Genomic DNA, 57,671 nt, shown 5'->3' on the forward strand with positions numbered 1-57,671 from the left:
ATCCTCAAGGTTATCGCCCACCGTATTACGGCGAGATAATGGCAACCCCTGATGAAAGAAAAAATCAGCCAGCCAGGCAGCGTTAGTGTCAACGATTTGCCCGTGTAACACTTCATCCCCTGTGGATAACATTTCCACTTTTAACATGGTTATCTCCTGCTTTTGTTATCGAATCACTATAACGCAAAGGGAGATAAGGCGTAGAAAGAAACTGAATGGCGCGGCAGAACGCCGCGCCGAAAGGCATCAGAAGCTGGCGTTAACCCCGACATAAGGGCCGTCAGCCACCGCGTTGTCGCGGTTGCCGTCTTTACCCGACAGATTCAGATAGCGGTAGCCCGCCTCAATGCTGACTGGACGCATAATAGTGTAACGCGCGCCAGCATTCGCTTCTTCATAACTTTTAATACCGCTGGAGAGCGAATCCGGAGAGTAGTAATACTCGCCAAACAGACGGAAGCTATCGCCAATTTGCCACTGCAAGCCACCGCCTACCGCCGCGGCATAGCCTTCATCACCGTCGTTCGGGTTGGTATAAACGCCTTTACCACCCACGGTTGCCATTAGCGGACCCAGCGGCAGATTCAATCCCAGACCAACGCCCGCGACGTCACCGTCGTCATCGTTATGTGTCCAGTTACCGCTTAATGCCAGACCGGTCGATTCAGTACCGAAACCAACACCAATATTGGTATATTCTTTTCCCGCCTGACCGCTGATACTCATCGCATTTGCCGATGCAGAAACCAATAGCATTCCAGCCAGAACTGGCAGCGCCAATTTTTTCATTTTTACCTTTTCCCGCAAGAAGATAATTAAAAGTCCCCAAAGCTGCGGGATTGTACTGCCTGACGCAGAGGATTCAATGCGTGAAAAAAGCGATCTGCTAACTTATTGTAACTAAATACTTCTTGAATAATTAAGTGCAGAAAAAGCAGCCATCAAAAATTGATTGCCAGCCAAATAATCATCGTGGCTATCATCACCCAAAAGACAAATGCTACTTTCACCTGTTTGTCCATTGCCGTATTCTTTTATTTTATTTTCGATGGTAAGGAATATTCCCATGCGACAACGGACTATCGTTTGTCCCTTAATTCAAAATGATGGTGCTTATCTGCTGTGTAAAATGGCCGACGATCGCGGCGTTTTCCCCGGACAATGGGCGCTGTCTGGTGGCGGCGTAGAGCCCGGCGAGCGTATTGAAGAAGCATTACGTCGTGAAATCAGAGAAGAGCTGGGCGAACAACTGATTCTTACTGACATCACACCATGGACCTTCAGTGATGATATCCGCATCAAGACCTACGCAGATGGTCGCAAGGAAGAGATTTATATGATTTACCTAATCTTTGACTGCGTCTCTGCCAACCGTGAAGTAAAAATTAACGAAGAGTTTCAGGACTATGCATGGGTAAAACCTGAAGATCTTGCGCACTATGATTTGAATGTCGCCACCAAAAAAACATTACGTTTGAAAGGTCTGATGTAACAGTAATGACAGCCATTATTGGCTGTCATATTAAAAATATCAGTGATTAGCAAATTCACCATCCAGTAAAACGTTGCCTTTTTCCACATGCATTACCAGCCCATCCAGATAATCTGGTTTAAATGTCACGTTACGTTTATCTTTAGCGATATAGGTCAGACAATGGTTATGGGTGAAAATAACGATATTTTTATCTGGTGCTTTGCTTTGTAACTCCTTAATTGTGCTATAAATCTCATTTCTACATTGTAGAAATCGTTTATCTACCGTCAGTTTTTTTCCAGCAGAAAACCAGCTCGCTGATTGAATAGTCCGAACGGTATTACTGGAATAAAGATCGAAATTAGGGATGTCCGCGCTGAAAGCTTTGCCCAGTTCACGGGCATCCTGAGTACCTTTCACCGTAATGCCTGTTTTGTCTGACAAGCAGTGATTGGAGGAACGGTCGCAGCGTTCCGCATGGCGAAACAGAACCACAACCGGGTGCTGCTGCGCTAATCTGGCCAGCGTTCTATTGTCGATACGTGGCAAACCATTACTGCTCCAGGCAGCATGTGTACCCAGCCCCACAATCGCCACAAGCACCAGTAAAATGAAGATATATTTTTTAGACTTCAACAAAGCCCGACAAAAAGCTAACACGTAAGCTCCACCTATAGACAAGCGTAGCCAACTAAATGGCCGTGAAAACAAACGTCATTTTCATCGGTAAATAGTGGCGGGATAAATTAAAACATTACGGCGCACGCAAAATGCCTTAAATTTTGTCAAATTAAAAGCCCGAATAAGATGAAAAAACAAAAAAAATAATATTTAAGTCTTATATTTATTCCTTAAGGTTAAATTAATATTCTAACCTTAGAATTTCACTCCAAATGGCAAAATAGACATAACGCTCCCTATGACAAATATTAGCGAATAACTGGGAAAGATATTCAATGACCGAAGGAAAAACCATGTCAGACTTTTTGCCTTTTTCACGTCCGGCAATGGGTGTGGAAGAACTCGCCGCGGTTAAAGAAGTTCTCGAATCAGGATGGATCACTACCGGTCCGAAGAATCAGGCACTTGAACAAGCCTTTTGCCTGTTAACGGGAAATCAGCATGCCATCGCAGTCAGTTCAGCCACTGCCGGAATGCACATCACGCTGATGGCGCTGGGGGTTGGTGTTGATGATGAAGTCATTACTCCCTCCATGACCTGGGTTTCAACTCTCAATATGATCTCCCTGTTGGGCGCAACACCGGTGATGGTGGACGTTGATCGCGATACGCTGATGGTCACGCCTGAAGCGATCGAAGCGGCCATTACACCTCGTACCAAAGCGATCATCCCGGTGCATTATGCCGGAGCGCCGGCAGATATTGACGCCATTCGCGCCATTGGTGAACGCTACGATATCGCAGTCATTGAAGATGCCGCCCATGCCGTCGGTACAAATTACAAAGGTCAACATATTGGCGCGAAGGGCACCGCTATTTTTTCATTTCACGCCATCAAAAATATTACCTGTGCGGAAGGTGGATTAGTCGTTACTGATGACGAAAATCTCGCTCGCCAGTTACGCATGTTGAAATTTCATGGTCTGGGTGTCGATGCATACGACCGAAAAACATGGGGTCGCGCACCGCAGGCTGAAGTATTAACACCAGGCTATAAGTACAATCTGACCGATATTAACGCCGCGATTGCTCTGACGCAGTTGAATAAATTAGAGCAACTAAATACCCGTCGTCGAGAAATTGCCCTGCAATATCAACAAGCACTGGTGGATCTACCCTTCCAGCCTCTGAAGCTTCCCACATGGCCACATGTTCACGCCTGGCATCTGTTTATTATTCGTGTTGATGAACAACGTTGTGATATCAGCCGCGATGCGTTGATGGAAGCACTGAAAGAAAGAGGCATTGGCACTGGGTTACATTTCCGCGCAGCTCACACGCAAAAATATTATCGTGAGCGTTTTCCCACGCTGTCGTTACCGAATACCGAATGGAATAGCGAACGCATCTGTTCGTTGCCGCTTTTCCCGGATATGACCACCGCCGATGCCGACCGCGTCATCACAGCCCTTCAGCAACTCGCAGGACAATAAGCCATGTTTGACATCCACCCTGTTAAGAAAGTCTCGGTGGTTATTCCCGTTTATAACGAGCAGGAAAGTTTACCGGAATTAATCAGGCGCACCACCGCAGCCTGTGAATTGCTGGGCAAAGAGTATGAAATACTGCTGGTTGATGACGGCAGTAACGACAATTCTGCGCAAATGCTGGTCGATGCCTCACAAGCAGAGGGCAGCCATATTGTGTCTATTTTGCTTAACCGCAATTACGGACAACATTCGGCAATTATGGCGGGTTTCAGTCACGTTACCGGCGACTTAATCATTACTCTTGATGCCGATCTCCAGAATCCGCCAGAAGAGATCCCCCACCTGGTGGAAAAAGCCGATGAAGGTTACGACGTGGTAGGGACTGTGCGCCAGAACCGCCAGGACACCTGGTTTCGTAAAACTGCCTCGAAGATGATTAACCGACTGATCCAGCGCACCACCGGCAAAGCGATGGGCGACTACGGCTGTATGCTGCGCGCTTATCGTCGTCATATTGTCGATGCCATGTTGCACTGCCATGAACGCAGCACCTTTATTCCGATTCTGGCGAATATCTTCGCCCGCCGCGCCATTGAAATTCCGGTACACCATGCCGAGCGTGAGTTTGGCGAATCAAAATACAGCTTTATGCGCCTGATTAATTTGATGTACGACCTGGTGACCTGCCTCACGACCACACCGTTACGTATGCTTAGTCTGCTTGGCAGCATTATTGCGATTGGTGGTTTTAGCATTGCGGTACTACTGGTGATTTTACGCCTGACGTTCGGACCGCAGTGGGCGGCAGAAGGCGTCTTTATGCTGTTTGCCGTACTGTTTACCTTTATTGGCGCTCAGTTTATCGGCATGGGATTACTCGGTGAATATATTGGCCGGATCTACACCGATGTCCGCGCCCGCCCCCGCTATTTTGTGCAGCAAGTTATCCACCCATCCAGCAAGGAAAATGAATAATGAAAGCCGTCGTTTTTGCCTATCACGATATGGGTTGCCTGGGTATTGAAGCCTTGCTGGCTGCCGGTTACGAAATTAGCGCCATTTTTACTCATACCGATAATCCTGGCGAAAAAGCATTTTATGGTTCGGTCGCTCGCCTGGCGGCGGAAAGAGGGATTCCGGTTTACGCGCCGGATAACGTTAATCATCCTCTGTGGGTGGAACGCATTGCCCAACTGTCACCTGATGTGATTTTCTCTTTTTATTATCGCCATTTGATCAGCGACGAGATTTTGCAACTTGCCCCCACTGGCGCGTTTAATCTGCATGGTTCGCTGTTACCGAAATATCGCGGCCGCGCGCCACTGAACTGGGTACTGGTGAACGGTGAAACGGAAACTGGCGTTACGTTGCATCGGATGGTGAAACGTGCCGATGCCGGAGCCATTGTTGCCCAGCTACGCGTTGCCATTGCACCGGACGATATCGCCATTACGCTGCATCATAAATTGTGCTACGCCGCGCGTCAGTTGCTGGAACAGACGTTACCCGCCATTAAACACGGTAATATTCTGGAAATCGCCCAGCGCGAGAACGAAGCCACCTGTTTTGGTCGCAGAACGCCAGATGACAGCGTCCTTGAGTGGCACAAACCGGCATCCGTACTGCATAACATGGTGCGTGCCGTTGCCGATCCGTGGCCTGGCGCCTTCAGCTATGTAGGCAATCAGAAATTCACCGTCTGGTCGTCACGCGTGCATTCTCATGCGTCCACAGCACAACCGGGGAGCGTGATTTCTGCTGCACCGCTGTTAATTGCCTGTGGCGATGGTGCGCTGGAAATTGTCACCGGACAGGCGGGCGATGGAATTACTATGCAAGGTTCGCAATTAGCCCAGACGCTAGGGCTGGTTGAAGGTTCAAGACTTAACAGTCAACCTGTTTGCACCGCCCGACGCCGTACCCGGGTGTTGATCCTCGGGGTGAATGGCTTTATTGGCAACCATCTGACAGAACGCCTGCTGCGCGAAGATCATTATGAAGTCTACGGGTTGGATATCGGCAGCGACGCCATTAGTCGTTTCCTTAATCATCCGCATTTTCACTTTGTCGAAGGTGATATCAGCATTCATTCTGAATGGATTGAGTACCACGTCAAAAAATGTGATGTCGTATTGCCGCTGGTGGCGATTGCCACACCGATTGAGTATACCCGCAACCCGCTGCACGTATTTGAACTCGATTTTGAAGAGAATCTGCGCATTATCCGTTACTGCGTGAAGTACCGTAAGCGAATTATCTTCCCGTCGACCTCGGAAGTTTACGGGATGTGTAATGATAAATATTTCGACGAAGACCATTCTAATTTGATCGTCGGGCCGGTGAATAAACCGCGCTGGATTTATTCGGTATCAAAACAATTGCTTGACCGGGTGATTTGGGCGTACGGCGAAAAAGAAGGATTGCAGTTTACCCTCTTCCGGCCGTTTAACTGGATGGGGCCACGGCTGGATAACCTTAATGCAGCGCGAATTGGCAGTTCGCGCGCCATTACACAACTCATTCTAAACCTGGTAGAAGGATCGCCAATTAAGCTGATTGATGGCGGAAAACAAAAACGCTGCTTTACTGATATTCGGGACGGCATCGAAGCACTGTTTCGCATTATCGAAAACACGGGAAATCGCTGTGATGGCGAGATTATTAATATCGGCAACCCCGATAACGAAGCGAGCATTGAAGAACTGGGCCAGATGCTACTGGCAAGCTTTGAAAAACATCCTCTACGCCATCACTTCCCACCGTTTGCAGGCTTTCGCATCGTCGAAAGTAGCAGCTACTACGGTAAAGGATATCAGGACGTGGCACATCGTAAGCCTGGCATCCGCAATGCCCGCCGCTGCCTGGATTGGGAACCGAAAATTGATATGCAGGAAACCATCGATGAGACGCTGGATTTCTTCCTGCGCACTGTCGATCTTACGGATAAATAATCATGATCAAAGTGGGCTTACGCATTGATGTTGATACCTTTCGCGGCACCCGCGAAGGCGTGCCGCGTCTGCTGGAAATCTTGAGTCAGCATAATATTCAGGCCAGCATTTTTTTCAGCGTCGGCCCCGACAATATGGGCCGTCATCTCTGGCGGCTGGTGAAGCCGCAGTTTTTGATGAAGATGTTGCGATCAAACGCAGCGTCGCTTTATGGCTGGGATATTCTGCTGGCAGGCACTGCATGGCCAGGAAAAGAGATTGGCCACGCCAATGCCGACATCATTCGTGAAGCGGCTAAACACCACGAAGTTGGCCTGCACGCCTGGGATCACCACGCCTGGCAAGCCCATAGCGGTAGCTGGGATCGGCAAACGATGGTGAACGATATCGCGCGTGGTCTTCACACACTGGAAGAGATTATTGGCCAACCGATAACCTGTTCCGCCGCCGCTGGCTGGCGAGCCGATCAACAGGTGATTGAGGCAAAAGAAGCGTTCCATTTGCGCTACAACAGCGATTGTCGCGGAGTAATGCCGTTTCGTCCGTTGCTCGAATCAGGAAAACCGGGTACAGCACAAATCCCGGTGACGTTACCCACCTGGGATGAGGTCATTGGCCGGGATGTGAAAGCGGAAGATTTTAACGGCTGGCTGCTCAACCGCATCCTGCGAGAGAAAGGGACGCCAGTTTATACCATTCATGCAGAAGTCGAAGGCTGCACTTATCAGCATTATTTTGTCGATCTTCTGAAACGTGCCGCCTGTGCAGGTATTACGTTTTGCCCTTTAAGCGAGTTGTTATCAGAGACTTTGCCACTCGGGCAAGTTGTCCGCGGAAGTATTGCCGGACGTGAAGGCTGGCTCGGTTGCCAACAAGCTGCGGGAACTCGTCCATGAAATCTGTTCGCTATTACGCAGCATTCTTTGCGTTTATCACTGTCTATTATCTCTTGCCGATTAATTATCGTCTGCTCTGGCAACCCGATGAAACGCGTTATGCGGAAATCAGTCGGGAAATGCTGGCCTCCGGCGACTGGATTGTGCCCCATCTGTTAGGGCTACGCTATTTCGAAAAACCCATTGCCGGATACTGGATCAACAGTATTGGGCAATGGCTGTTTGGCGCGAATAACGTTGGTGTGCGGGCAGGCGTTATCTTTGCGACCTTGTTAACCGCCGCGCTGGTGGCCTGGTTTTCTCTGCGTTTATGGCACGATAAGCGTCTGGCACTACTCGCCGCAGTGGTTTATCTCTCGCTGTTTATTGTCTACGCCATCGGCACTTATGCGGTGCTCGACCCATTCATTGCATTCTGGCTGATGGCGGGAATGTGCAGCTTCTGGCTGGCAATGGACGCGCAAACCTGGAAAGGCAAAAGCGCGGGATTTTTACTGCTGGGGTTAACCTGCGGCATGGGGGTGATGACTAAAGGTTTTCTCGCCCTCGCCGTACCGGTATTGAGCGTGCTGCCGTGGGTAGCCATGCAAAAACGCTGGAAAGATCTCCTTATTTACGGCGGGCTGGCTGTTGCCAGTTGCGTACTGACTGTTCTTCCCTGGGGGCTGGCAATAGCACAACGGGAGCCTGACTTCTGGCATTACTTTTTCTGGGTTGAACATGTTCAACGCTTTGCGATGGATGATGCCCAACATAAAGCCCCGTTCTGGTACTACTTGCCTGTCATCATTGCCGGTAGTCTGCCGTGGCTGGGATTGCTCCCCGGCGCGCTGCGCGCAAGCTGGAAAAACCGTCGTCATTCCGCAACCGTCTATCTCTTGAGCTGGGCGGTGATGCCGCTGCTGTTTTTCTCTGTCGCCAAAGGTAAATTACCGACCTATATTCTCTCCTGCTTTGCGCCTCTGGCAATGCTGATGGTGCATTACGCTTTGCTGGCAGCAAAAAATAATCCTCTGGCGCTGCGGATTAATGGCTGGATTAACATCGCTTTTGGCGTCACTGGCATTATTGCCACGTTTGTTGTTTCGCCCTGGGGACCAATGGGCACGCCTGTCTGGCAGACTTTCGAAATCTATAAGGTCTTTTGTTCCTGGTCGATTTTTTCGCTGTGGGCATTTTTCGGTTGGTACACCTTAACGAATGTGGAAAAAAACTGGCCCTTTGCGGCGCTTTGTCCGTTGGGGCTGGCATTGCTCGTGGGATTTGCGATCCCCGACAGAGTCATGGAAGGGAAACACCCGCAGTTTTTTGTTGAGATGACGCAAGAGTCACTCCAGCCGAGCCGCTATATTCTTACTGATAGCGTCGGTGTTGCCGCTGGTCTGGCATGGAGCCTGCAACGCGACGACATCATCATGTATCGCCAGACGGGTGAATTGAAATATGGTCTTAATTACCCGGATGCGAAAAGCAGATTTGTCAGCGGCGATGATTTTGCCAAATGGCTAAATCAGCATCGACAGGAGGGGATTATTACACTCGTGCTTTCGGTTGACCACGATGAGGATATCAACCGTCTCGCCATTCCACCTGCAGATGCCGTCGATCATCAGGGGCGTCTGGTACTCATTCAGTATCGCCCCAAATGATCTGGCTGATTTTAGTCTTTGCCAGCCTGCTTAGCGTAGCCGGGCAACTCTGCCAGAAACAGGCAACTCGCTTTGTGGCGGTAAGTAAACGGCGCAAACATATTGCACTGTGGCTGACGCTGGCATTGGTGTGCCTCGGGCTGGCAATGGCACTCTGGCTACTGGTATTACAGAACGTGCCGGTAGGCATTGCCTACCCGATGTTGAGCCTGAATTTTGTCTGGGTGACGCTGGCAGCAATAAAACTGTGGCACGAACCGGTGTCTTTTCGCCACTGGTGTGGGGTGGCATTCATTATTGGCGGCATTGTGATCCTGGGGAGTACGGTGTAATGGGTCTGATGTGGGGATTATTCAGCGTCATTATTGCTTCCGCTGCACAATTAAGTCTGGGTTATGCGGCGAGTCATCTGCCGCCGATGACGCAATTATGGGATTTTATCGCAGCGCTTTTTGCTTTTGATTTCGGTGCCCGAATGCTGGTTGTCGGCCTGGTTGGTTATCTGATCTCCGTTTTTTGCTGGTATAAAGCGTTACATCAACTGGCACTCAGCAAAGCCTACGCCTTACTGAGTGTAAGTTATGTACTGGTATGGATTGCATCAATGATACTTCCCGGCTGGGAAGGAACTTTTTCGCTGAAGGCTATGCTGGGCGTAGCCTGTATTATGTGCGGATTAACGCTGATTTTCATGCCGATTGCAAAACAACGTTACTGATGTTTTTCACCAGATTTACACTGTCGTTCCCACTCATCAGGACTATAACTGCTTGCCGAGAGGACTTTCACCGTGTGCTGCTTTTCCCGGTTAATGCAATAAAGCGCATCCTGTAGAGGAGAAAGCAGGTCACCTGATTTAACGCTAAAGTCAGTTTGCACTTCAGCAATCATTCTTATCGTGCCGCCAGCATCACAAAGCTTCAGTATGTGTCTGTTATCTTGCTTATCACTGCACGATTTTTTGACCAGCCATTCCATTGCACCATCCTGTTTAATAAGAACTTTCACATTAATTTACAGATTAACAGATAAACTCTTTATCAACGGCAATGGAATAGCGGAAATGAGAGATGAAACTAATGATTTTTTAATCCTGACGTTGCACCCACTCTTTTAGCACCTGACGTGAAATTTTAATGCCGCCGTTTTTCAACTCTGGCGGCAGCATAAGCCAACGCACTGGTTGCTGAAAACGCGCCAGCTTGTCTTTTACCCATTCGCTAAGATCAACACTTTGCTGGTCATACTCCACAACGGCTACCGGTCGATGACCAAACTCCTTGTCTGCAACGGGAACGATAAATACCTGCAAAACCGCCGGATGCGCAGCAATAACCCGCTCCACCTCTTCTGGCTGAATACCTTCGCCGCCGCTAAAGAACAGGTTGTCTAAGCGCCCGACAATAGTCAACTTGCCATTATGCAGCTCACCACGATCGCGGGTAGCGTACCAGCCTTCGTCATTGACCAGCGGCACCAGTTGTCCGTTCCGCCAGTAACCCTCCGCCATGCTGGCAGCCCGCAGCCATACTTCATCCTTGACGATTTTGACTTCCCGCCCCGGCAACGGAAAACCGACATCAGCTAAACCGTCGGCTTCTTTCGCACACACCGTAGAGGCGAACTCTGTCAGGCCATAGCCGCAAAAGCAACGAATGCCCTGCCCGCGTGCCTGCTCCGTCAGTTCGACCGGAATTGCCGCGCCGCCAAGCAACACCGCTTTCAGGGAAACCGAACTGCGATTTACCAGCAATCGCCAGAGCTGCGTCGGCACCAGCGAGGCGTGAGTACAGCCTGCCAGCATTTGTTCCAGCGGTTGTTTGTCGCGTACCGTCATCCGCGCGCCAGCGTATAACCAGCGCCACAAAATCCCCTGACCGGAAACATGAAACAGCGGCAAAGAGAGCAACCAGTCATCGTGCTCACCAAAGGGGATCAGCGATAACACACCTTGCGCACTGGCAAGGTGTGCCTGGCAGGTATGGACAGCGGCTTTCGGCAAACCGGTGGAACCAGAAGTTAAGGTCATGGAGCACAAACGCTGCGGCTGCCACGAGGCAACGTATGCGCCTTCTCCTACCTGAATTTGCAGCGAAGTTAACGCCGGAAACGTGTTTTCTCCTTCCGGCACCAACGCGAATTGCAGAGTAAGATTGGGCAACAATTCCTCAAGCAACGGTTGCGGAAGCTGTGGGTTTACGGGCAGAACTCGCGCCCCACATTGTAGTAGCGCCAGCCAGACGAGCAGCGTTTGCGGTGTATTCCATGCCCGCAACATCACCCCGCTGCCTGCAACCACACCCTGCGCCACAAAACCCGAAGCCAACTCATCGACGCGACTACAAAGCTCGCGCCAGTTGAGTTGCTCGTTATTGAGACGCAAGGCAATGGCTTCTCCCCGCACTTGCCGCCAGTGACGCCACGGCCAGTCAGAGAAGATCATAGCAGCCGCTCCAGTGCATCCACTTCCACTAACGGCAGCGGGCTACCCGGCCAGCGACGAACCTGCTGCGCCTGCATCAGATCCAGCGTATCCAGCCCCGGAATAGTGTCGGGCGTTAACCAGGCGGCAACCCGCGCCAGTTGCGTTAAACCTAAACTCGACTCGATGGAAGAACTGATCACCGCCGTCAGCCCCAGCGCGTGGGCTGCCTGCACCTGTTCACGCACTTTCTCCAGGCTACCGGTTAGCGTGGGCTTGATAACCACAGCCCGAACCCCTTCTTCTGCCACAAAGGCAAAATCCGCCTCACGCAGACTTTCATCCCAGGCAATAGCGATGCCGGTTTCACGGGCAAACGCGCGCGAATCATCACGGGTTTTGCACGGTTCTTCAAGGAAGGCGATGCGGTCGCGGTAATCAGGGTTGACGTATTTCGCAAACTGCTGCCCCTTCAGCGGCGTCCAGGCGCGATTTGCGTCAAGACGCAAATGCAGATCCGGAACCGCTTCCAGCAACAGATTCACCACCATGCCGTCGCGCACCGCTTCGTACAATCCCACTTTGACCTTCGCCACTTTCTCACCAGGCATATCGGCAAGTTTGAGGATCAGGTCGTCGGGATCGCCATTACACAGCGGCGCTGCACGGTAATTGGCTGCCTGCGGCAACGCATCAGTAAGCTCCGCCAGCGCACAGCTCACACCAAAGGCGACGGAAGGCATCTGCGGTAGCTCGCAATCACCTGCCAGCCAGTTATTTACCCAGGAAAGCAGCACGCTTTGCGCTTCTTCCCAGGTTTCCTGACTGAAACCCGGCAGTGGGGAGATCTCTCCCCACCCTTCACGCTCGCCCTCACGCAGGCAAACATACAGCCCGTCGCGGGTTTTTAACCGCCTGTCGCGCAGAACCACCCCCGCGTCCATGGGGATCTGCCAGCGGTATACCTGCGCGCTACGCATTACGGATTCCGTTTGAATTTGCTGAAATCAGGCTGACGTTTCTGGTTGAAAGCGTTACGACCTTCCTGACCTTCTTCCGTCATGTAGAACAGCATGGTGGCGTTACCTGCCAGCTCCTGCAGCCCCGCCTGACCATCACAGTCAGCATTCAGCGCGGCTTTCAGGCAGCGCAGTGCCATTGGGCTGTTTTGCAGCATTTCGCGACACCAGCGGACGGTTTCTTTTTCCAGATCCGCCAGCGGTACAACGGTGTTCACAAGGCCCATATCCAGCGCCTGTTTGGCGTCGTACTGACGGCACAGGAACCAGATTTCACGCGCTTTTTTCTGCCCGACAATGCGAGCCATATAAGAAGCGCCCCAGCCACCGTCGAAGGAACCAACTTTCGGACCAGTCTGACCGAAAATAGCGTTTTCAGCCGCAATGGTCAGGTCGCACATCATATGTAGAACATGACCGCCGCCGATGGAGTAACCTGCAACCATCGCGACAACTGGTTTCGGACAGGTACGGATCTGACGCTGGAAGTCCAGCACGTTCAGGTGATGTACGCCGGAGTCATCTTTATAGCCGCCGTAGTCGCCGCGCACTTTCTGATCGCCGCCAGAGCAGAATGCTTTATCGCCTGCGCCAGTCAGAATAATTACGCCGATGTTATCGTCATAACGCGCATCCGCCAGCGCCTGGATCATCTCTTTTACCGTCAGAGGACGGAAGGCATTGCGCACCTGCGGACGATTAATGGTGATTTTTGCGATACCGTCGGTGGATTTTTCATAACGAATGTCCTCGAAACCTTCGGAACAGTCGTGCCATTCAACCGGTGCGTAAAGCATTGCTTCATCAGGATAAATCATATTGTGTCCTTTAGTCAGAAACGCAAGATCTGCGCCAGACTTGCGATTACGCCAGCGGGATTTTCCCGGTGCGCGTTATGTCCGGCGCGAGGAATGACATGGCAGTCGGCAGCCAGTTCCGCTGCCAGAGCGCGGAATTTGCTGTCACGTTCACCACATAAATAATAAAACGTAAATGTGCGGGCGCTAAGGTTAGCACGTAAATCAGGCTGGACGGCGAGAGAAGTAGCCTCCAGCATGGCGGCAAGAGTTACACCGTTATTGTTGCTGCGCAGTGCCACCAGCTCCCGGCGTTGCTCATCGTTGAGCGAGGCAAAAACAGGCTGTTGATACCAGTCGGTAAATACCGCGGTTAACGGTTCTGAGCGAAAACGCTGCGCCCAGCGGTGATCGGAAAGCTGACGTTCTGCACGTTGTTCAGCACTTTGCAGCCCTGGATGCCCGCCTTCGACAATCACCCCACCAATCCCCGGCATCCCCTGACAAGCCGCCATCATCGCCACGCGTCCACCGAGGGAGTATCCCACCAGCCAGTAATTTAGTATGTTGTAACTAATAAGGGTGTTATGCAGCAAATCGGTGACATCAGCAAAACCATCAACGCTGATAGCCATTGAACCGCCGTGTCCGGGGAGATCCACATACAATCGCGAGTAGTCCGTAAACGCCTCGCCCACTTCCTGCCATTCGCGGCAATCTCCGGAAAAACCGTGCAGAAAAACCAGCCAGGGTAAACCTGGCTTGCCGTGTTTTGCCTGCGCATGCAGGATCATAAATGGCTTACCTGCGCCAGCAACTGCTGGAGTGTTTGCGCACCATCAGTATCGTTAACGACCATTTCAATCACGGTGGTGGTCGGGGTGCGCCATGCGCCAGCCAGAGCCGATTCAAACTCATCCCAGTTTTGCGGGCGATGATATTTCAGTTCGAACATAGCGGCAGCGTGCTCAAAATGAACGTTCTGTGGCATTAAATAAAAACGCTCACGCTCGCTTTTTGGTGTGGGAAGTAGCGAGAAGATTTGCCCGCCGTTATTGTTCACCACAATTAATACCAGCGGCGCGGAAACCTGGCGCAACAAGGCCAGCGCGTTCAGGTCGTAAAGCGCCGAGAGATCGCCAACAATCGCCAGTGTCGGTTTACCGCTCGCCCGCTGAACGCCAGCGGCGGTCGAGATCAGACCGTCAATACCGCTGGCTCCACGGTTGCTGTAAACCGGGTAACCTGCCGGAAGTTGCGAGAGTGCGTCGATCAAACGCACCACCAGGCTGTTACCGACAAACAGTTGCCCCTGTTCCGGTAGGTATTCGCTGATGCGGTGCGCCAGTTGCGCTTCGCCAAATGCATCGCGACGGGTAACAACTGCCTGCATCGCCTGTTCAGCCAGACGCGGGATCTCCACGCACCAGGGCTGACGTTTTTCAGCCGGATGCAACTCCAGCCAGTCAGTAATATTGGCAATCAGCCGACGTCCACGGTGATGCGCCGGGTCGAGTCGCCCTTCGATGTTATCAACAATCCAGTATTCTTCCGGTTCACAATTCGCCTGCCATTGCAGTAACCGTTTTCCGGTCAGGCTACTACCCATCTGGATCACAATCTGCGCCTGCTGTAACTCGCCAATCGCTTTAGCATTACCTAACCACAAGTCGGCACACGGCAGCGGTTGCCCGGTTTGCGACAGCACGTCGCCAATCAGCGGCCAGCCAAGAGTTTGCGCCCACTGGGCAACTTTTTTGCCCTCTTCCGCACTCATGCGCCCCGCAACCACCACGCCGCGCTTTTGCCGCCAGAAGAACCAGTCGCGCTGTTTTTCGCTCTCCAGCCGAGGGGCTTCACGCAGCCACGGTTTATCATCCTGCCACCAGTCGCCCAGGCGTTGTTGCCACGCCAGCCCCGTGTCGTCCATCTCGCCATACAGCGGTTCGGCAAACGGGCAGTTGATATGGACTCCCCCCGTATGCAGCGTACCTAAAGCGTGATCGATGGTGGAAACCAGCCAACGCGCAGGAATATCCTGGGTCGGGCGTGGTAGTGAAATGCTATGCGTGGGATGAGAAGCGAACATACCCGGCTGGCGAATCGCCTGATTCGCACCGCAATCAATCAGTTCCGGAGGACGATCGGCGGTTAACAGGATCAGTTTTTCTCCAGTTAACCCAGCCTCAATCAGCGCCGGATAGAGATTCGCTACCGCCGTGCCGGAGGTCACAATCACCGCCACCGGCTGTTTGCTGACCTTCGCCAGCCCCAGCGCCAGATGTCCCAGCCCACGCTCATCAAAATGGGTGTGATGAATGAATGCGGAATTTTCCGCTGCCGCCAGAGTTAATGGCGTAGAACGAGAGCCAGGGGCGATGCAGACGTGTCTGACGCCGTGACGTGTTAATGCTTCCAGAATGACCGCCGCCCAGCGTCGGTTAAATGCGCTTACTGACATGAGTTTGTCCGGTATCAATATTGCGGCTAAGTATAGAGAGCTACAAAATTAGATTATTGATATGAATCGATAATGATGCGACTCATTACTATTCCATTTGTAATAAAGTCCGCAGTCCTGCCGCTTTGTTGTCGATTTCCTGCCACTCTTGCTCGGGATCTGAGCCACGGACAATACCTGCTCCGGCATACAGACGCACTACATTGTCACTGATTTTTGCCGAGCGCAGGGAAACGCAGAATTCACTTTGTTGTAGAGAAAGATAACCCGCAGAGCCAGCGTACCATTCACGGGTAAACGGTTCGTGTTGCGCGATAAACTGCCGCGCCAGATCGCGCGGTAAGCCTGCTACGGCTGCCGTTGGCTGCAACTGATGCAAGCAAACCTCGTCGTCTGCTTTATTGAGTGAAGTCCAGATGCAGCGACGCAGATGTTGTACTTTTCGCAGGCGAAGTACCTGCGGCGGCAAAACATCCAGTGTCTGGGTATCAGACTGTAATCGCTGGCAGATATCTTCCACCACCAGCATGTTTTCACGTTGGTTTTTATCATCCGCCATCAGCCACTCGGCCAACCGCTGCGCCTGTTTATCGTCGGGGTGATTTGCCACCGTTCCGGCAAGGGCTTCAGTGCGCAGCGCTTTGTCACGCCGCCGCCATAGTCGCTCAGGCGTTGAGCCGAGAAATGCGCTTTCGCCATCAAAGCCCATGTAGAAATGGTAACAGTTAAGATTCAGTCGACGGCTGGCAGCCATCATTGCCGCCGCATTGACCGGACTTGCAAAATGCAGATCTGTCGCCCGCGCCAGTACGACTTTATCCAGCTCACCTTCCGCAATGCTGTCGGTCGCCAGTTTAATTAACCGCGTCCAGCCCGATTTGTCTGGCCAGTGGTTTTCTTGTGGAGTGGTTAAATGCAACGCGGGCAACGGTTTGGTATTCGCCAGTGTAGTAATGAATTCTTTTGCCTGATTTGCGTCATTCTGAAGGGACGTTTCGCTGAAAAGGGTCAGGCGAAAGCTCGCTTTTCCCGCACAGCGCCGCCATTCCAGACGCGGCAAAAGTAAATGACCTTGTGACGGGTCAAACGCATTCAGCCCCCAAATGCGTAAGTCGGGATGTTCCGGGTACTGACGAAGAAAACGTTGTGCCTGGTCCAACGACGTAAAGCTGGCAATCGCGCCCAGCACCGCGGCCTCTTCATCACCATTACGTTGTTGCCAGTAGAATTGCGGATACGTTTGCTGACTGGCCAACCAGCTTAAAGCATCAAAAGCGTCATTAAGGGGGAAAGGAACATCGAAAACCCGAATGCCGGGTGTCGCCGGAATCTCTTGCGACAAATGGCGCAGTAGATTTCCCAGCGCCGTAGTAAGTGATTGCACGCGGACCTCTCCCTGTTAAAAGCCTCACATTATACGGGGTACTGCACAAAAAATGCAGTACCCCAGTGTAGGGAGGTTTTAACGGCGTGCCAGCAACAGTCCTAATACCAGTCCAACGGCCGCGCCCACGCCAATCCCCTGCCAGGGTTTTTCATGGACGTAGTCATCGGCACGATATACCGCCTGCTTCGCCCGATAGTAATAGCTGTCGGAAGCCTGACTTACCCTTTTTTTCACATCATCCAGCGCCTTTTCTGCCCGCGCCTTTAGCTCAACATATTTTTGATCGGCGGGATCGCCAGAGGAGCGTAGCACCTCTTCCAGTGTTTCACTCAGTAACGTCAGGTCGTCATCGATACGTGTATCACTAAATTGATTAGACATTCTCGTTCTCCATTTACGTAAAACCTGCCACTAACTATAGACAACTGTTATCAATCACGCCTGATTAACCTCGCGCGCCATCCCGATATGCGGAATACCATCTTCCTCATAAATATCGGTCACTGGGATGAAACCAAATTGCTCATAAAAGTTTTGTAAGTGCGCCTGCGCCCCCAGATAAATCGCCTTGTCCGGCCAGTGGCGCGTACATGATTCCAGCGCCTTGCTCATCAATTGCTGACCGATTTTTTCGCCGCGTAAGGCTTCGCTGACAATCACCCGACCAATCACCACCGGTTCGAGATCATCATCACTTTTCAGGATCCTCGCATACGCCACCAGTGTCCCGTGATGCCAGCCGAGAAGATGGCGATTTTCTCCTACCAGATCATCACCGTCGATATCCTGATAAGGGCAGTTTTGCTCCACCACAAATACCGCGCAGCGTAGTTGTAATAAGGCATAAAGCTGAGAAACAGATAAATCAGAATGATGCAGATCTTGCCAGTCGATCATGGAAGGCTCCTTTGTGCTGTTTGCTTTATACTAGCTGGAATATTTTCAGCAGCGTGATGAACTCATGGAATTAATTTTTTTAGGTACTTCAGCGGGGGTTCCGACCCGAACACGGAATGTCACGGCAATATTGCTTAATCTGCAACATCCAACGCGAGCCGGGCTTTGGTTATTTGACTGCGGTGAAGGTACACAACACCAGATGTTGCACACGGCATTTAACCCCGGAAAACTGGACAGGATTTTTATAAGCCATTTACATGGCGATCATCTTTTTGGCTTGCCCGGGTTGCTATGCAGTCGTTCCATGTCAGGCATTGTGCAACCCTTAACCATTTATGGTCCGCAAGGTATCCGTGAATTTGTTGAGACAGCGTTACGCATTAGTGGCTCGTGGACTGATTATCCACTGGAGATTATTGAAATTAGCGCAGGCGAAATTCTTGATGATGGCTTGCGTAAAGTGACAGCTTATCCGATGGAACATCCGCTGGAATGTTACGGCTATCGTATTGAAGAACATGATAAACCTGGCGCGCTGAACGCCCGGGCGTTAAAAGATGCCGGTGTACAACCCGGTCCGTTATTTCAGGATTTGAAAAAAGGCAAAACAGTCACGCTGGAAGACGGTCGGCAGATTAACGGTGCTGATTATTTAGACGCGCCTACACCGGGTAAATCAATCGCCATTTTCGGTGATACCGGCCCTTGCGATGCCGCAATCGACCTTGCTAAAGGTGTCGACATAATGGTTCACGAAGCGACGCTGGATATGGCGATGGAGGCCAAAGCCAACAGTCGCGGCCACAGCTCCACACGCCAGGCGGCGGCACTGGCCCGTGAAGCTGGTGTCGGTAAACTAATCATTACCCATGTTAGTTCGCGCTATGATGATAAAGGCTGTCAGCACTTGTTACACGAATGTCGGTCGATTTTCCCGGCAACCGAACTGGCGAGCGATTTCGCGGTGTTTAGCATTTAAGTCGAAAGCGGTGGTTAGTTGGCAGATTAATTTAATGATGCCAACGCACTTATTTGACGTATTTTTCATCTGTTTGCCGAATACGCTTGATGTCGATATCCGGCAAACAGATTTATCATTTTTAGTTTTGTGAATTGTCCAGACCTTCCGCCAGCCCAATCAGGCGAATAAATTCCGCTCTGTAGCCTTGTTGATCCGGTCCTTTCGCTTGCCGCGCCCACTGTTCGATCTGCTGCCAGGATGTATTATTCAGGTATTCAGAACCGCGCAATTTTTGCCCAAACGCAGCGACTGCTGCGCGAAAACGCATATCTTCTGAAGGTGCGTTTATTGTGGGTGCCAACGGGAATTCAACTAACTGACTTTCTTTTCCCTGCGGGTATTTCCAACGAATCTTTAACCAGGCCAGTTCTTTCGCTTTATCTGATTTCGCTGATTTGTTATCCGGGGCATAGCGTAACTTATCAATTGATGCTTTTTGCCCATTCAGCGTTAATTCGAATAACAACGTTATATGTTTACCTGCGCCAATATCCCCCGCATCAACGTTGTCGTTATTAAAATCCTCCGCCCGAAGTTGGCGCTTTTCATAACCAATCTGACGGTATTCCGTTACCCACGCGGGGTTAAACTCTATTTGCGCTTTGACATCTTTTGCTACGGTAATCAACGTCTGCCGCATTTCACTGTTCAACACTTTCTGCGCTTCAGAGAGAGTATCAATGTAGCTGTAGTTGCCGTTACCAACATCGGCAATTCGCACCATCATTGCCTCGTTGTAATTGTCATCCCCCACGCCAAGCGTCGAAAGAGTAACACCGGACTCCCGCTGTTTTTTGACCATTGATTCAATCGATTTTGGATCGTCAATACCAACGTTAAAGTCACCGTCAGTGGCCAATAAAATGCGATTGATGCCGCCCTTAATAAACCCCTTCGCCGCCTGCTGATAAGCCAGTTCCAGCCCGGCACCGCCATTGGTACTGCCTTCCGCATCCAGTGAATCAATCGCGGCATTAATTTCTGACTTGTGATTCCCTGAGGTAGAAGGCAACGCAATACGGGAGTCGCCAGCGTAGGTTACGATGGCAATGTTATCCTGCTCACGAAGTTCTTTGACCAATAATTTCAACGAAGACTGAATAAGTGGCAAACGTTCACTAGAAATCATTGAACCAGAAGTGTCGATAAGAAAGACCAGATTAGAAGCTGGTAACTCTTCACTTTTGCGATCTTTCGCCAGGATATCAACTTTCAGCAATGTTCGCTGCTCATTCCAGGGCGCAGATGCCAGTTCGTAGCGCATAGCGAAAGGTATTGGCTTAGTGGCGGGAACAGGCTCTTTATTATTGCTTTTATCATTAATAACCCAGTCTGACGGAAAATAATTGACCATCTCCTCCACCCGCACAGAGTCTGGAGGAGGTAACAGCCCTTGATTGAGGAAACGCCGTACATTTGCATAGCTGCCGGTGTCGACGTCAAGGCTAAACGTCGCCAACGGGTTTTGCACTACCTGCTTAACCGGATTATCATCGAACTGCTGGTAGCGAGCTGTTCCTGGATTTGCGATACGTGTAGCTTTTGCTTTAGCCGCTCTTTCAAATGTTGGCGCTTCCTGCAATCGCCCCTGCAAAGCCTGTTTGTCTGAGGATTGTTGCGCTTCATGCTGGGCTAAGGTTTTTGCTTTCGCGTCTACAGCGGCTTTAGCGGCGGCGGCTCTTTGCTCCGCCACTTTTGTTGCCGCTTGTTGCGCGGCAAGTACTTGCTGGTCTGTGGGTGTAGTAGATTGTTGTTGCTGACTTTCCTTATCATCAGATTCCTGCCCACATCCTGACAAAATCAAACTACTAATAAGCAACATGATTATATTTTTATTTCGCATATAAAATCCTTTTAAATAAACTCAGCTACCAGACATAAAATAGACTCTTTGTATAATCCGACCAATCTTAATAAAATACAATCCCGAAACCCATAACAAATAATAATTCAACAACAAAACCTATTAATAATTTGTATATGAAAAAAATAACCTTTCCCTTTTTTATATTGTTCTTGCTTTCACTTCCTCTAATTGTTTTTTATCAACCCTGGGTCAATGCATTACCGCCAACGCCCCGGCACGCAAGTCCCGAGCAATTAGAAAAAACAGTTCGTTACTTTACACAAACTGTGCATCCACGTAGTGCTGACAATATTGATAATCTGAATAGATCCGCAGAGTATATAAAAGAGGTCTTTGTCAGTAGCGGTGCCAGAGTTACCGTGCAGGACGTCCCCATTACTGGTGGCCCCTACAAAAACATTGTTGCTGATTACGGTCCTGCCGATGGATCGCTGATTATTATTGGGGCGCACTATGATTCCGCAACCAGTTATGAAAACGACCAATTAATCTATACGCCAGGCGCGGATGATAACGCCAGCGGCGTCGCCGGACTACTGGAGCTGGCACGTTTGTTACAGCAGCAAGCGCCGAAAACAGGCGTTCAACTAGTCGCCTATGCGTCGGAAGAACCGCCCTTCTTTCGTAGCGATGAAATGGGGAGCGCGGTACACGCCGCTTCGCTTGAGCGTCCGGTGAAATTAATGATAGCGCTGGAGATGATTGGTTATTACGACTCCGCATCCGGGAGTCAGGATTACCCTTACTCTGTCATGTCCTGGCTTTATCCCGACCGTGGTGATTTTATTGCAGTGGTTGGCAGAATGCAGGATATCAGCGCTGTGCGTCAGGTAAAATCTGCGTTGTTATCAGCAACAGAGTTGCCTGTTTATTCTATTAACGCACCGGGATTTATTCCCGGTATCGATTTCTCCGACCATCTCAATTACTGGCAGCAAGATATTCCTGCCGTCATGATTACAGACACTGCGTTTTATCGAAATAAACAATATCACCAGTCTGGCGATACTGCAGACAGACTCAATTACCAGAAAATGGCGCAGGTAATTGATGGCGTTATTAGTTTGTTGCATAACAGTAAATAATAAAAATTTCTCGAGGCAGCTCCAGAAAAATGACTGCTGTAATTTTATTTTGTGGCATCTGATTTAAGATGCGAAAAATGAAATTCAACGGAGGAAAACAAATGGGAATGATTGGTTATTTTGCGGAAATTAATTCAGAAAAGGTTAACCAACTGCTTGAGTCTACTGAAAAACCTTTGATGGACAATATTCACGACACGCTTTCAGGTTTACGCCGACTGGATATTGATAAGCGCTGGGATTTTTTACATTTTGGCCTGACAGGTACCTCTGCTTTTGATCCCGCGAAGAATGACCCGCTAAGTCGTGCCGTGCTTGGTGAACACAGCCTCGAAGATGGCATAGATGGTTTCCTGGGATTGACCTGGAATCAGGAGTTAGCCGCGACAATCGACCGCCTGGAAGCTCTGGATCGAAGTGAGCTGCGTAAACAGTTTTCCATTAAGCGACTCAATGAAATGGAGATTTATCCGGGAGTGACCTTTTCAGAAGAGTTAGAGGGCCAACTCTTTGCGTCGATCATGCTTGATATGGAGAAGTTGATTAGCGCGTATCGACGTATGCTGCGACAAGGGAATCATGCGCTGACGGTTATTGTTGGGTGATGGTGTCAAAGGCACCATAAAAAACCGCCGAACATGTCGGCGGCTTTCTGACTTACGAACTGACTGCTTACATCAGCGGCATTGCCAAACGTACAATGCTAATCAGCGGTTGCGGCCATACACCCAGCACCAGTACCAACAGTGCGGAGATCAGCACCACGATGCCGCCTGCCGTGTACTGCCAGTCTGACGGTGCATCACGGTTTGGCTGTTCTGAACCATGAAGGTACAGGCTCACCGCCACGCGCAGGTAGTAGTAGAGGCCGATTGCCGAACCGACAACCACAGCGCCCACCAGCCACCACAGGTGCGCCTGAACACCGACCGCCAGCACGTAGAACTTACCGATAAAGCCCAGCGTCATCGGGATACCGGCCAGTGACAGCATCATCACCGTCATCACCGCCGCGAGGATCGGACGATGCCAGAACAGTCCGCGGTAAGAGAACAGGGAATCAGCATCCGGGCCACGATACGGGCTGGACATCAGGCTGACCACACCGAACGCGCCGAGGCTGCTGAACAGATAACCGGCGAGGTAAACCCCTACCGCTTCCATCGACATCTCGCCGGTTTGCAGCGCAATCAGTGCCACCAGCAGATAACCGAGGTGAGAGATAGACGAGTAACCGAGCAGACGTTTGATATTGGTCTGGCTCAGCGCCATCAGGTTACCGAAGATGATGGAGGCAAAGGCGATAATCGCCAGCACCACGCGAATCGCTTCGCTGTCGCCCACCGGTGCGTAAAGGAACAGACGCATCACCACGCCGAAGATAGCGATTTTGCTCGCCGTCGCCAGGAAGGTGGAAACCGGCGCAGGCGCGCCCTGGTATACGTCTGGTGTCCACAGGTGGAACGGCACCAGAGAAAGTTTGAAGCCGAGGCCGACAATCATCAGGCCAAAACCCGCCAGTAACAGAGGCTCGTTGAGCATACCATCACCGAGGTTTTTACCCAGCGCGACGAACGACAGGTCGCCAGACTGCGCGTACACCAGCGCCATACCGAACAGCAAGAAAGAAGACGCTGCGGCAGAAAGAATGGTGTATTTGATACTGGCTTCCAGCGAACGTTTCTGGCGGAAAGCGTAACCGACCAGGCCAAACAACGGCAGAGAGATCAGTTCGATACCGAGGAACAGAGACGCCAGATGGTTGGCATTCGCCAGCAAGATCCCACCCAAGGCGGCAATTAACACCAACAGGTAGAACTCGTCCTTGTTGTCGTTATAACCTTCAAGCCACGGGTAGGCAAAAGTACAGGTGGCGAGGCTCGCCAGCAGTACCAGCCCGGTGTAGAGCATGGCGAAACCATCAACGCGCATCAGCGGCGTGACGTCCATAGCGCCCGCCTGGCCAACAAACCAGAGCGAAACCAGCGCCGCGTTAAGCCCAATGACCGACAGCGTGGCGTTGAGGAAGTGATTGCGTCGCCACGCAATGGAGAGCATCACAACCACCACCGTCAAGCCGACGATCAGCAACGGTAGCAGTGCGATCAGGTTTTGTGGAGTTATTGTCATGGCGATTTACGGCCTTGTAGTAGTAACGGAATTAACAAACCACTGCTGGATATTGCCAATCGCGGAGTGCGAGGTATCCAGAATCGGCTGCGGCCAGAAGCCCAGCAGTACCAGCAGCACCACCAGCAACAGGATCATAAACAACTCACGCAGCGACATCCCTGGCAGTTCCTGGCTGGCAATCTCGCTTTTCGCCTTACCGAAGTAAGCGCGATGCAGCATTGCCAGCGAATAAACAGACGCAAAGACCAGCCCAAAAGTAGAGATAACGGTAATGACCGGGACGACCTGGAAGCTGCCGAACAGAATCATAAATTCACCGACGAAGTTACCAGTGCCCGGCATCCCAAGCGTTGCCACAGCAAAGAACAGCGACAGTGCTGGCAGCCATTTCATTTTGCTCCACAGACCGCCCATCATGCGCATGTCACGGGTGTGGATACGTTCATAGAGCTGACCGCAGAGAATAAACAGACCCGCCGCCGACAAGCCGTGCGCAATCATCTGAATAACCGCGCCCTGGTAGGCCAACTGGCTGCCGGTATAGATAGCAATCAGCACGAAGCCCATGTGGGAAACCGAGGTGTAGGCGATCAGACGTTTGATATCAGTCTGGGCAAAGGCCATCCACGCACCGTAGAAGATGCCGATAACACCCAGCCACATCGCGATTGGCGCAAACTCTGCCGACGCGTTCGGGAACAACGGCAGGGAGAAACGCAGCAGACCGTAAGCGGCGGTTTTCAGCAAGATCCCCGCGAGGTCAACGGAACCGGCAGTCGGTGCCTGGGAGTGGGCATCTGGCAACCAACCGTGCAGTGGAACCACCGGCATTTTCACCGCAAAGGCGATGAAGAAGCCCAGCATCAACAGATATTCCACACCGCTGGACATTGGCGTATTCAGCAGCTCTTCATAGTTGAAGGTCCAGACACCGGTCGCATTGTAGTGAACGAAGACCAGCGCCAGGATAGCGATCAACATCACCAGACCACTCGCCTGGGTGTAGATGAAGAATTTGGTTGCCGCCGTGATACGCGTTTTACCGTCAGAAGCTTTATGCCCCCACAGTGCGATCAGGAAGTACATCGGCACCAGCATCATTTCCCAGAAGAAGAAGAACAGGAACATGTCGATGGCAAGGAACACGCCGATAACACCGCCCAGGATCCACATCAGGTTGAGGTGGAAGAAGCCCTGATATTTTTCGATCTCATTCCACGAGCAAAGTACCGCCAGCACGCCGAGCAGACCTGTCAGCACGACCATCAGCAACGACAGACCATCAATGGCGAGGTGAATAGAGATTCCAAAACGCGGGATCCACGGCATGTCGAATTCAGACTGCCACTGCGGAATTCCGGCGGATTGCGTCAGTGAATAACCGCCCTGCAACCACAGTTGCAGCGACAGCGCCAGCGTCAATCCCATGGTGATTAGCGCGATCCAGCGCGGCACCTTTACGCCAAAGCGTTCGGTCTGCCAGCACAGGAAGCCGCCAATAAAGGGAATTAATATTAGCCAGGGTAGTAACATGGCGATCTTTATTCCTTGTAAAAGTCCCGTCAGGACCGGATTTTCAACGAATTCTCACGACAGAAAATTCACTTCGGATTGGGGGGAGTGTCGGATGCGCCGCTGTAGTGGCTTATCCGACCTACGTTCTTATATGCCCGAGGGCAAATCCCACAATCCTTAACTCAACGCAGTACCATCAACAGTGCCAGCACCACGACCGCACCGATGCTCATGGATGCCACATACCAGCGCAGGTAGCCGTTCTCACTGAGCAACAGACCTTTACCCGCAAAGCGCGAGAGGATCGCCGGGATGTTCATCATTGAGTTCAGCGGATCGCGTTTCAGCAACCAGGCGATCCCCAGGAACGGTTTGACGAACACTTTGTCGTACAGCCAGTCAAAGCCCCAGGCGTTGTACCACCAGGTCCCCAGCAGACGACCCGGTGCACTGTTGGCGATAGAAGTCACCAGAGTACGTTTACCCAGCCACAGCCAGGCTGCCAGCAAAATGCCAACAACTGCAACCACGCCAGAGGTAATTTCCAGGGTCAACATACTGCCGTGTGCCAGCTCCGTGGTTTGCGGAAGCACGCCCTGCAGCGGCGGTACAATCAGTGCGCCAACGAAGGTGGAAAGGATCAGCAGCACAATCAGCGGCAGGCTGTGGGTGATCCCTTTCACGGCGTGAGCGTGAATTTGTTCTTTTCCGTGGAAGACGATGAAAATCATACGGAAGGTGTAGAGCGAGGTCATAAACGCACCGACCAGACCAGCCACCATCAGATTGATATGACCATTCGCCATCGCACCCGCGAGGATCTCATCCTTACTGAAGAAGCCCGCAGTGACCAGCGGCAGTGCCGACAGCGCCGCGCCGCCCACCAGGAAGCAGAGATAAACCAGCGGAATAGATTTACGCAGACCGCCCATCTTGAAGATGTTCTGTTCGTGATGACAGGCCAGAATGACAGAACCGGATGCCAGGAACAGCAGCGCTTTAAAGAATGCGTGGGTCATCAAGTGGAAAATCGCCGCATCCCATGCCTGCACGCCAAGCGCGAGGAACATGTAGCCAATCTGACTCATGGTGGAGTAAGCGAGAACACGTTTGATGTCGGTCTGTACCAGCGCAGCAAAACCAGCCAGCAGCAAGGTAACCGCCCCGACAATACCCACCAGATGCAGAACTTCCGGGGTCATCAGGAACAGGCCGTGGGTACGGGCGATCAAGTAAACACCTGCGGTTACCATGGTTGCGGCGTGGATCAGCGCAGAGACAGGCGTCGGGCCAGCCATCGCGTCGGCAAGCCATGTCTGCAACGGCAACTGCGCAGATTTACCAACCGCACCACCCAGCAGCATCAGCGTCGCCCACATCAGCATGTTATTGCCGTCTGCAAAGTGCGCCGGTGCCAGTTCCACCATTTCGCGGAAGTTCAGCGTGCCCAGTTCGTTGTAGAGAATGAACAGCGCGAAAGCGAGGAACACGTCACCGACACGGGTCACGACAAACGCTTTCATTGCCGCGGCACCATTCTTCGGATCGGTGTAATAGAAACCGATCAGCAGATAGGAGCACAGGCCCACGCCTTCCCAGCCGAGGTACATCAGCAGCAGGTTGTCGGCCAGAACCAGAACCACCATGCTGGCAATGAACAGGTTGGTGTAAGCGAAGAAGCGAGAGTAGCCCTCTTCACCGCGCATATACCAGGAGGCGTACATGTGGATCAGGAAACCCACACCGGTGACCACTGAGAGCATGGTCAGTGACAGGCCGTCCAGCACCAGGTTGAAACCGATGTTAAAGTCGCCTACCGACATCCACGTCCACAGCGGCTGGCTGTAAGCCTGCTCACCGTTAGCGAAGAAATCGACGCCGATAAAAGCAGTCACCAGCGCAGCCAGGCCCACAGAGCCAACGCCAACGATCGCTGAGACATTTTCAGACCAGCGTCCGCGAGAGAACGCCAGCAGAATGAAGCCAACTAATGGCAAAATAATGGTTAAGGCAAGCATGTTCATCCGCGCATCTCACTTACTGAATCGATGTTCAGGTTCTGGCGACGACGGTGAAGTTGCAGCAGCAGCGCAAGACCGATACTCGCTTCCGCCGCCGCGAGGCTGATGGCAAGAATGTACATCACCTGACCGTCGGTCTGGCCCCAGTAGCTCCCGGCGACCACAAAGGCCAGCGCGGAGGCGTTAATCATGATTTCCAGACCAATCAGCATAAACAGCAGATTGCGACGGATAACCAGACCGGTTAAGCCAAGAACGAACAAGATTGCCGCGAGGATCAGTCCATGTTGTAAGGGGATCATGCGTGCTCCTCCGTTTTTCTTTTCGCGCTGTCGTCTTTGCGATTGCTCAGCACTTCACCCGCACGCTCTTCGCGACCGACGTGGAAGGCCACAACCAGACCGGCCAGCAGCAGCATAGAGGCCAGTTCAACCGCCAGCACGTAAGGCCCGAACAGCGTAATACCCACTGCTTTGGCGCTGATTGGCGTACCATCGATACCCTGATCGTTAACACCGAGAATGGCGTAAACAATCACCACCAGCATGATGGCCGACAAAATTGCCGGACCAATCCACACCTGCGGTTTCAGCCACTGGCGTTCCTGTTCGATTTCCGAACCGCCCAGGTTGAGCATCATCACCACGAACACGAACAGCACCATAATGGCACCCGCGTAGACGATAATTTCCAGCGCACCGGCAAAGTAAGCGCCCAGTGAGAAGAACACCCCGGAAATCGCCAGCAGCGAAATAATCAGGTACAGCAATGCGTGTACCGGATTGGTATGGGTGATCACTCGCAAGGTCGCAAGTATGGCTATCAGGCCACAGATATAAAAAGCGAACTCCATTGCCCCTCTCCTTACGGTAACAGGCTCTTGACGTCGATAGGCTTGGCTTCGTTCTCTGCTTCGCCCTTATCTTTGCCGTCGATTGCCATACCTGCCATCCGGTAGAAGTTATATTCCGGGTATTTGCCCGGACCGGAGATCAGCAGATCCTCTTTCTCGTAAACCAGATCCTGGCGTTTGTATTCCCCCATCTCGAAATCCGGGGTTAACTGAATCGCCGTGGTCGGACAGGCTTCTTCGCACAGACCACAGAAAATGCAGCGTGAGAAGTTGATGCGGAAAAATTCCGGATACCAGCGACCGTCTTTGGTTTCTGCTTTTTGCAGCGAGATACAGCCGACCGGGCAGGCTACTGCGCAGAGGTTACAGGCTACGCAACGCTCTTCGCCGTCCGGATCACGGGTCAGAACGATACGACCACGATAACGGGGCGGCAGATAGACCGGCTCTTCCGGGTACATTCGCGTTTCGCGCTTGGCGAACGCGTGCAGGCCGATCATCCAGATACTACGAACCTGGGTGCCGAAACCTACTAACAATTCTTTTAAGGTCATGGTCTTAGTGCCCCTTATTGCGCCTGCCAGAGAATGACAGCCGCCGTTACCAGCAAGTTGATCAGCGTCAGCGGCAGGCAGATTTTCCAGCCGAAGGACATTACCTGGTCATAACGCGGACGCGGCAACGACGCACGAATCAAAATGAACATCATCATAAAGAACGCAGTTTTCAGCGCGAACCAGATGAATGGCGGTAACAACGGGCCTTGCCAGCCACCGAAGAACAACGTCACCATCAGTGCGGAGATGGTCACAATCCCGATGTATTCACCCACGAAGAACAGGCCGAATTTCATCCCGGAATATTCAATGTGGTAACCATCCGCCAGTTCCTGCTCGGCTTCCGGCTGGTCAAACGGGTGACGGTGACATACCGCCACGCCCGCGATGGCAAAGGTAATAAAACCAAAGAATTGCGGGATGACGTTCCATACATGCGCCTGGCTGTTAACGATGTCGGTCATGTTGAATGAACCGGCCTGCGCCACCACGCCCATCAGGGAAAGCCCGAGGAACACTTCGTAGCTTAGGGTCTGCGCAGAAGCACGCATCGCACCCAGCAGCGAGTATTTGTTGTTACTTGACCAGCCCGCAAACAGCACTGCGTAAACCGCCAGACCTGCCATCATCAGGAAGAACAAAATCCCGATGTTCAGGTCGGCAACCACCCAACCCGGACTGACTGGCACAATCGCAAAGGCCAGCAGCAACGAGGTAAAGGCGATCATCGGCGCAAGGGTAAAGATGACGCGATCCGAGAATTTCGGGATCCAGTCTTCTTTAAAGAACATTTTGATCATGTCCGCGACCAACTGAAGCGAACCGCCCCAGCCAACACGGTTAGGTCCGTAACGGTTCTGGAACAGCCCCAGCAGACGACGTTCACCAAAGCTCATGAATGCCCCGCAGGTGACAACCACCAGCAAGATCACCACCGCTTTGAGGATGGTCAGCAGGATCTCAATCAGTTCCGGTGATAACCAGGTCATTGTTGTGCCTCCTTGAGATCCTCAAGATGCGCGCCAGCCAGCACCGGAGCAATGCCAGACATGCCCATCGGCAAGCCCACCTGCCCTGCCGTCAGCCCTTCTGCGATTTCAACCGGTAGCGTGACCGTGTTGCCATCGTAACTAAAGGAGACGCGAGTACCCGCATTCACGCCCAACTTCGCGGCATCTACCGGGTTGAGTTTGATATACGGCTGCGGCATACGGCTCTGGAATACCGGGGCACGCTGTGACAGTTCATCGCTGCCAAACAGATGGTAGTACGGCGCGATACGCCATTTCCCTTCCTGCGGCTGGAAGCGTGCCGGTACGCTGGTGAAGTAATCCAGACCGTTTTCGCTGGCTTCAAACAAACGCACGCCCGGATCGCCAAAGCGCAATTTGCCACCCACTTCGTCCTGGAATTTGTTCCACGCCTGCGGGGAGTTCCAGCCCGGTGCCCAGGCAAACGGCACTTGCGAACGGTGCGCGGTCGGCTGGTTGTTACCTTCCATCGAGAAGGTGAACATGGTGTCGATATCCTGCGGCTGACGCGGTTCATGAACGCTGATATTGGCGCGCATGGCGGTACGGCCACTGTAACGGTGCGGCTCACGAGCCAGTTTCTGACCACGAATGCGGAATGTCGCATCCGGCGCGGCATCTTTGATGCCAGCAAGTTCCGGGATCTTCGCCACGACGGCGTCAATCACATGGTCGAGCTGCGTCCAGTCCACTTCTCGACTCAGCAGCGTACTGTGCAGCGAGTGCAACCAGCGCCAGCTTTCCAGCATCACCGTTTTGCTGTCGTAGTAAGACGGATCGTAAACCTGGAAGAAACGTTGAGCACGACCTTCGTTGTTGATCACCGTACCGTCGCTTTCAGCAAAGCTGGCAGCGGAAAGCACCAGATGGGCGTTTTCCATAATCGCCGTGCGCTGATGGTCAACCACCATCACCAGCGGCGCTTTTGCCAGCGCGGCGTTCACGCGGGTCGCGGAAGCGTGACGATGTAGATCGTTTTCCAGCACCACCACTGCATCGGCGCGTCCGGTTTCCAGTTCGGTCAGGGCTTCTTCAAGCGAACCGCCGCCCATAATGCCCAGCCCCATACTGTTTACGGAACGGGCAATCATAGTGATACCTACGTCAGCGCCGCGACCTTTCAGGGCTTTTGCTACATTAGCGGCAGCCTGAATCACTTCTGTGCTACCGGCGTTAGTGCCGGAGATAATCAACGGTTTCTTCGCACCAGCCAGTGCCTGCACGATGACGTCGATTTTGCTTTGCAGCTCCGGCTCGATACCGTCAACCGCTGGTGCGGAGTTGTCCAGCGCGTGAGCGATGGCAAAACCTAAACGTGCCTGATCTTCAACCGGTGCGCGGTAAGTCCACGCCGCGATGTCATCCAGGCGGGTGTTATCAACGTTAGTAACAAACAGCGGGTGCTTGGCACGTTGGCCAATGTTGAGGATTGCCGCAATCTGCCAGTCAGCCACTTTCTGTGCTGCCGCCATTTCGCGCGCTTTGCCTTTTACTGCCTGACGAACCGCCAGCGCGACGCGTGCCCCGGTCTGAGTAACATCTTCGCCCAGCACCAGTACCGCATCGTAAGATTCGATTTCACGCAGTGCCGGAGTATAAATGCCGCCTTCACGCAGCACTTTCAGCGCCAGTTGCAGACGTTCCTGCTCACCGTGAGCGATACCGGTGTAGAAGTTTTCTTCGCCAACCAGTTCACGCAGCGCAAAGTTGCTTTCCACGCTGGCACGCGGAGAACCGATGCCGATGACTTTCTTCGACTGACGCAGAATATCTGCCGCACCTTGCATCGCCTGCTCGGCGTTGAGGGTGATGAAATCATCGCCACGACGCTGTACCGGCTGACGTGGACGATCCTTCAGGTTGACGTAGCCGTAGCCGAAACGACCACGGTCGCAGAGGAAGTAATGGTTTACCGTACCGTTGTAACGGTTTTCGATACGACGCAGTTCACCATAACGTTCACCCGGGCTGGTGTTACAACCGATGGAACATTGCTGGCAGATACTCGGCGCAAACTGCATATCCCATTTACGGTTATAACGCTCGGAGTGCGTTTTATCGGTGAATACGCCGGTCGGGCAAATTTCCACCAGGTTACCGGAGAACTCGCTTTCCAGGGTGCCGTCTTCCGGGCGACCGAAGTAAACATTGTCGTGCGCGCCATAAACGCCCAGATCCGTACCGTCAGCGTAATCTTTGTAGTAACGCACGCAGCGGTAGCAGGCGATGCAGCGGTTCATTTCATGAGAGATGAACGGCCCCAGATCCTGATTGCGGTGGGTACGTTTGGTGAAACGGTAGCGACGGAAGGTATGCCCGGTCATCACGGTCATATCCTGAAGATGGCAGTTACCACCCTCTTCACAGACCGGACAGTCGTGCGGGTGGTTGGTCATTAACCACTCGACCACACTTTCACGGAACTGTTTCGCTTCTTCGTCGTCAATGGAAATAAAGGTGCCATCGGAAGCCGGTGTCATACAGGACATCACCAGGCGACCACGCGTGTCTTCCGCGTTTTGGTATTGCTTCACCGCACACTGGCGGCAAGCACCGACGCTTCCCAGCGCCGGATGCCAGCAAAAGTAAGGAATATCAAGGCCCAGAGACAGACAAGCTTCCAGCAGGTTGTCCGCTCCGTTGACCTCGTATTCTTTGCCGTCTACATGAATTGTAGCCATTAGCATGCTTCCAGTTTTCTCAGTCATAGACTGAGCGTTAATCGAAATTCGGTTACCAGCGCTCTTTCAGCAGGTTCGGCTGAATCCCATTAATCAAATGGGTATTGCTGAACGGCTGTTTGATTCCCGCTTCAAATTCTTCACGGAAATATTTGATGGCGCTCTGTAACGGCTCCACTGCACCTGGTGCGTGGGCACAGAAGGTTTTACCCGGGCCTAAGAATCGACACAGTTGCTCAAGTGTTTCGATATCGCCAGGCTGACCTTCGCCACGCTCCAGTGCACGCAGAATTTTCACACTCCACGGCAGACCATCGCGGCACGGCGTACACCAGCCACAGGATTCACGGGCGAAAAACTCTTCCAGGTTACGTACCAGCGACACCATGTTGATCTCGTGGTCAACGGCCATCGCCAGCGCCGTACCCAGACGGCTACCCGCTTTACCGATACTTTCGAACTCCATCGGCAGGTCAAGGTGCGCTTCTGTCAGGAAGTCAGTGCCCGCGCCGCCTGGCTGCCAGGCTTTGAATTTCAGCCCGTCACGCATACCACCAGCGTAATCTTCAAGGATTTCACGCGCGGTAGTACCGAACGGCAGTTCCCACAGACCCGGATTTTTCACCCGACCAGAGAAGCCCATCAGCTTGGTGCCAGCATCTTTGCTTTTCGAGATGTTCTGATACCACTCCACGCCGTTAGCGAGGATCGCCGGAACGTTACACAGGGTTTCGACGTTGTTAACACAGGTCGGTTTGCCCCATGCGCCTGAGGTTGCCGGGAATGGCGGCTTCGAGCGCGGGTTAGCGCGACGCCCTTCCAGAGAGTTGATTAACGCAGTTTCTTCACCGCAGATGTAGCGTCCTGCCCCGGTATGGACGAACAGTTCGAAATCAAAACCTGTTCCCATAATGTTTTTGCCGAGCAGCCCCGCTTCGGTCGCTTCGGCAATGGCACGACGCAGATTCACTGCCGCTTCGATATATTCGCCACGCAGGAAGATGTAGCCGCGATACGCTTTCAGCGCAAAGGCAGAGATCAACATACCTTCCACCAGCAGGTGCGGCAGTTGCTCCATCAGCAAACGGTCTTTATAGGTGCCCGGTTCCATTTCATCGGCGTTACACAGCAGGTAACGGATGTTCATGGATTCGTCTTTCGGCATCAGGCTCCACTTCAGGCCAGTAGAGAAGCCCGCACCGCCGCGCCCTTTCAGACCGGAATCTTTGACCTGATTGACGATTTCGTCCGGAGAAAGCCCGGTCAGCGCCTTACGCGCCCCTTCGTAACCGTTTTTGCTGCGGTATTCGTCCAGCCACACCGGCTGTTTGTCATCGCGCAGACGCCAGGTCAGCGGATGCGTTTCGGGAGTACGGATAATGTTTTTCATTTATACCGCTCCAGCAGTTCAGGGATCGCTTCCGGGGTCAGATGCGCGTGAGTGTCCTCATCGATCATCATGTTTGGCCCTTTGTCGCAGTTCCCCAGGCAGCAGGTTGGCAGCAGCGTAAAGCGACCGTCAAACGTCGTTTGCCCTGGTTTGATATTCAGTTTTTTCTCCAGCGCCGCCTGAATTCCCTGGTAACCGTTGATGTGACAAACCACGCTGTCACAATAGCGGATCACATGGCGACCCACCGGCTGGCGGAAGATCTGGCTGTAGAACGTTGCCACACCTTCAACATCGCTTGCCGGAATACCCAGAACGTCAGCGATCGCGTGGATCGCGCCGTCCGGCACCCAGCCACGCTGCTTCTGAACGATTTTCAGCGCTTCAATGGACGCCGCACGCGGGTCTTCGTAGTGGTGCATCTCGTGCTCAATCGCTTCACGCTCTGCCGCACTCAGCTCAAAAGCCTCGGTTTGTGGTTGTTGATTCTCGTGCATAATTAGCGGTCCACATCTGACATAACAAAATCGATACTGCCCAGATAAACAATCAGGTCAGACACCAGGCTGCCGCGGATCGCCGCCGGAATTTGCTGCAAATGCGCATAACTCGGGGTGCGGATACGGGTGCGATAACTCATGGTGCTACCGTCACTGGTCAGGTAGTAACTGTTGATCCCTTTGGTCGCCTCAATCATCTGGAAGGACTCATTGGCAGGCATCACCGGCCCCCACGACACTTGCAGGAAGTGGGTGATCAGGGTTTCGATATGTTGCAGCGTGCGCTCTTTCGGCGGCGGCGTAGTCAGCGGGTGATCCGCTTTGAACGGGCCTTCCGGCATGTTGTTGAGGCACTGCTCAAGAATGCGCAGACTCTGGCGCAGCTCTTCCACTTTCAGCATTACGCGGGTGTAGCAGTCAGAAACGCCACCACCGACCGGGATTTCAAAGTCGAAGTTTTCATAGCCAGAATAAGGACGCGCCTTACGCACGTCGAAGTCGATCCCGGTGGCACGCAAGCCAGCACCTGTGGTGCCCCACTCCAGCGCCTCTTTCGCGCCGTAGGCGGCAACGCCTTTGGAACGGCCAATCAGGATGGTGTTACGCAGCGCGGCTTTCTCGTAAGAAGCCAGACGTTTCGGCATCCAGTCAAGGAACTCACGCAGCAAGCGATCCCAGCCTCGCGGCAGGTCATGCGCCACACCGCCAATACGGAACCACGCCGGATGCATACGGAAACCAGTGATTGCTTCCACCAGATCGTAGATTTTCTGACGATCGGTAAAGGCAAAGAACACTGGCGTCATTGCACCGACGTCCTGAATAAAGGTGGAGATATACAGCAGGTGGCTATTGATGCGGAACAATTCGGAAAGCATTACGCGGATTACGTTAACGCGATCCGGCACGGTGATCCCGGCCAGTTTTTCTACCGCCAGCACGTATGGCATTTCGTTAACGCAACCGCCGAGGTATTCGATACGGTCGGTGTACGGTATGTAGCTATGCCAGGACTGGCGTTCGCCCATTTTCTCCGCGCCACGGTGGTGATAGCCGATGTCTGGTACGCAGTCGACAATCTCTTCACCATCGAGCTGCAGAACGATACGGAAAGCCCCGTGCGCCGACGGGTGGTTCGGACCGAGGTTGAGGAACATGAAGTCCTCGTTTTCGGTGCCGCGCTTCATCCCCCACTCTTCCGGTTTGAAGGTCAGGGCTTCCATCTCCAGATCCTGTTTGGCTTTGGTCAGCTCAAACGGCGAGAATTCGGTAGCACGCGCCGGGTAATCTTTACGCAGCGGGTGACCTTTCCAGGTTTGCGGCATCATGATGCGACGCAAGTTCGGGTGACCGTCGAAAGTAATGCCAAACAGATCCCAGGTTTCGCGCTCATACCAGTTGGCGTTCGGGAACAGTTTGGTAAAAGTCGGCACATGTAGATCGTTTTCTGCCAGCGCCACCTTTAGCATGATGTCGCGGTTGCGATCGATCGAAATCAGATGGTAGAAAACGGAAAAATCGGCGGCAGGTAACCCTTCGCGGTGTGTGCGCAAACGCTCGTCCATGCCGTGTAAGTCAAACAGCATGACGTAAGGTTTCGGCAGTTTCTTTAAGAAATCGCCAATTTCCAGTAATTGTTCACGCTTGATCCACACAACGGGAACCCCGGTGCGAGTCGCCTGAACAGTAAAGGCATCCGGCCCAAAACGGTTGCGCAGTTCGCCAATCACCGGATCATCAAGATGATCACGGGTCTGCCAGGCGGGTTCTTGCGCGGTTAAGTCGGTCATATTGTTCACCATTGCATATGGTCCGTGGTGACTGTCGGCGTAGTTAACTTCGCGAAATAGATTTAGGAATAAGCGAAGAAAAATGCCTTTGCCGACAGGCGCAAATTAAATCTCGTCAGGTGTGCGCAGGTTGGTAACGGCAATGCGTTCACCGCGCTTGCGTTCGCGCTCTGATTGCATATTGGCGCGATATACGCCCTGATCGCCAACCACCCAAGAGAGCGGGCGACGTTCTTTGCCGATAGATTCCTGCAATAGCATCAGTGCCTGCATGTACGCTTCAGGACGCGGCGGGCAACCCGGGATATACACATCAACCGGAATGAATTTATCAACACCCTGCACAACGGAATAAATATCGTACATACCGCCGGAGTTCGCACATGCGCCCATGGAGATAACCCACTTCGGCTCCAGCATCTGGTCATAGAGACGCTGAATAACTGGCGCCATTTTGGTAAAACAGGTTCCAGCCACCACCATTAGGTCAGCCTGACGCGGCGAAGCACGCAATACTTCTGCGCCAAAACGCGCCACGTCATGAACCGCGGTAAACGAGGTCACCATCTCAACGTAACAGCAGGAAAGACCGAAGTTATACGGCCAAATTGAGTTTTTACGACCCCAGTTAACCATGTCATTGAGCTTGCCCATAAACACGTTTTTATTAACTTCTTGCTCCAGAGGGTCGGTTACGATCTCCTGCTTTTGCAGGGGGTAACGGTCGTTCTCACCGTTGGGATCTATGCGGGTGAGCGTATAATCCATCTTAATGCCTCGCGGTTAGCGTTGACGATTAGCGATACTGTTCGTTTCCGGGTTCACACGCTCGCGGCGTGAACGCGCGGGCGTCCAGTCCAGCGCGCCAATACGCACCAGATAAACCAGACCTGCCAGTAACACAAAAATAAAAATTGCCGCTTCTACAAAGCCAATCCAGCCGCTTTCGCGAATGGAAGTTGACCATGCGAACAGATACAGCGCTTCAACGTCGAAGATAACGAAGAACATGGCCACCAGATAAAACTTGGCAGACAGGCGTAAGCGGGCGGAGCCGACCGAGTCGATACCTGATTCAAACGGCACGTTTTTTGACCTCGCGCGCGCGCGACCGCCTAAAAACCAACCGCCAATCAACATCAGGCAACACAGGCCAATGGCAACGATAAGAAAGATAGCGAATGCCCAGTGATGAGCGATGACTTCAGTGGATGTTGACATACTCATTGCTTACTCATCAAAAGTAGCGCCAGATTCACTGCTCTTCACGGCAGATGGACGCCACATCGATTCATGGGGAGGAATAAAAAAAACCTTACAATCGCTGTAGAAACTATTTTATACAGCTAATTGATGTGGTCTTTTACTCCTTTCTATAACCTTTTGTCAACTTTAACAAAGGTTTCTTCACATTATTTTACATGATATCAACAACTTTTGCATTTAATGCCTTTACCCCCAGATTGTTGACAACTCCAGGAAAATTAGATGTTGTTGAATCGTGTCCGTTGTGAAGCAATGGAAAAAATACGGGCCTATTTTGACAGGAATTGGTGACGATTCCTCCCCCTAAAAGAGAGTATTTTCTTGATCTGTGACACGCTTTTGTTAATCCATAACAAAAACACAGCAATAATTTTACTCATTTTTTAACATTATTGTAGCAGGAGATTTTTTTCAGGCGATTTTTTGTTCGTTAGCGTGGGGAATGGCTGGTGATTGAAAAATGAACATTTTTGTTCGTTGTCGGGAACATTCGTAAGGTTTTATTGTAAAAAAAAGCCACTGGCGTTTTATTAATCACCAATGGCGTTTTTTACTGAATTGTTATTGCCTGGAGATTATTCGTAATCCCCTTCAATCAACAGGGAATCGTCCCCTTCCTGAGCAGTCAACGGGTTGTATTGCCACGGGTTGTGATAACTCTCCATGGCCTGGTATATCACCTGCGCCAACTCATTGTCGCAGGACGGATCATAGCACAGCAAATATTCGGTATCTGGTAGTGGTGGTAAACCATCTACCGCACTCAAAACGCGCAGGTCAGGACTCATCATCTCAACCGGTCTTGCCGTCACACCAAGGCCCGCTTTTACTGCAGCACGAACCGCCGGTAGCGTAGAGGCGACATAAGCCAGACGCCAGGGAATATCCGCTTTATTGAGCGTTGCCAGAACCATGTCACGGAACGGACTAGGATCATCCAGCAGCACAAGAGGGATCGGTTCACCTTTTTGCAATACATATTCCGCAGCGCAATACCAGTGTGTTGGAGAAGTACGCAGATTCAACGCCTTAAAGGTATCAGGACGATGAGTGGTAACCATTAAATCCACTTCCTGGGACTTCAGCATTTCTGCCATATAGGCATTGCGCTTAACGCGGACATCCAGCGCAAGTTTCGGATAAACCGAGCTTACGCGATTGAGCAGGAAAGGTAAGATCGTATCAGCAGATTCATCTGAAGCACCGATAGTTAACACGCCCTGAAGATTACTGAACATCAATGATGAGCAAGCCTCATCATTGAAACGCAGGATTTTCCTGGCGTAGCCAAGAAGCTGAATACCATGTTCAGTCAACAGTTTGTTGCGACCATGCCGAGCGAACAGTTCTTTCCCAACGAGTTGTTCCAGACGTTGCATTTGCTGACTAACAGCGGACTGAGTACGACACACAGCGGAAGCTGCGGCAGCAAAAGTGTTCAGATCGGCAACAGCAACAAATGTTCTCAGCAGATCGAGGTCGAGGTTAATTATCGGACGATTTGCACTTATCATATATTATCACTTACTGGCGGCTCATACTGAGCTGGTTAATGCTGTGCACACACAAACAAGCAATTCCATTTGTAATGTGCCTCCCTGGCAGTTTCATCCGGAACCCGGACGAAAGTAAAAATGCATATGAGTTGCACTAAAAAATGTGGCTCACATTGTTCCGTTATAATGCCTGAAGTAGATCACAGAATATATCTTCAGGAATCGCATATCTATTAAGTTACTCACTCTTTTCTATTTATGACATGCGCGAGTTTGTGTAAATGTAAATGTTGGTCCTTGCTCCACTCTCTCGCAACGGTGCGGCTCGAACATGAGCGCGAACAAATAGCGAGAGTAAGCCTGCATCAAAGCAGGTGTTCCGTCATTAAAGCAAGCATTTTACCCTAAAAACCTTTTATTTATAAGGGTCATTGCGAATTATCTGATGCAAAGTTATGTTATGTTAGGCAAAGTAATCTTCTATTATTAATATGCACAACAAAGTCTTTTTGAATATTAAATAATAATTAATTAGCACCACCTGCATACATTAATTCCTCTTAACAATAATTTCCTCCGTCACCACCTATATGCCCCACCGGCGATCACTACTCTGTTAATGTTTCACTTATAACGAAAATATCATGAATGCTTTATGTTCGTGATTTCTTAAGCCGAAGAAATTTTACACATTTATCTAACAGGTAAAAAAACCACATCCTGAATTAATACACAGAATAAATCACTACTAAATCTCATTTATTAAGTATATGCATCTTATTATTTAACGATTATTAAGTTATTAACAGCACAATTCCGCTTTCTCTCCTGGCAAAATCTTGTTCTGCAGAACTTCAAAACGCCGCCTCGGGGGAGTACATTGTTCTAAGCTGACTTCCACGGCAGGGAGTGGCGATAACAGCAAAAAAGGTCAAGATTCATGTCACCCATTGAAAAATCCAGCAAATTAGAGAATGTCTGTTATGACATCCGTGGTCCGGTGCTGAAAGAAGCAAAACGCCTGGAAGAAGAAGGTAATAAGGTATTGAAACTGAACATCGGCAACCCAGCCCCGTTCGGTTTTGACGCTCCCGATGAGATTCTGGTTGACGTGATACGCAACCTCCCGACAGCTCAGGGTTATTGCGATTCAAAAGGCCTCTATTCTGCGCGTAAGGCTATCATGCAGCATTACCAGGCACGTGGCATGCGTGATGTTACCGTGGAAGATATTTACATCGGAAATGGTGTATCGGAGCTTATCGTTCAGGCAATGCAAGCATTGCTGAACAGTGGGGATGAGATGTTGGTTCCTGCACCTGATTACCCGCTATGGACAGCGGCAGTTTCGCTCTCAGGCGGTAAAGCGGTGCACTATCTTTGCGATGAATCCTCTGACTGGTTCCCGGATCTCGATGACATTCGCGCCAAAATTACGCCACGCACGCGCGGCATTGTTATTATCAACCCGAACAACCCAACAGGCGCGGTTTATTCCAAAGAGCTATTAATGGAGATTGTGGAGATTGCGCGTCAGCATAACCTCATTATCTTCGCTGATGAAATTTACGATAAAATCCTCTACGACGACGCCGAGCATCACTCGATCGCGCCGTTGGCTCCTGACCTGCTGACCATTACCTTTAACGGACTGTCGAAAACGTATCGTGTTGCGGGATTCCGCCAGGGCTGGATGGTGCTGAACGGGCCGAAAAAACACGCCAAAGGTTATATCGAAGGTCTGGAAATGCTGGCCTCAATGCGGCTGTGCGCCAACGTTCCCGCGCAACACGCGATACAGACAGCGCTGGGCGGCTATCAGAGCATCAGCGAGTTTATCATGCCGGGCGGGCGTCTTTACGAGCAGCGTAACCGTGCGTGGGAGTTGATTAATGATATTCCTGGCGTTTCCTGCGTAAAACCTCGCGGCGCGCTATACATGTTCCCGAAAATAGACGCCAAACGCTTTAATATTCACGACGACCAGAAAATGGTGCTGGATTTCCTGTTGCAGGAAAAAGTTCTGCTGGTACAGGGAACCGCATTTAACTGGCCGTGGCCGGATCACTTCCGCATTGTCACGCTGCCGCGTGTTGATGATATCGAACTGTCCTTGAGCAAGTTCGCTCGTTTCCTTTCTGGTTATCATCAGTTGTAATCTTAAATTCACTGCCGGAGATTGCATCCGGCAGTGTAATCCCCCCACAATGACCTCATGATGCCATCACTCGTAAGGTCGCTATGAAACAGAGCCATTTTTTTGCCCACCTCTCCCGCCTGAAGCTCATTAACCGCTGGCCGTTGATGCGTAACGTGCGGACTGAAAATGTGTCCGAACACAGTTTGCAGGTAGCGATGGTCGCCCATGCGCTGGCAGCCATCAAGAATCGCAAATTTGGCGGCCAGGTTAATGAAGAACGTATCGCGTTGCTGGCGATGTACCACGATGCCTCTGAAGTGCTCACTGGTGATCTTCCTACTCCGGTGAAATACTTCAACTCGCAAATCGCCCAGGAATATAAAGCCATTGAGAAAATCGCTCAGCAAAAACTGGTCGATATGGTTCCGGAGGAGTTGCGGGATATTTTTGCACCATTAATCGATGAACATGCGTATAGCGATGAAGAAAAGTCGCTGGTTAAACAGGCAGATGCGCTGTGTGCGTATCTGAAATGCCTAGAAGAACTCGCAGCCGGCAATAATGAGTTCTTACTGGCAAAAACGCGGCTGGAAACGACGCTTGAATCACGCCGCAGTCAGGAGATGGACTACTTTATGGAAGTGTTTGTTCCCAGCTTCCATCTGTCTCTCGATGAGATTAGCCAGGATTCACCGCTGTAAGCCGACGTAGGCCTGATAAGACGCGCCAGCGTCGCATCAGGCCTACGTCGGTGGCGACATCAGGAGCTCGTCAAAACGGAAACAGCATCGGGATCATCACCACGCAAACCGCCATCACAATAATGGTAAACGGAACCCCCAGCTTCACAAAATCACTGAAGCTGTAATTCCCCGGCCCTAAAACCAATGTGTTAACGGGTGAAGAGACTGGTGTCATAAAGGCAGCGGATGCTGCCATCGCCACAACCATGGCAAAAGGATAAGGCGATACGCCCATAGTTTTGGCAGCAGCCAGCGCAATCGGGGCCATCAACACCGCCGTCGCAGTGTTAGAGATAAACAAGCCTATAACCGCCGACAAGACAAACAAACAGACCAGCATCATATGCGGCCCGTAACCACCGCCAATATCCATTAATCCTTTCACCGCCAGCGCGACGCCACCGGTTTTTTGCAATGCCACAGCAAACGGCATCATCCCAACGATCAAAATAATGCTCGGCCAGTGAATAGACTTATAGGCGCTTTCAGCATCGATACAGCGGAATTTGCCCATCAGCAGGCAGGCAATGATAGCCGCAACTGGATTAGGAATTTCATCGGTCAACATTAACGCCACCATCAACACCAGGCAGAAAATGGCATGGGGTGCCTGACTGTGAGCGGGCGATGCTTCACTCACCTCTTCCGGTAAGTTTAACGCCACAAAGTCGCGGCCTTGTTTTGCCAACATACCGATAAGCTTCCAGTTACCGACCACCAGAATAATGTCACCCAACAGCAGAGGCTCATCCGCCAGCGAACCTTCCAGCGCCACACCGTTGCGTTTCAGCCCCACCACATTTAGTCCGTAGCGGGTACGAAAGCCAATTTCACGCACCGATTTGCCAATAAGCTCTGACTCGGGAATTAATGAAATTTCTGCCATACCGACATCAAGAGCCTGATCGGAAAAATACTCGCCGCGCAAAACCATCGGCTCCAGCAATTGTTCACTACAAAATTGACGGAGATCGACGTCAGCCGCAGACATATCAATAAGCAAAACGTCACGCGCGCGGAATTCAGACACCCCGTTCACGTTCACGATAACGCGACGAAAACGCCGCCAGCGTTCAACACCAATGACGTTTGCGCCATAACGTTCACGCAATTTGAGATCGTCCAGTCGTTGGCCAATCATCGGTGAACCGGGACGAATAGCCAGACGACGCGCACGCCCGGTAAGACGGTATTCACGAATGAGATCGCGGAAGGTGCGACGCGTCCAGCCTTCGCGCTGCGGAGCCTGGGTATCCCCTTTTAGCATAAAGCGCATCACTAGCATGTATAAAATGCCAAGTACCAATACGACCAGGCCGATAGGGGTTACGCTAAAGAAACTGAAACCATGATAGCCTTCACGTAGCAGCTCACTGTTCACCACCAGGTTAGGCGGCGTCGCCACCAGCGTCATCATGCCGCTTATCAGTCCGGCAAAACTCAATGGCATCATCAGGCGCGACGGCGACGTCTGCATACGCATAGCAACACTTAACACAACAGGAATAAAGATAGCGACGACGCCGGTTGAACTCATAAACGCGCCAAGACCGGCAACTGTCAGCATCAGTAAAACCAACATTTTGATTTCACTGCTGCCCGCAACTTTGACCAGCCATGTCCCCATCACGGTTGCAACGCCTGTACGAACTAAACCATCGCCAATAATAAACAGGGCGGCGATCAGCACAACGTTAGGATCGGAAAAGCCGGAAAAGACTTCGGTGATAGTCAGCGTACCGCTTAATGCAAACGCGACAATGACAAACAAAGCGACAGCATCCATACGCACTCTGCCCGTCGCAAACAAGACTATCGCAATCGCCAGCAATGAGAGAACCCAAATCAATTCACCGTTCACAACGTATCCTTGTTAATTGAGGGGGATGGTTTGATTCTGCCACAAAAAAGCCCCGTCGGGACGGGGCTAAATCATGATCTGGCGTTTCACGCAATAATAACGTCACCATTTGGCTGTTTGGTCACGGTAATTTGCTCCAGACTATGAAGGACCAAATCTACCTCATTCAGACGCGGGGTGTCTGCCGGTGCATTAACAGCAATAACATGGCAACCTGCCGCCAGACCAGAAAGCAAGCCAGCGGGAGCATCTTCCACTACCACGCATTCCTGCGGCGCAAGCCCCAGCAGTTGCGCGCCTAACAGATACGCATCCGGCTCAGGTTTTCCACGCTTAACCCGTTCAGCGGTAACAAACACCTCCGGCGCAGGAAGTCCGGCCACTTTATGGCGCGCTCGCGCAACTGGCATAGAACCTGAAGTGACAATTGCCCACGGAATACCCGCTTTATTCAAATGATTGAGTAAAGCTATCGCCCCCGGGAGCGCGGTAATGCCTTCGGTTTCCGTGGCCTCGATTTGTTCCAGACGCGTAAACTCGGCGGCAATTTCTGCCTCGGTTTTCCCCGCCATAAAGTGACGCAGAGACGTTATTGCCTGTTTACCGTGAATAAAAGCAAGCACCTCTTCCGGCGTTAGCCCATGCCGTTTCGCCCAGTTGCTCCACGCCCGCTCTACCGCAGGCAGGGAGTCCACTAACGTACCATCAAGATCAAACAGAAAACCTTTGCACCGCACGCAGGCCTCCTCAGGCGTTAATGATTTGATTAATTTCGTTGGTACTCAAATGATACTGACGCGGGCAGGAATGCCAGACGTTCAACATGCGCTGATATTTCTCCCACATTGGTGTCTGGGCATTAAAGCCATGAGTTCCGGCGTCAAAATGCGTGTAACGCCCTTCGACATTAACCATAAAGCGTACATAACCGAGATAACGCGCTTCAGTAGCGGCGTCGAAGCCGAGGAAAGTGACACGGCGTTCATCGATAGCTTGCTGATCCTGCAAATTAGACCAGGAAACATGCAGCGCGTGATACATCTCCATAATGTCGATGATAGTGCGGCAGGTTTCTTCTTTCAGCTCGCCAAACTCGCGATCCAGCTCGCGCATCTGTAACCCATAGCCACGCTCAATGATTGTTTGCAAGCGACGGTAACGTTCAGCATTTGCCGGATCGAGCATAGTCATCATTTTGTACTGGTTAGACAAAATAAGACGTTGCGCGTTGGTCATTTCCATTGTTGACTCCTGTATCACTTTACTACGGTGAAAAAAAAGAAGGCCGATGTCTGCCTTCTTTTATATGCGTAATCAGGGATCAATTACAAATCATCAAGGAAAGTTTTATCCAGTTGTTTGAAGGCGCGCTTAAGCGTGTCAGCTAATGCCTGATAGTCAGGCTTGCCTTCTACCGGTGCTAACGCTTGCCCGGCTTCCTGCAATTTACCGCGAACTTCATAAAACCAACTCAGGATCGCTGGCGGTAATGGCGTAACGGAACGCTTGCCCAACCACCACAATCCCTGCATCGGTAAACTCAGAGCGAACAATGCTGTAGCAACTGCCGGACCAAGCTGACCGCCCAGCGCAATCTGCCAGCAGAGAGTAAATACGGCGATCGGCGGCATAAAGCGGATCGCATAACGCGTCATCTTAATAACGCGATTTTCAACAAACACCGGGGCAAGGCGTTTTTCCAGCGGCCACGTCTTTGAGTAGTGCTGTCCCCGGCGGAACAAACTAAAAAAATTAACAGAACGATTATCCGGCGTTGACATGCTTCACCTCAACTTCACATATAAATATTCAAAAATTTGTGCAAATTCACAACTCAGCGGGACAACGTTCAAAACATTTTGTCTTCCATACCCACTATCAGGTATCCTTTAGCGGCCTGAAGGCCTAAGTAGTACATATTCATTGAGTCGTCAAATTCATATACATTATGCCATTGGCTGAAAATTACGCAAAATGGCATAGACTCAAGATATTTATTCCATCATGCAAAAAAAATTTGCAGTGCATGATGTTAATCATAAATGTCAGCGTCATCATGCGCTACGCTCTATGGCTCCCTGACGTTTTTTTAGCCACGTATCAATTATAGGTACTTCCATGTCGAGTAAGTTAGTACTGGTTCTGAACTGCGGTAGTTCTTCACTGAAATTTGCAATCATCGATGCAGTAAATGGTGAAGAGTACCTTTCTGGTTTAGCCGAATGTTTTCACCTGCCCGAAGCACGCATCAAATGGAAAATGGACGGCAATAAACAAGAAGCGGCTCTAGGTGCAGGCGCCGCTCACAGCGAAGCGCTCAACTTTATCGTTAATACTATTCTGGCACAAAAACCAGAACTTTCTGCGCAACTGACTGCTATCGGTCACCGTATCGTACACGGCGGCGAGAAGTATACCAGCTCCGTAGTGATCGATGAGTCTGTTATTCAGGGTATCAAAGATGCAGCTTCTTTTGCACCGCTGCACAACCCGGCTCACCTGATTGGTATCGAAGAAGCACTGAAATCTTTCCCGCAACTGAAAGACAAAAACGTTGCTGTGTTCGACACCGCGTTCCACCAGACTATGCCGGAAGAGTCTTACCTCTACGCCCTGCCGTACAACCTGTACAAAGAGCACGGCATTCGTCGTTACGGCGCACACGGCACCAGCCACTTCTATGTAACCCAGGAAGCGGCGAAAATGCTGAACAAACCGGTAGAAGAGCTGAACATCATCACCTGCCACCTGGGCAACGGTGGTTCCGTTTCTGCTATCCGCAACGGCAAATGCGTTGACACCTCTATGGGTCTGACCCCGCTGGAAGGTCTGGTAATGGGTACTCGCTCTGGCGATATCGACCCGGCTATCATCTTCCACCTGCACGACACCCTCGGCATGAGCGTTGACGCAATCAACAAAATGCTGACCAAAGAGTCTGGCCTGCTAGGTCTGACCGAAGTGACCAGCGATTGCCGCTATGTTGAAGACAACTACGCGACGAAAGAAGACGCGAAGCGCGCAATGGACGTTTACTGCCATCGCCTGGCGAAGTACATCGGTGCATACACTGCGCTGATGGATGGTCGTCTGGACGCAGTTGTATTCACCGGTGGTATCGGTGAAAATGCCGCGATGGTTCGTGAACTGTCTCTGGGCAAACTGGGCGTGCTGGGCTTTGAGGTTGATCATGAACGCAACCTGGCTGCACGTTTCGGCAAATCTGGTTTCATCAACAAAGAAGGCACCCGCCCTGCTGTTGTGATCCCGACCAACGAAGAGCTGGTTATCGCGCAAGACGCCTGCCGCCTGACCGCCTGATTCCACACCGCCAGCCCTGCTGGCGGTGCTGTTTTGTAACCCGCCAAACTGGCGGTAACGAAAGAGGATAAACCGTGTCCCGTATTATTATGCTGATCCCTACCGGAACCAGCGTCGGTCTGACCAGCGTCAGTCTTGGCGTGATCCGTGCAATGGAACGCAAAGGCGTTCGTCTGAGCGTTTTTAAACCTATCGCTCAGCCGCGTACCGGTGGCGATGCGCCCGATCAGACAACGACTATCGTGCGTGCGAGTTCTTCCACCACGACAGCCGCTGAACCGCTGAAAATGAGTTACGTTGAAGGTCTGCTTTCCAGCAATAAGAAAGATGTGCTGATGGAAGAGATCGTCGCGAACTACCACGCCAACACCAAAGATGCCGAAGTGGTTCTGGTTGAAGGTCTGGTCCCGACACGTAAGCACCAGTTTGCCCAGTCTCTGAACTACGAAATCGCCAAAACGCTGAACGCGGAAATCGTCTTCGTTATGTCTCAGGGCACTGATACCCCGGAGCAGTTGAAAGAGCGTATCGAACTGACTCGCAACAGCTTCGGCGGTGCAAAAAACACCAATATCACTGGCGTTATCGTTAACAAACTGAATGCTCCGGTTGATGAGCAGGGTCGTACTCGCCCGGATCTGTCTGAGATTTTCGATGACTCTTCCAAAGCGAAAGTCAACAATGTTGATCCGGCGAAGCTGCAAGACTCCAGCCCGCTGCCGGTTCTCGGCGCTGTGCCGTGGAGCTTTGATCTGATCGCAACTCGTGCGATCGATATGGCACGCCACCTGAACGCCACCATCATCAACGAAGGCGACATCAACACTCGCCGCGTGAAATCTGTGACTTTCTGCGCACGCAGCATTCCGCACATGCTGGAGCACTTCCGTGCCGGCTCTCTGCTGGTGACTTCCGCAGACCGTCCTGACGTACTGGTTGCCGCTTGTCTGGCTGCAATGAACGGCGTAGAAATCGGTGCTCTGCTGCTGACTGGCGGCTATGAAATGGACGCGCGCATTTCTAAACTGTGCGAACGTGCTTTCGCTACCGGCCTGCCGGTATTCATGGTGAACACCAACACCTGGCAAACCTCTCTGAGCCTGCAAAGCTTCAACCTGGAAGTTCCGGTTGACGATCACGAGCGCATCGAGAAAGTTCAGGAATACGTTGCTAACTACATCAACGCTGACTGGATCGATTCCCTGACTGCAACTTCCGAACGCAGCCGTCGTCTGTCTCCGCCAGCGTTCCGTTATCAACTGACCGAACTGGCACGCAAAGCAGGCAAACGTATCGTTCTGCCGGAAGGCGACGAACCGCGTACCGTTAAAGCAGCCGCTATCTGTGCCGAACGTGGTATCGCAACGTGCGTACTGCTGGGTAACCCGGCAGAGATCAACCGCGTTGCAGCGTCTCAGGGCGTAGAACTGGGCGCAGGCATTGAAATCGTTGATCCAGAAGTGGTTCGCGAAAACTATGTTGCTCGTCTGGTCGAACTGCGTAAGAACAAAGGCATGACCGAAACTGTTGCACGCGAACAGTTGGAAGACAACGTGGTTCTCGGCACGCTGATGCTGGAACAGGATGAAGTTGATGGTCTGGTTTCCGGTGCTGTTCACACCACCGCAAACACCATCCGTCCGCCGCTGCAGTTGATCAAAACTGCACCGGGCAGCTCTCTGGTATCTTCCGTGTTCTTCATGCTGCTGCCGGAGCAGGTTTACGTTTACGGTGACTGCGCGATCAACCCGGATCCGACCGCAGAACAACTGGCTGAAATCGCAATTCAGTCTGCTGATTCCGCCGCTGCTTTCGGTATCGAACCGCGCGTGGCTATGCTCTCCTACTCCACCGGTACTTCTGGTGCAGGTAGTGACGTAGAGAAAGTTCGCGAAGCAACTCGTCTGGCTCAGGAAAAACGTCCTGACCTGATGATCGACGGTCCTCTGCAGTACGACGCTGCGGTAATGGCTGACGTTGCGAAATCTAAAGCGCCGAACTCTCCGGTTGCAGGTCGCGCTACCGTGTTCATCTTCCCGGATCTGAACACCGGTAACACCACTTACAAAGCGGTACAGCGTTCTGCCGACCTGATCTCCATCGGGCCGATGCTGCAGGGTATGCGCAAGCCGGTTAACGACCTGTCCCGTGGCGCACTGGTTGACGATATCGTCTATACCATCGCACTGACCGCGATTCAGTCTGCACAGCAGCAGTAATCTCGTCATTATCCGCAGCCATGCGCTGCGGATATCTGAACCGGAAATAGTCACTATTTCCGGTTTTTTATTCTCTTAATTTGCATTACTCCTTTCTGATTATCTTGCTTAACTGCGCTGCATCAATGAATTGCGCCATCTCACTTTGCATACTTACCACTTTGTCTTGTGCAAGGGAAAATTTGCGCTATGTCCGCAATAACTGAATCCAAACCAACCAGAAGATGGGCAATGCCCGATACGTTGGTGATTATCTTTTTTGTTGCTATTTTAACCAGTCTCGCCACCTGGGTTGTTCCGGTGGGAATGTTTGACAGTCAGGAAGTGCAATATCAGGTTGATGGTCAGACGAAGACTCGCAAAGTTGTAGATCCTCACTCATTTCGCATTCTGACCAACGAGGCAGGCGAACCCGAGTATCACCGAGTACAACTGTTCACGACGGGAGATGAACGCCCCGGTTTGATGAACTTCCCGTTTGAAGGGCTAACCTCTGGCTCGAAATATGGGACAGCCGTTGGCATCATCATGTTTATGCTGGTGATTGGCGGCGCGTTTGGTATCGTGATGCGCACAGGAACCATTGATAACGGGATTCTCGCGCTTATCCGCCACACTCGAGGGAATGAAATTCTTTTCATTCCGGCACTGTTTATTCTCTTTTCACTCGGCGGTGCGGTATTTGGCATGGGGGAAGAGGCCGTCGCCTTTGCCATCATCATTGCCCCACTAATGGTACGCCTGGGTTACGACAGTATTACCACCGTCCTGGTAACCTACATCGCAACGCAAATCGGTTTTGCCAGCTCGTGGATGAACCCGTTCTGCGTGGTTGTCGCCCAGGGGATTGCTGGCGTTCCTGTCCTTTCCGGCTCCGGGTTGCGCATTGTGGTGTGGGTTATCGCCACTCTGATTGGCCTCATCTTTACCATGGTGTACGCCTCACGGGTGAAAAAGAATCCTTTGTTGTCACGCGTGCATGATTCCGATCGCTTCTTCCGCGAAAAACAAGCTGATGTTGAACAGCGGCCGTTCACTTTCGGTGACTGGCTGGTATTGATTGTCCTGACCGCCGTCATGATCTGGGTGATTTGGGGCGTGATCGTTAACGCCTGGTTTATTCCAGAGATTGCCAGCCAGTTCTTCACTATGGGTCTGGTGATTGGCATCATCGGCGTTGCCTTCCGCCTTAACGGTATGACCGTTAACACCATGGCCTCGTCATTTACCGAAGGGGCTAGAATGATGATTGCTCCTGCACTGCTGGTCGGTTTTGCCAAAGGGATTTTACTGCTGGTTGGCAATGGCGAAGCGGGTGATGCCAGCGTGCTGAATACTATTCTCAATAGCATTGCCAATGCCATTAGCGGCCTGGATAACGCGGTCGCGGCCTGGTTTATGCTGCTCTTCCAGGCGGTATTCAATTTCTTTGTGACATCCGGTTCTGGTCAGGCAGCGTTAACCATGCCGTTACTGGCACCGCTTGGCGATCTGGTTGGCGTTAACCGTCAGGTTACCGTGCTGGCGTTCCAGTTTGGCGATGGCTTCAGCCATATCATTTACCCGACCTCGGCTTCGTTAATGGCGACGCTCGGTGTTTGCCGGGTAGATTTCCGTAACTGGCTGAAAGTGGGTGCAACACTGCTTGGACTGCTGTTTATTATGTCCAGCGTCGTGGTGATAGGCGCTCAGTTAATGGGTTACCATTAAGTCAATAATCCCCTTGCCAGTCTCTGGCAAGGGGAACTGATTACAATAGCTCTCTGGCTGCCGCCACAATATCATGCGCGGTTAACCCGTACTCTCTCTGTAAAAAGTCCTGAGTTCCAACCTGACCATAACGCTCCTTCACGCCCACGCGACGCATTGGTATTGGGCAACTTTCGACTAATACCTCGGCAACGGCTGACCCTAGCCCATTGTGAATACTATGGTTTTCACAGGTCACAATACGCCCCGTTTTCTCGGCATAATTTTTAATCAACATTCGGTCAACAGGTTTAAGAGTAAACATATCAATTACTGCCGCACTTACACCGCTCTGTTCCAGTTGACGTGCGGCCTCCAGGGCTTCAGCCACCATAATGCCATTAGCAATCAGCGTGATGTCAGTACCTTCACGCAGTACATTGCCTTTACCAATAGAGAAGGTTGTCCCAGGAGAATAAATACTTGTCGCTTGCTTACGGATCGTACGAACCCAGTAAAACCCATCAAGCTCTACAAGCTGGCGTAAAATATCACTAAACATCACCGCATCGGTCATCTCCATCACCACCGAATGCGCCAGCCCACGCACAATTCCCATATCTTCAAATGACATATGTGTCCCGCCATTGTGGCAAGCGGTAACACCCGCATCAGAAGCAATCACTTTGACATTAGCACGCTGGTAATCAAGCGACATAAAGAGCTGATCAAAACAGCGACGACTGGCAAATGCGGTAAAGGTATGCACGAATGGCTTGCGCCCGGTTAAGGCCAGCCCTGCAGCGGTGCCGATAACATTAGCTTCCATAATGCCGCAATTAATGACGTACTGTGGATAATCCCGCGCCACGCTGTCCATTGCCATGGAACTCATTAAATCAGCCTCAAGGGCAATGACAGAATTACCGTTTTCAATCTGTTGCGCAATAAAGCCTGCATAAATTTTGCGCATCTCGATGCTGTCTTTTTGTCCTGCCGGTGCGAGCTTAATCATGCATGGCCTCCAGTTGGCGAATTGTTTCGTTTAGCGTCTCCTTCATTTCTTCCGTGAGGCGTAAATGATGAGAATTACTGAGTTGCTCAAGACACGCTACCCCCTGCCCTTTGATACTATCGAGAATGACTACTCTCGGTCTGGCCTCGGCTGGTAGAACAGGTTTAACTACATTCAACAACCCCTCAATATCATCGCCCTTCACTGTCACGACATCAAAACCGAAAGCGCGAAATTTTCCTTCTAAATCAAATGGATTAATAATTTCATCCAGTTCGCCATCAAGCTGCTGTTTGTTCCAGTCCACAAACACAGTGAGATTATTCAAACGATGATGAGCAATAAACTGGAAGGCTTCCCAACATTGGCCTTCGTTAAGTTCACCATCGCCAACAATACAAAAAACCCGATTCTTGCGCCCCGCCAGTTTATGCGACAGCGCCATCCCTCCTGCAATGGATATCCCCTGCCCCAGCGATCCTGTAGTGGCATCAACACCACGCGTTTTTAGCCGATCCGGATGACTTGGTAAGCGAGTTCCGTTCTGATTTAAGGTGCTTAATTCTTCCAGTGGAAAATAACCTTTCAGCGCCAGAGTACTGTAGAGCGCAGGTCCGGCATGCCCTTTTGACAATACAAAATAGTCACGATCAGGCCAGTCGGGATCAGCAGGATCAATTTTCATCACCGCGCCATAAAGAACTGCCAGCGTTTCCACAACAGACATGCTGCCACCATAATGACCAAAGCCAAGATGAGTTAATGATTTAAGCGTCTGGATACGAATATCCCGTGCAAGTTGTGTCACTTCTTTAACATTCATGATTTGGCTCCGCTCTTCTCCTGCACTTTGGCAGCGAGTTTGTTATTGGCGAAAATGTTCCAGGCAACCAGCAGCACAAATAGCGCTACTACAAGTCCGGTTATGGCAAAAGGCGAGAGATAACGCGCCAGGTTCCCGAGAACGATGCCGACAGCACCAAAATCCGCATCGGAAAAGGTCGTATTTGCAAAGCCTATCGCCCCCAGAACTGGCAATAACAGCACTGGCAGGAAGGTAATCAATAAACCATTCGCAAAAGCACCAATCATCGCGCCGCGACGCCCACCCGTAGCATTACCAAATACACCCGCAGTTGCTCCGGTGAAGAAGTGAGGAACGACACCAGGAAGAATCAGCACCAGTTTCATCTGTCCCAACAAAAATAGCCCCACCAAACCACCAAGAAAGCTAAATAAGAAGCCAACTAACACTGCATTTGGCGCATACGGATACACAACCGGACAATCGAGGGCGGGACGCGCATTCGGCACCAGCTTTTCTGAAAATCCGGTAAATGCCGGAACAATTTCAGCAAGGATTAAACGCACACCTTGCAGAATGATAAATACGCCTGCGGCGAAGGTGATGGCCATAATAATGGCGTAGACAAGGTAGTTTTGACCGCCACTAAACTGGCTTTCAACGTACTCGCGCCCCGCACTGATCGCCATGATCAGATAAATCACCATCATCGTAAGGGAAATAGAGATGGAGCTATCGCGCAGGAAGCTCAGATTTTTGGGCAAATTCATCTCTTCGGTGGAACGCGAACCTTTACCGCACATGCTGCCAATCCAGCCAGAGAGTACATACCCCAAAGTACCAAAGTGACCAAAAGCGATTTCATCATTCCCGGTAATACGCCTCATGTAACGTTGTGCTAACGCAGGGAAAAACGCCATCACTAATCCCAGAATAAGAGAACCGGTAAATACCAGTGATATACCTTCAAAACCAGCCACTGTCAGAATCACACCAATCATGCAGGCCATATAAAATGTGTGGTGTCCGGTAAGAAAAATATATTTCAGGCGGGTAAAGCGGGCAACAATAATATTCGCTACCATACCAAATGCCATAATAAGCGCCGTCGACGCGCCATATTTTTCCAACGCAATAGAAACAATAGCCTCATTATTCGGAATGATACCCTGAATATTAAAGGCATGTTCAAACATACTACCCAGCGGATTTAAAGAACCAACCAGAACAGTGGCACCACCGCCCAGAACAATAAATCCGAGAATGGTTTTAATTGTGCCTTTAACAACATCTGAAAATGCTTTTTTCTGAGCAACCAGACCGATTAAGGCAATCAAGCCGACCAGTACCGAGGGTACTTTGAGTATATCAACAACAAAATTCAGCGTTTCAAGGATAAACATATCCACCTCGCTTCAATTAAGGTTATTGTTTTGCGAACCAGTTACGCAGTTGCGTTTCAAGTTCATTAATATCAATGATGTTGTTGATAACCACCAACTGACTTTCCGGTACGCTGGCACTGGCGGCAATATCTTTAGCCATCACAAATAAATCGGCAGCCCCTGGCGTTGCTGATGAGAGATCGGAATGTTCCACTTCCGCTTCTATCTCCATTTTTTTCAGAACTTTTTTAATATTCATTTCGACCATAAAACTACTACCAAGCCCTGAGCCACAAATAGCCATAATTTTCATTATATTCACCATGTTAAGTTGTAGAAGTTCTCATCACGCAACGGCGTAATGTTGTGACAAGACTGAATTTTGAATGTAATTAGAATCGTGAAATTATCGTTTTTATTTCCTCCAGGTTGCGAGCCTGATGCAATTCCTGTAAATCCTTCTCACTGGAGAATAACTCAGCCAGTGCAGATATCATTTCGATATGGCTGTGTTTATCTGGTGCGGCAAGTAAAATGATGACATCTACAGGATCAAATTCCTCTGCATTAAAACTGACACCTTCTTCGAGTTTTAATAATGATAACCCCAATCCTTTTGCACCTTCTTCTGGTCGGGCATGGGGCATTGCCAGCCCAGGCGCCAGGACATAATAAGGCCCCAGTTTTTCATGTTGTGTTTTTATCGCACTGAGATAATCCGTCGTAATTATCTCCGCCTCCAGTAACGGTCTGGCACAAATATCTAATGCTTGCTGCCAGGTTGTGACATTCTTTCGTAATGCGATTGTTGAATCAGAAAGCCAGGTATTAAGCACTTGTCCTCCTCATTTTCCGTGTCAATGAGCAGACTTTAAGCAAGCAACGGCGGCATATCTGAGATCAATCTCACAAAGATAGCGCTATCAGTATGTATCATTCATATTTGTGATAGCGCTATCAAAACGGATTTCACTGATGAAATCCAAACTTCTACCAGAAATTAAGGGGTATACTCTGCTACCAACAGGAAGCCGTTGATGATAAGTAAAAAAAGATCTCCATATGTAGTCGCTGAGCAGGATTTTGTATGGCAATAACCCGAAAACGTCGTAGTACTGGTAAAGTCACTATCGCCGATGTCGCGCAACTCGCAGGAGTTGGCACAATGACTGTATCCAGAGCGTTACGCACTCCCGAACAAGTTTCCGATAAACTGCGGGAGAAGATTGAAGCCGCAGTTAATGAATTAGGGTACATGCCCAACCTCACTGCAAGCGCGCTGGCATCGGCATCTTCGCACACGATTGCAATGGTCGTACCAAACCTGGCTGAAGCAGGATGCACGGAAATGTTTGCCGGGCTGCAACATGTACTACAACCAGCGGGATATCAGATAATCCTGGCTGAGTCACGCCATCGTCTGGAGCAAGAAGAAAAACTGCTGGAAACTCTGCTGGCTTCTAATATCGCCGCAGCGATTTTGCTCAGTGTTGAGCATAATAATACCGTGCGTAACTGGCTCAAAAATGCCTCGATTCCCGTTATGGAAATCGGTGCCATTCGTACCGATCCGATTGATATGAACATTGGCATTGATAATGTCGCAGCAATGTTCGAACTGACGGATATGCTGGTACAACGTGGTTATCAGAATATCGGTTTGCTATGCGCCAACCAGGAACAGTGGATCTTTCAGCAGCATTTACAGGGATGGTATAAAGCTATGTTACGCCATCATATGTCTCCCAACCGTGTTATTAACGCTGCTCTGCCACCGGTTTTTTCCACCGGAGCATCACAATTACCGGAATTTTTACTCGCATGGCCGGAACTGGATGCCCTGGTATGTGTGTCAGATGAGTTGGCCTGCGGTGTTCTGTATGAATGTCAACGAAGACGCATCAAAGTACCAGACGATCTCGCCGTAGTGGGATTTGGTGACAGTGACGTTAGTAAAGTTTGCCAACCACCATTAACAACAATGGCCGTTCCTCACAGGAAAATTGGTCTGGAGGCAGGAAAGGCTTTGCTGGAACGAATTAGAGAAGGTAACTGGAGCGATCAGGTACTCATCGCTCCCAGTTTGTGTTTACGTGAAAGCTGCTGAAACTTATTAAGCCTCTTCTGGATCTTCTTTCGTTTCTACTTCATTCCTGGCATTGCGCTTCATCCACAATGCCAGGGCTTTCAGCGAGTCTGGTGTGAACTCATCGCAACGTGCGGTAATTTCTTCCGGCGTCAGCCAGCAAACCTCACTGACTTCATCTTCCTGGAGAGCGAAAGGACCGTGGGAGACACAACTGAATAACGCGCCCCAGACACGGCAATTTTTATCTTCGAAATAGAACTGCCCGTGCTCGGCAAAGGGGACTCCGGCAATGCCCAACTCTTCTTCCGCCTCGCGACGTGCGGATTCCAGCAGTTGTTCATCGGCCTGGACCACGCCACCTGCGGTCGCATCTAACATGCCGGGTAAAAAGTCTTTTGTCTCGGTACGACGCTGCACAAGAATTTTGCCCATACCATCATGTACAACGATGTAAGTTGCACGATGGCGCAGACACTGTGCCCGCATTTGTTCCCGGCTGGCTTGTGCAATGACTTCGTTCTCTTCATTGACAATATCCACCCATTCAGTACTTGCCAAACGACGCTGTTCCATTATCAGGAAACCTTCTTTTTCTGGCGCTCTTACGGCGCATTTTGAGTTGTGGGGTAAATTACGGATTAATCGCGACCTGCGCAATGATACTTTGATCATTGAGTGCGATTACGCTTAGTACGTCATCATCCAGCGTGCCATAACTCGCCGGATAGCCGCCTTTCGGAATGCTTACCGAACCGGGGTTAAAGTGGAAAATATCCCCCCGCTTTTCCGCTACTGGTAGATGGGTATGACCATACACCAGCACGTCGTTCTGGTTTAAAGCAGGCAGATTATCCGGGCCAAACAGATGGCCATGCGTCAAAAACAGGCGTTGTTTTTCCAGTAACACCTGTTGCCACGGCGCGGTTATCGGGAAATGCAGTAGCATTTGGTCCACTTCGCTGTCGCAGTTGCCGCGCACGGCGATAATGTTATGCGCCATCTCATTCAGCCGTTCGGCTACTTTGGCTGGCGCATACCCTTCAGGCAGGGCGTTTCGCGGGCCATGATTCAGCACGTCTCCGAGAATCACCAACCACTGGGCACCGCTTTGGGCAAATAAATCCAGAACAC

At 51.2% G+C, this 57,671-nt stretch carries 55 protein-coding genes (2 of these 55 running past the window's edge); 17 read left to right on the forward strand and 38 right to left on the reverse strand.

Features of this window, described 5'->3' with window-relative positions; genetic code table 11:
• Window positions 1-147: the start of a nicotinamide mononucleotide deamidase-related protein YfaY gene (locus A9587_RS00500; RefSeq protein ID WP_105263439.1), read on the reverse strand. Its footprint begins 1,056 nt before the window's first position; 147 of the gene's 1,203 nt are visible here — the first part of the coding sequence; the start codon lies at window positions 145-147; its stop codon lies off the left edge, out of view.
• A 99-nt stretch (window positions 148-246) separates the two neighbouring features.
• Entirely contained in the window at window positions 247-789 is a 543-nt protein-coding gene (locus A9587_RS00505) for a YfaZ family outer membrane protein (protein ID WP_000731860.1), read from the reverse strand.
• Between the two features lie 277 nt (window positions 790-1,066).
• Between A9587_RS00505 and nudI the strand changes: the two genes are divergently transcribed.
• A complete protein-coding gene (gene nudI / locus A9587_RS00515; RefSeq protein WP_001516762.1) occupies window positions 1,067-1,492 on the forward strand; it encodes a nucleoside triphosphatase NudI in 426 nt (141 codons plus the stop codon).
• Between the two features lie 39 nt (window positions 1,493-1,531).
• Here nudI and ais read toward each other — a convergent pair whose 3' ends face one another.
• A complete protein-coding gene (gene ais, locus A9587_RS00520) occupies window positions 1,532-2,134 on the reverse strand; it encodes a lipopolysaccharide core heptose(II)-phosphate phosphatase Ais (RefSeq protein ID WP_105263440.1) in 603 nt (200 codons plus the stop codon).
• A gap of 314 nt (window positions 2,135-2,448) precedes the next feature.
• On the opposite strand from ais, the gene arnB reads away from it, so the two are divergent.
• From arnB to arnF, 7 genes are read left to right on the forward strand one after another with little or no spacing between them, the layout of a single operon-like run.
• Window positions 2,449-3,588, forward strand: coding sequence for a UDP-4-amino-4-deoxy-L-arabinose aminotransferase (gene arnB / locus A9587_RS00525; protein ID WP_001516764.1), 1,140 nt, complete (start codon window positions 2,449-2,451; stop codon window positions 3,586-3,588).
• Window positions 3,589-3,591: 3 nt separating this feature from the next.
• Entirely contained in the window at window positions 3,592-4,560 is a 969-nt protein-coding gene (arnC, locus tag A9587_RS00530; RefSeq protein WP_105263441.1) for an undecaprenyl-phosphate 4-deoxy-4-formamido-L-arabinose transferase, read from the forward strand.
• Entirely contained in the window at window positions 4,560-6,536 is a 1,977-nt protein-coding gene (arnA, locus tag A9587_RS00535; RefSeq protein WP_105263442.1) for a bifunctional UDP-4-amino-4-deoxy-L-arabinose formyltransferase/UDP-glucuronic acid oxidase ArnA, read from the forward strand. Before arnC ends, arnA begins: the two co-directional genes overlap by 1 nt.
• A gap of 2 nt (window positions 6,537-6,538) precedes the next feature.
• On the forward strand, window positions 6,539-7,432 hold the full coding sequence (arnD, locus tag A9587_RS00540; RefSeq protein ID WP_000598503.1) for a 4-deoxy-4-formamido-L-arabinose-phosphoundecaprenol deformylase: 894 nt from the start codon (window positions 6,539-6,541) through the stop codon (window positions 7,430-7,432).
• Window positions 7,429-9,081, forward strand: coding sequence for a lipid IV(A) 4-amino-4-deoxy-L-arabinosyltransferase (gene arnT / locus A9587_RS00545; RefSeq protein ID WP_001516768.1), 1,653 nt, complete (start codon window positions 7,429-7,431; stop codon window positions 9,079-9,081). The genes arnD and arnT overlap by 4 nt, the downstream gene beginning before the upstream one ends.
• On the forward strand, window positions 9,078-9,413 hold the full coding sequence (gene arnE / locus A9587_RS00550) for a 4-amino-4-deoxy-L-arabinose-phosphoundecaprenol flippase subunit ArnE (protein WP_000638004.1): 336 nt from the start codon (window positions 9,078-9,080) through the stop codon (window positions 9,411-9,413). Before arnT ends, arnE begins: the two co-directional genes overlap by 4 nt.
• Window positions 9,413-9,799 carry a 4-amino-4-deoxy-L-arabinose-phosphoundecaprenol flippase subunit ArnF gene (gene arnF / locus A9587_RS00555; RefSeq protein ID WP_000523874.1) on the forward strand — a complete coding sequence of 129 codons (387 nt, stop codon included), beginning with the start codon at window positions 9,413-9,415 and terminating at the stop codon, window positions 9,797-9,799. The genes arnE and arnF overlap by 1 nt, the downstream gene beginning before the upstream one ends.
• On the opposite strand, the gene pmrD is transcribed toward arnF, so the two are convergent.
• The 9 genes from pmrD to A9587_RS00605 all read right to left on the reverse strand — a co-directional run bounded on the left by pmrD (window position 9,793) and on the right by A9587_RS00605 (window position 18,064).
• Complete coding sequence (gene pmrD / locus A9587_RS00560) at window positions 9,793-10,059, reverse strand: signal transduction protein PmrD (protein WP_001516769.1); 267 nt, start codon at window positions 10,057-10,059, stop codon at window positions 9,793-9,795. The genes arnF and pmrD overlap by 7 nt on opposite strands.
• 109 nt (window positions 10,060-10,168) lie before the next feature.
• Window positions 10,169-11,524, reverse strand: coding sequence for an o-succinylbenzoate--CoA ligase (menE, locus tag A9587_RS00570; RefSeq protein ID WP_016248999.1), 1,356 nt, complete (start codon window positions 11,522-11,524; stop codon window positions 10,169-10,171).
• Entirely contained in the window at window positions 11,521-12,483 is a 963-nt protein-coding gene (gene menC / locus A9587_RS00575; RefSeq protein ID WP_001255642.1) for an o-succinylbenzoate synthase, read from the reverse strand. Before menC ends, menE begins: the two co-directional genes overlap by 4 nt.
• A complete protein-coding gene (menB, locus tag A9587_RS00580) occupies window positions 12,483-13,340 on the reverse strand; it encodes a 1,4-dihydroxy-2-naphthoyl-CoA synthase (protein ID WP_000640000.1) in 858 nt (285 codons plus the stop codon). Before menB ends, menC begins: the two co-directional genes overlap by 1 nt.
• Before the next feature lie 14 nt (window positions 13,341-13,354).
• Entirely contained in the window at window positions 13,355-14,113 is a 759-nt protein-coding gene (menH, locus tag A9587_RS00585) for a 2-succinyl-6-hydroxy-2,4-cyclohexadiene-1-carboxylate synthase (protein WP_001516772.1), read from the reverse strand.
• Complete coding sequence (gene menD, locus A9587_RS00590) at window positions 14,110-15,780, reverse strand: 2-succinyl-5-enolpyruvyl-6-hydroxy-3-cyclohexene-1-carboxylic-acid synthase (RefSeq protein WP_038355041.1); 1,671 nt, start codon at window positions 15,778-15,780, stop codon at window positions 14,110-14,112. The genes menH and menD overlap by 4 nt, the downstream gene beginning before the upstream one ends.
• 88 nt (window positions 15,781-15,868) lie before the next feature.
• Window positions 15,869-17,164 (reverse strand): isochorismate synthase MenF, encoded by a 1,296-nt coding sequence (menF, locus tag A9587_RS00595; RefSeq protein ID WP_105263444.1) that lies wholly within the window; start codon window positions 17,162-17,164, stop codon window positions 15,869-15,871.
• Between the two features lie 78 nt (window positions 17,165-17,242).
• Window positions 17,243-17,548 (reverse strand): stress response protein ElaB, encoded by a 306-nt coding sequence (gene elaB, locus A9587_RS00600; RefSeq protein ID WP_000070671.1) that lies wholly within the window; start codon window positions 17,546-17,548, stop codon window positions 17,243-17,245.
• 54 nt (window positions 17,549-17,602) lie between these two features.
• Entirely contained in the window at window positions 17,603-18,064 is a 462-nt protein-coding gene (locus A9587_RS00605; protein ID WP_000568147.1) for a GNAT family N-acetyltransferase, read from the reverse strand.
• A gap of 64 nt (window positions 18,065-18,128) precedes the next feature.
• Between A9587_RS00605 and rbn the strand changes: the two genes are divergently transcribed.
• A complete protein-coding gene (gene rbn, locus A9587_RS00610) occupies window positions 18,129-19,046 on the forward strand; it encodes a ribonuclease BN (protein ID WP_000420121.1) in 918 nt (305 codons plus the stop codon).
• Between the two features lie 121 nt (window positions 19,047-19,167).
• On the opposite strand, the gene A9587_RS00615 is transcribed toward rbn, so the two are convergent.
• Entirely contained in the window at window positions 19,168-20,931 is a 1,764-nt protein-coding gene (locus tag A9587_RS00615) for a vWA domain-containing protein (RefSeq protein WP_105263445.1), read from the reverse strand.
• Window positions 20,932-21,068: 137 nt separating this feature from the next.
• Here A9587_RS00615 and A9587_RS00620 point away from each other — a divergent pair, with 137 nt between their 5' ends.
• Window positions 21,069-22,040: a M28 family metallopeptidase gene (locus tag A9587_RS00620; RefSeq protein WP_001516775.1), complete on the forward strand. Its 972-nt coding sequence runs from the start codon at window positions 21,069-21,071 to the stop codon at window positions 22,038-22,040.
• Window positions 22,041-22,141: 101 nt separating this feature from the next.
• Window positions 22,142-22,645, forward strand: a complete 504-nt coding sequence (locus A9587_RS00625) for a YfbM family protein (RefSeq protein ID WP_000525379.1) — start codon at window positions 22,142-22,144, stop codon at window positions 22,643-22,645.
• A 67-nt stretch (window positions 22,646-22,712) separates the two neighbouring features.
• Here the strand turns inward: A9587_RS00625 and nuoN are convergent, their stop codons facing one another.
• The 14 genes from nuoN to lrhA all read right to left on the reverse strand — a co-directional run bounded on the left by nuoN (window position 22,713) and on the right by lrhA (window position 39,291).
• Window positions 22,713-24,170 carry an NADH-quinone oxidoreductase subunit NuoN gene (gene nuoN, locus A9587_RS00630; protein ID WP_000156702.1) on the reverse strand — a complete coding sequence of 486 codons (1,458 nt, stop codon included), beginning with the start codon at window positions 24,168-24,170 and terminating at the stop codon, window positions 22,713-22,715.
• A 6-nt stretch (window positions 24,171-24,176) separates the two neighbouring features.
• Window positions 24,177-25,706, reverse strand: a complete 1,530-nt coding sequence (gene nuoM / locus A9587_RS00635; protein ID WP_001516777.1) for an NADH-quinone oxidoreductase subunit M — start codon at window positions 25,704-25,706, stop codon at window positions 24,177-24,179.
• Window positions 25,707-25,870: 164 nt separating this feature from the next.
• Window positions 25,871-27,712 carry an NADH-quinone oxidoreductase subunit L gene (gene nuoL, locus A9587_RS00640; RefSeq protein ID WP_001056648.1) on the reverse strand — a complete coding sequence of 614 codons (1,842 nt, stop codon included), beginning with the start codon at window positions 27,710-27,712 and terminating at the stop codon, window positions 25,871-25,873.
• Entirely contained in the window at window positions 27,709-28,011 is a 303-nt protein-coding gene (gene nuoK / locus A9587_RS00645) for an NADH-quinone oxidoreductase subunit NuoK (RefSeq protein WP_000612644.1), read from the reverse strand. The genes nuoL and nuoK overlap by 4 nt, the downstream gene beginning before the upstream one ends.
• Window positions 28,008-28,562, reverse strand: a complete 555-nt coding sequence (gene nuoJ / locus A9587_RS00650) for an NADH-quinone oxidoreductase subunit J (RefSeq protein ID WP_000393511.1) — start codon at window positions 28,560-28,562, stop codon at window positions 28,008-28,010. Before nuoJ ends, nuoK begins: the two co-directional genes overlap by 4 nt.
• An 11-nt stretch (window positions 28,563-28,573) precedes the next feature.
• Window positions 28,574-29,116: an NADH-quinone oxidoreductase subunit NuoI gene (gene nuoI / locus A9587_RS00655; protein WP_000172749.1), complete on the reverse strand. Its 543-nt coding sequence runs from the start codon at window positions 29,114-29,116 to the stop codon at window positions 28,574-28,576.
• Between the two features lie 14 nt (window positions 29,117-29,130).
• Complete coding sequence (nuoH, locus tag A9587_RS00660) at window positions 29,131-30,108, reverse strand: NADH-quinone oxidoreductase subunit NuoH (RefSeq protein WP_000220077.1); 978 nt, start codon at window positions 30,106-30,108, stop codon at window positions 29,131-29,133.
• Window positions 30,105-32,831: an NADH-quinone oxidoreductase subunit NuoG gene (gene nuoG / locus A9587_RS00665; protein WP_105263446.1), complete on the reverse strand. Its 2,727-nt coding sequence runs from the start codon at window positions 32,829-32,831 to the stop codon at window positions 30,105-30,107. The genes nuoH and nuoG overlap by 4 nt, the downstream gene beginning before the upstream one ends.
• 52 nt (window positions 32,832-32,883) lie before the next feature.
• Complete coding sequence (gene nuoF, locus A9587_RS00670) at window positions 32,884-34,221, reverse strand: NADH-quinone oxidoreductase subunit NuoF (protein WP_000789507.1); 1,338 nt, start codon at window positions 34,219-34,221, stop codon at window positions 32,884-32,886.
• Complete coding sequence (gene nuoE / locus A9587_RS00675) at window positions 34,218-34,718, reverse strand: NADH-quinone oxidoreductase subunit NuoE (RefSeq protein WP_000545042.1); 501 nt, start codon at window positions 34,716-34,718, stop codon at window positions 34,218-34,220. Before nuoE ends, nuoF begins: the two co-directional genes overlap by 4 nt.
• 2 nt (window positions 34,719-34,720) lie before the next feature.
• Window positions 34,721-36,523 carry an NADH-quinone oxidoreductase subunit C/D gene (nuoC, locus tag A9587_RS00680; RefSeq protein WP_000247865.1) on the reverse strand — a complete coding sequence of 601 codons (1,803 nt, stop codon included), beginning with the start codon at window positions 36,521-36,523 and terminating at the stop codon, window positions 34,721-34,723.
• 93 nt (window positions 36,524-36,616) lie between these two features.
• On the reverse strand, window positions 36,617-37,279 hold the full coding sequence (gene nuoB, locus A9587_RS00685; RefSeq protein WP_000386733.1) for an NADH-quinone oxidoreductase subunit NuoB: 663 nt from the start codon (window positions 37,277-37,279) through the stop codon (window positions 36,617-36,619).
• A 15-nt stretch (window positions 37,280-37,294) separates the two neighbouring features.
• Window positions 37,295-37,738 carry an NADH-quinone oxidoreductase subunit NuoA gene (gene nuoA, locus A9587_RS00690; RefSeq protein WP_000062991.1) on the reverse strand — a complete coding sequence of 148 codons (444 nt, stop codon included), beginning with the start codon at window positions 37,736-37,738 and terminating at the stop codon, window positions 37,295-37,297.
• A gap of 614 nt (window positions 37,739-38,352) precedes the next feature.
• A complete protein-coding gene (gene lrhA, locus A9587_RS00695) occupies window positions 38,353-39,291 on the reverse strand; it encodes a transcriptional regulator LrhA (RefSeq protein WP_001516780.1) in 939 nt (312 codons plus the stop codon).
• Window positions 39,292-40,213: 922 nt separating this feature from the next.
• Here lrhA and alaA point away from each other — a divergent pair.
• Window positions 40,214-41,431, forward strand: a complete 1,218-nt coding sequence (alaA, locus tag A9587_RS00700) for an alanine transaminase AlaA (RefSeq protein WP_000074519.1) — start codon at window positions 40,214-40,216, stop codon at window positions 41,429-41,431.
• Window positions 41,432-41,514: 83 nt separating this feature from the next.
• Window positions 41,515-42,114, forward strand: coding sequence for a 5'-deoxynucleotidase (gene yfbR / locus A9587_RS00705; RefSeq protein WP_000813873.1), 600 nt, complete (start codon window positions 41,515-41,517; stop codon window positions 42,112-42,114).
• A gap of 70 nt (window positions 42,115-42,184) precedes the next feature.
• Here yfbR and A9587_RS00710 read toward each other — a convergent pair whose 3' ends face one another.
• From A9587_RS00710 to yfbV, 4 genes are all read right to left on the reverse strand, one after another.
• On the reverse strand, window positions 42,185-44,017 hold the full coding sequence (locus A9587_RS00710; protein WP_001012850.1) for an SLC13 family permease: 1,833 nt from the start codon (window positions 44,015-44,017) through the stop codon (window positions 42,185-42,187).
• A gap of 86 nt (window positions 44,018-44,103) precedes the next feature.
• Complete coding sequence (gene hxpA, locus A9587_RS00715) at window positions 44,104-44,754, reverse strand: hexitol phosphatase HxpA (protein ID WP_001203379.1); 651 nt, start codon at window positions 44,752-44,754, stop codon at window positions 44,104-44,106.
• Between the two features lie 10 nt (window positions 44,755-44,764).
• The gene (locus tag A9587_RS00720; RefSeq protein ID WP_000426118.1) at window positions 44,765-45,259 is read right to left on the reverse strand and encodes a YfbU family protein; all 495 of its coding nucleotides are present in this window, start codon (window positions 45,257-45,259) and stop codon (window positions 44,765-44,767) included.
• An 83-nt stretch (window positions 45,260-45,342) separates the two neighbouring features.
• Entirely contained in the window at window positions 45,343-45,798 is a 456-nt protein-coding gene (gene yfbV, locus A9587_RS00725; RefSeq protein WP_000106629.1) for a terminus macrodomain insulation protein YfbV, read from the reverse strand.
• 337 nt (window positions 45,799-46,135) lie between these two features.
• Between yfbV and ackA the strand changes: the two genes are divergently transcribed.
• From ackA to yfcC, 3 genes are all read left to right on the forward strand, one after another.
• Window positions 46,136-47,338 carry an acetate kinase gene (gene ackA / locus A9587_RS00730; RefSeq protein WP_000095712.1) on the forward strand — a complete coding sequence of 401 codons (1,203 nt, stop codon included), beginning with the start codon at window positions 46,136-46,138 and terminating at the stop codon, window positions 47,336-47,338.
• A 74-nt stretch (window positions 47,339-47,412) separates the two neighbouring features.
• Window positions 47,413-49,557: a phosphate acetyltransferase gene (pta, locus tag A9587_RS00735; protein WP_000086737.1), complete on the forward strand. Its 2,145-nt coding sequence runs from the start codon at window positions 47,413-47,415 to the stop codon at window positions 49,555-49,557.
• A gap of 189 nt (window positions 49,558-49,746) precedes the next feature.
• On the forward strand, window positions 49,747-51,267 hold the full coding sequence (gene yfcC, locus A9587_RS00740; protein WP_032141354.1) for a putative basic amino acid antiporter YfcC: 1,521 nt from the start codon (window positions 49,747-49,749) through the stop codon (window positions 51,265-51,267).
• Between the two features lie 40 nt (window positions 51,268-51,307).
• Here the strand turns inward: yfcC and A9587_RS00745 are convergent, their stop codons facing one another.
• The 5 genes from A9587_RS00745 to A9587_RS00765 all read right to left on the reverse strand — a co-directional run bounded on the left by A9587_RS00745 (window position 51,308) and on the right by A9587_RS00765 (window position 55,287).
• Window positions 51,308-52,261 carry a transketolase family protein gene (locus A9587_RS00745; RefSeq protein WP_000593041.1) on the reverse strand — a complete coding sequence of 318 codons (954 nt, stop codon included), beginning with the start codon at window positions 52,259-52,261 and terminating at the stop codon, window positions 51,308-51,310.
• Window positions 52,254-53,084, reverse strand: a complete 831-nt coding sequence (locus A9587_RS00750; protein WP_038354604.1) for a transketolase — start codon at window positions 53,082-53,084, stop codon at window positions 52,254-52,256. Before A9587_RS00750 ends, A9587_RS00745 begins: the two co-directional genes overlap by 8 nt.
• Window positions 53,081-54,469, reverse strand: a complete 1,389-nt coding sequence (locus tag A9587_RS00755) for a PTS ascorbate transporter subunit IIC (RefSeq protein WP_001516785.1) — start codon at window positions 54,467-54,469, stop codon at window positions 53,081-53,083. Before A9587_RS00755 ends, A9587_RS00750 begins: the two co-directional genes overlap by 4 nt.
• Window positions 54,470-54,491: 22 nt before the next feature.
• Entirely contained in the window at window positions 54,492-54,764 is a 273-nt protein-coding gene (locus A9587_RS00760; protein WP_000699821.1) for a PTS sugar transporter subunit IIB, read from the reverse strand.
• A gap of 79 nt (window positions 54,765-54,843) precedes the next feature.
• Entirely contained in the window at window positions 54,844-55,287 is a 444-nt protein-coding gene (locus tag A9587_RS00765) for a PTS sugar transporter subunit IIA (protein ID WP_000935564.1), read from the reverse strand.
• 251 nt (window positions 55,288-55,538) lie between these two features.
• Here A9587_RS00765 and A9587_RS00770 point away from each other — a divergent pair, with 251 nt between their 5' ends.
• Window positions 55,539-56,558 (forward strand): LacI family DNA-binding transcriptional regulator, encoded by a 1,020-nt coding sequence (locus tag A9587_RS00770; protein WP_001516786.1) that lies wholly within the window; start codon window positions 55,539-55,541, stop codon window positions 56,556-56,558.
• 6 nt (window positions 56,559-56,564) lie between these two features.
• On the opposite strand, the gene yfcD is transcribed toward A9587_RS00770, so the two are convergent.
• The gene (gene yfcD, locus A9587_RS00775; RefSeq protein ID WP_000437936.1) at window positions 56,565-57,113 is read right to left on the reverse strand and encodes an NUDIX hydrolase YfcD; all 549 of its coding nucleotides are present in this window, start codon (window positions 57,111-57,113) and stop codon (window positions 56,565-56,567) included.
• A 58-nt stretch (window positions 57,114-57,171) separates the two neighbouring features.
• Window positions 57,172-57,671 carry the 3' portion of a phosphodiesterase gene (yfcE, locus tag A9587_RS00780; protein WP_001516787.1) on the reverse strand. Its footprint extends 52 nt past the window's final position, so only the last 500 of its 552 coding nucleotides appear in the window; its start codon lies off the right edge, out of view; the stop codon is at window positions 57,172-57,174.

It is taken from the genome of Escherichia sp. MOD1-EC6162, assembly GCF_002965125.1.
GTDB classification, from domain to species: domain Bacteria; phylum Pseudomonadota; class Gammaproteobacteria; order Enterobacterales; family Enterobacteriaceae; genus Escherichia; species Escherichia marmotae.

What these genes read in the sequence shown, in the direction of transcription:
- A9587_RS00505 (WP_000731860.1), bottom strand. Translation starts at nt 789, where the DNA reads ATGAAAAAATTGGCGCTGCCAGTTCTGGCTGGAATGCTATTGGTTTCT.
- nudI (WP_001516762.1), top strand. Translation starts at nt 1,067, where the DNA reads ATGCGACAACGGACTATCGTTTGTCCCTTAATTCAAAATGATGGTGCT.
- arnB (WP_001516764.1), top strand. Translation starts at nt 2,449, where the DNA reads ATGTCAGACTTTTTGCCTTTTTCACGTCCGGCAATGGGTGTGGAAGAA.
- arnC (WP_105263441.1), top strand. Translation starts at nt 3,592, where the DNA reads ATGTTTGACATCCACCCTGTTAAGAAAGTCTCGGTGGTTATTCCCGTT.
- arnA (WP_105263442.1), top strand. Translation starts at nt 4,560, where the DNA reads ATGAAAGCCGTCGTTTTTGCCTATCACGATATGGGTTGCCTGGGTATT.
- arnD (WP_000598503.1), top strand. Translation starts at nt 6,539, where the DNA reads ATGATCAAAGTGGGCTTACGCATTGATGTTGATACCTTTCGCGGCACC.
- arnT (WP_001516768.1), top strand. Translation starts at nt 7,429, where the DNA reads ATGAAATCTGTTCGCTATTACGCAGCATTCTTTGCGTTTATCACTGTC.
- arnE (WP_000638004.1), top strand. Translation starts at nt 9,078, where the DNA reads ATGATCTGGCTGATTTTAGTCTTTGCCAGCCTGCTTAGCGTAGCCGGG.
- arnF (WP_000523874.1), top strand. Translation starts at nt 9,413, where the DNA reads ATGGGTCTGATGTGGGGATTATTCAGCGTCATTATTGCTTCCGCTGCA.
- pmrD (WP_001516769.1), bottom strand. Translation starts at nt 10,059, where the DNA reads ATGGAATGGCTGGTCAAAAAATCGTGCAGTGATAAGCAAGATAACAGA.
- menE (WP_016248999.1), bottom strand. Translation starts at nt 11,524, where the DNA reads ATGATCTTCTCTGACTGGCCGTGGCGTCACTGGCGGCAAGTGCGGGGA.
- menC (WP_001255642.1), bottom strand. Translation starts at nt 12,483, where the DNA reads ATGCGTAGCGCGCAGGTATACCGCTGGCAGATCCCCATGGACGCGGGG.
- menB (WP_000640000.1), bottom strand. Translation starts at nt 13,340, where the DNA reads ATGATTTATCCTGATGAAGCAATGCTTTACGCACCGGTTGAATGGCAC.
- menH (WP_001516772.1), bottom strand. Translation starts at nt 14,113, where the DNA reads ATGATCCTGCATGCGCAGGCAAAACACGGCAAGCCAGGTTTACCCTGG.
- menD (WP_038355041.1), bottom strand. Translation starts at nt 15,780, where the DNA reads ATGTCAGTAAGCGCATTTAACCGACGCTGGGCGGCGGTCATTCTGGAA.
- elaB (WP_000070671.1), bottom strand. Translation starts at nt 17,548, where the DNA reads ATGTCTAATCAATTTAGTGATACACGTATCGATGACGACCTGACGTTA.
- A9587_RS00605 (WP_000568147.1), bottom strand. Translation starts at nt 18,064, where the DNA reads ATGATCGACTGGCAAGATCTGCATCATTCTGATTTATCTGTTTCTCAG.
- rbn (WP_000420121.1), top strand. Translation starts at nt 18,129, where the DNA reads ATGGAATTAATTTTTTTAGGTACTTCAGCGGGGGTTCCGACCCGAACA.
- A9587_RS00615 (WP_105263445.1), bottom strand. Translation starts at nt 20,931, where the DNA reads ATGCGAAATAAAAATATAATCATGTTGCTTATTAGTAGTTTGATTTTG.
- A9587_RS00620 (WP_001516775.1), top strand. Translation starts at nt 21,069, where the DNA reads ATGAAAAAAATAACCTTTCCCTTTTTTATATTGTTCTTGCTTTCACTT.
- A9587_RS00625 (WP_000525379.1), top strand. Translation starts at nt 22,142, where the DNA reads ATGGGAATGATTGGTTATTTTGCGGAAATTAATTCAGAAAAGGTTAAC.
- nuoN (WP_000156702.1), bottom strand. Translation starts at nt 24,170, where the DNA reads ATGACAATAACTCCACAAAACCTGATCGCACTGCTACCGTTGCTGATC.
- nuoM (WP_001516777.1), bottom strand. Translation starts at nt 25,706, where the DNA reads ATGTTACTACCCTGGCTAATATTAATTCCCTTTATTGGCGGCTTCCTG.
- nuoL (WP_001056648.1), bottom strand. Translation starts at nt 27,712, where the DNA reads ATGAACATGCTTGCCTTAACCATTATTTTGCCATTAGTTGGCTTCATT.
- nuoK (WP_000612644.1), bottom strand. Translation starts at nt 28,011, where the DNA reads ATGATCCCCTTACAACATGGACTGATCCTCGCGGCAATCTTGTTCGTT.
- nuoJ (WP_000393511.1), bottom strand. Translation starts at nt 28,562, where the DNA reads ATGGAGTTCGCTTTTTATATCTGTGGCCTGATAGCCATACTTGCGACC.
- nuoI (WP_000172749.1), bottom strand. Translation starts at nt 29,116, where the DNA reads ATGACCTTAAAAGAATTGTTAGTAGGTTTCGGCACCCAGGTTCGTAGT.
- nuoH (WP_000220077.1), bottom strand. Translation starts at nt 30,108, where the DNA reads ATGACCTGGTTATCACCGGAACTGATTGAGATCCTGCTGACCATCCTC.
- nuoG (WP_105263446.1), bottom strand. Translation starts at nt 32,831, where the DNA reads ATGGCTACAATTCATGTAGACGGCAAAGAATACGAGGTCAACGGAGCG.
- nuoF (WP_000789507.1), bottom strand. Translation starts at nt 34,221, where the DNA reads ATGAAAAACATTATCCGTACTCCCGAAACGCATCCGCTGACCTGGCGT.
- nuoE (WP_000545042.1), bottom strand. Translation starts at nt 34,718, where the DNA reads ATGCACGAGAATCAACAACCACAAACCGAGGCTTTTGAGCTGAGTGCG.
- nuoC (WP_000247865.1), bottom strand. Translation starts at nt 36,523, where the DNA reads ATGGTGAACAATATGACCGACTTAACCGCGCAAGAACCCGCCTGGCAG.
- nuoB (WP_000386733.1), bottom strand. Translation starts at nt 37,279, where the DNA reads ATGGATTATACGCTCACCCGCATAGATCCCAACGGTGAGAACGACCGT.
- nuoA (WP_000062991.1), bottom strand. Translation starts at nt 37,738, where the DNA reads ATGAGTATGTCAACATCCACTGAAGTCATCGCTCATCACTGGGCATTC.
- lrhA (WP_001516780.1), bottom strand. Translation starts at nt 39,291, where the DNA reads ATGATAAGTGCAAATCGTCCGATAATTAACCTCGACCTCGATCTGCTG.
- alaA (WP_000074519.1), top strand. Translation starts at nt 40,214, where the DNA reads ATGTCACCCATTGAAAAATCCAGCAAATTAGAGAATGTCTGTTATGAC.
- yfbR (WP_000813873.1), top strand. Translation starts at nt 41,515, where the DNA reads ATGAAACAGAGCCATTTTTTTGCCCACCTCTCCCGCCTGAAGCTCATT.
- A9587_RS00720 (WP_000426118.1), bottom strand. Translation starts at nt 45,259, where the DNA reads ATGGAAATGACCAACGCGCAACGTCTTATTTTGTCTAACCAGTACAAA.
- yfbV (WP_000106629.1), bottom strand. Translation starts at nt 45,798, where the DNA reads ATGTCAACGCCGGATAATCGTTCTGTTAATTTTTTTAGTTTGTTCCGC.
- ackA (WP_000095712.1), top strand. Translation starts at nt 46,136, where the DNA reads ATGTCGAGTAAGTTAGTACTGGTTCTGAACTGCGGTAGTTCTTCACTG.
- yfcC (WP_032141354.1), top strand. Translation starts at nt 49,747, where the DNA reads ATGTCCGCAATAACTGAATCCAAACCAACCAGAAGATGGGCAATGCCC.
- A9587_RS00745 (WP_000593041.1), bottom strand. Translation starts at nt 52,261, where the DNA reads ATGATTAAGCTCGCACCGGCAGGACAAAAAGACAGCATCGAGATGCGC.
- A9587_RS00750 (WP_038354604.1), bottom strand. Translation starts at nt 53,084, where the DNA reads ATGAATGTTAAAGAAGTGACACAACTTGCACGGGATATTCGTATCCAG.
- A9587_RS00755 (WP_001516785.1), bottom strand. Translation starts at nt 54,469, where the DNA reads ATGTTTATCCTTGAAACGCTGAATTTTGTTGTTGATATACTCAAAGTA.
- A9587_RS00760 (WP_000699821.1), bottom strand. Translation starts at nt 54,764, where the DNA reads ATGAAAATTATGGCTATTTGTGGCTCAGGGCTTGGTAGTAGTTTTATG.
- A9587_RS00770 (WP_001516786.1), top strand. Translation starts at nt 55,539, where the DNA reads ATGGCAATAACCCGAAAACGTCGTAGTACTGGTAAAGTCACTATCGCC.
- yfcD (WP_000437936.1), bottom strand. Translation starts at nt 57,113, where the DNA reads ATGGAACAGCGTCGTTTGGCAAGTACTGAATGGGTGGATATTGTCAAT.